This window comes from Streptomyces sp. XH2, from assembly GCF_049725035.1.
In the GTDB taxonomy this organism is placed as follows: domain Bacteria; phylum Actinomycetota; class Actinomycetes; order Streptomycetales; family Streptomycetaceae; genus Streptomyces; species Streptomyces roseoverticillatus.
The window spans coordinates 512,086-567,547 of record NZ_JBMMMZ010000002.1 but is presented as its reverse complement, the minus strand read 5'-3'; the positions used below and the strand labels follow the sequence as shown (position 1 = coordinate 567,547).

Annotated in this window: 53 protein-coding genes and 1 pseudogene (2 of these 54 running past the window's edge); 29 read left to right on the top strand and 25 right to left on the bottom strand. The window is 72.1% G+C overall.

Features of this window, described 5'->3' with window-relative positions; translation table 11 throughout:
• The 5 genes from trpD to ACOTKD_RS06165 form a co-directional block, all read right to left on the bottom strand.
• A protein-coding gene (gene trpD, locus ACOTKD_RS06185) for an anthranilate phosphoribosyltransferase (RefSeq protein ID WP_424887835.1) crosses the window boundary here: on the bottom strand, window positions 1-605 show its 5' portion. The gene continues 460 nt to the left of window position 1, outside the view; the window shows 605 of its 1,065 coding nt (coding positions 1-605); its start codon is at window positions 603-605; its stop codon lies beyond the left edge, outside the window.
• A 164-nt stretch (window positions 606-769) separates the two neighbouring features.
• Window positions 770-2,395, bottom strand: a complete 1,626-nt coding sequence (locus ACOTKD_RS06180) for a cytochrome b (protein WP_424887834.1) — start codon at window positions 2,393-2,395, stop codon at window positions 770-772.
• Complete coding sequence (locus ACOTKD_RS06175; RefSeq protein ID WP_424887833.1) at window positions 2,392-3,447, bottom strand: Rieske 2Fe-2S domain-containing protein; 1,056 nt, start codon at window positions 3,445-3,447, stop codon at window positions 2,392-2,394. The genes ACOTKD_RS06180 and ACOTKD_RS06175 overlap by 4 nt, the downstream gene beginning before the upstream one ends.
• The gene (locus ACOTKD_RS06170; protein ID WP_424887832.1) at window positions 3,444-4,253 is read right to left on the bottom strand and encodes a c-type cytochrome; all 810 of its coding nucleotides are present in this window, start codon (window positions 4,251-4,253) and stop codon (window positions 3,444-3,446) included. The genes ACOTKD_RS06175 and ACOTKD_RS06170 overlap by 4 nt, the downstream gene beginning before the upstream one ends.
• A 67-nt stretch (window positions 4,254-4,320) precedes the next feature.
• Window positions 4,321-4,941: a cytochrome c oxidase subunit 3 gene (locus ACOTKD_RS06165; RefSeq protein ID WP_302860128.1), complete on the bottom strand. Its 621-nt coding sequence runs from the start codon at window positions 4,939-4,941 to the stop codon at window positions 4,321-4,323.
• Window positions 4,942-5,178: 237 nt separating this feature from the next.
• Between ACOTKD_RS06165 and ACOTKD_RS06160 the strand changes: the two genes are divergently transcribed.
• Entirely contained in the window at window positions 5,179-5,580 is a 402-nt protein-coding gene (locus ACOTKD_RS06160; protein WP_359096888.1) for a hypothetical protein, read from the top strand.
• Between the two features lie 33 nt (window positions 5,581-5,613).
• On the opposite strand, the gene ACOTKD_RS06155 is transcribed toward ACOTKD_RS06160, so the two are convergent.
• The 4 genes from ACOTKD_RS06155 to coxB form a co-directional block, all read right to left on the bottom strand.
• Window positions 5,614-6,861, bottom strand: coding sequence for an Ig-like domain-containing protein (locus ACOTKD_RS06155; protein ID WP_424887831.1), 1,248 nt, complete (start codon window positions 6,859-6,861; stop codon window positions 5,614-5,616).
• Between the two features lie 113 nt (window positions 6,862-6,974).
• Window positions 6,975-7,373 carry a cytochrome c oxidase subunit 4 gene (locus ACOTKD_RS06150; RefSeq protein ID WP_120754280.1) on the bottom strand — a complete coding sequence of 133 codons (399 nt, stop codon included), beginning with the start codon at window positions 7,371-7,373 and terminating at the stop codon, window positions 6,975-6,977.
• Window positions 7,370-9,097 (bottom strand): cytochrome c oxidase subunit I, encoded by a 1,728-nt coding sequence (gene ctaD, locus ACOTKD_RS06145; protein ID WP_424887830.1) that lies wholly within the window; start codon window positions 9,095-9,097, stop codon window positions 7,370-7,372. The genes ACOTKD_RS06150 and ctaD overlap by 4 nt, the downstream gene beginning before the upstream one ends.
• Window positions 9,094-10,065, bottom strand: coding sequence for a cytochrome c oxidase subunit II (coxB, locus tag ACOTKD_RS06140; protein ID WP_106676608.1), 972 nt, complete (start codon window positions 10,063-10,065; stop codon window positions 9,094-9,096). The genes ctaD and coxB overlap by 4 nt, the downstream gene beginning before the upstream one ends.
• 279 nt (window positions 10,066-10,344) lie before the next feature.
• Between coxB and ACOTKD_RS06135 the strand changes: the two genes are divergently transcribed.
• Window positions 10,345-11,733, top strand: a complete 1,389-nt coding sequence (locus ACOTKD_RS06135; protein ID WP_424887829.1) for a cysteine desulfurase/sulfurtransferase TusA family protein — start codon at window positions 10,345-10,347, stop codon at window positions 11,731-11,733.
• A gap of 45 nt (window positions 11,734-11,778) precedes the next feature.
• Here ACOTKD_RS06135 and ACOTKD_RS06130 read toward each other — a convergent pair whose 3' ends face one another.
• Complete coding sequence (locus ACOTKD_RS06130; protein ID WP_424887828.1) at window positions 11,779-12,753, bottom strand: carbohydrate kinase family protein; 975 nt, start codon at window positions 12,751-12,753, stop codon at window positions 11,779-11,781.
• A gap of 163 nt (window positions 12,754-12,916) precedes the next feature.
• Between ACOTKD_RS06130 and ACOTKD_RS06125 the strand changes: the two genes are divergently transcribed.
• Window positions 12,917-13,132, top strand: a complete 216-nt coding sequence (locus ACOTKD_RS06125; protein ID WP_424887827.1) for a hypothetical protein — start codon at window positions 12,917-12,919, stop codon at window positions 13,130-13,132.
• A 123-nt stretch (window positions 13,133-13,255) separates the two neighbouring features.
• Window positions 13,256-14,788: a hypothetical protein gene (locus tag ACOTKD_RS06120; protein ID WP_424887826.1), complete on the top strand. Its 1,533-nt coding sequence runs from the start codon at window positions 13,256-13,258 to the stop codon at window positions 14,786-14,788.
• Window positions 14,789-14,866: 78 nt separating this feature from the next.
• Here ACOTKD_RS06120 and erpA read toward each other — a convergent pair whose 3' ends face one another.
• Window positions 14,867-15,223 carry an iron-sulfur cluster insertion protein ErpA gene (gene erpA / locus ACOTKD_RS06115; protein WP_004946545.1) on the bottom strand — a complete coding sequence of 119 codons (357 nt, stop codon included), beginning with the start codon at window positions 15,221-15,223 and terminating at the stop codon, window positions 14,867-14,869.
• A gap of 247 nt (window positions 15,224-15,470) precedes the next feature.
• On the opposite strand from erpA, the gene nadA reads away from it, so the two are divergent.
• Window positions 15,471-16,658: a quinolinate synthase NadA gene (gene nadA / locus ACOTKD_RS06110; protein WP_424887825.1), complete on the top strand. Its 1,188-nt coding sequence runs from the start codon at window positions 15,471-15,473 to the stop codon at window positions 16,656-16,658.
• 57 nt (window positions 16,659-16,715) lie between these two features.
• Here nadA and ACOTKD_RS06105 read toward each other — a convergent pair whose 3' ends face one another.
• Both ACOTKD_RS06105 and ACOTKD_RS06100 read right to left on the bottom strand, forming a co-directional pair.
• Entirely contained in the window at window positions 16,716-17,411 is a 696-nt protein-coding gene (locus ACOTKD_RS06105) for a response regulator (protein WP_424887824.1), read from the bottom strand.
• A 22-nt stretch (window positions 17,412-17,433) separates the two neighbouring features.
• A complete protein-coding gene (locus tag ACOTKD_RS06100) occupies window positions 17,434-18,651 on the bottom strand; it encodes a bifunctional adenosylcobinamide kinase/adenosylcobinamide-phosphate guanylyltransferase (protein WP_424887823.1) in 1,218 nt (405 codons plus the stop codon).
• Window positions 18,652-18,790: 139 nt separating this feature from the next.
• Here ACOTKD_RS06100 and ACOTKD_RS06095 point away from each other — a divergent pair, with 139 nt between their 5' ends.
• The gene (locus ACOTKD_RS06095; RefSeq protein ID WP_424887822.1) at window positions 18,791-19,000 is read left to right on the top strand and encodes a hypothetical protein; all 210 of its coding nucleotides are present in this window, start codon (window positions 18,791-18,793) and stop codon (window positions 18,998-19,000) included.
• Between the two features lie 45 nt (window positions 19,001-19,045).
• Here ACOTKD_RS06095 and ACOTKD_RS06090 read toward each other — a convergent pair whose 3' ends face one another.
• The 3 genes from ACOTKD_RS06090 to ACOTKD_RS06080 form a co-directional block, all read right to left on the bottom strand.
• Window positions 19,046-20,122: a S1C family serine protease gene (locus ACOTKD_RS06090; RefSeq protein WP_424887821.1), complete on the bottom strand. Its 1,077-nt coding sequence runs from the start codon at window positions 20,120-20,122 to the stop codon at window positions 19,046-19,048.
• A 151-nt stretch (window positions 20,123-20,273) separates the two neighbouring features.
• On the bottom strand, window positions 20,274-21,017 hold the full coding sequence (locus ACOTKD_RS06085; RefSeq protein WP_424887820.1) for a class I SAM-dependent methyltransferase: 744 nt from the start codon (window positions 21,015-21,017) through the stop codon (window positions 20,274-20,276).
• A 97-nt stretch (window positions 21,018-21,114) separates the two neighbouring features.
• A complete protein-coding gene (locus ACOTKD_RS06080; RefSeq protein WP_424887819.1) occupies window positions 21,115-21,741 on the bottom strand; it encodes a DUF3043 domain-containing protein in 627 nt (208 codons plus the stop codon).
• Window positions 21,742-22,019: 278 nt separating this feature from the next.
• On the opposite strand from ACOTKD_RS06080, the gene ACOTKD_RS06075 reads away from it, so the two are divergent.
• From ACOTKD_RS06075 to ACOTKD_RS06050, 6 genes are all read left to right on the top strand, one after another.
• Entirely contained in the window at window positions 22,020-22,820 is an 801-nt protein-coding gene (locus ACOTKD_RS06075) for a PspA/IM30 family protein (protein WP_424887818.1), read from the top strand.
• A gap of 42 nt (window positions 22,821-22,862) precedes the next feature.
• A complete protein-coding gene (pspAA, locus tag ACOTKD_RS06070; RefSeq protein WP_424887817.1) occupies window positions 22,863-23,141 on the top strand; it encodes a PspA-associated protein PspAA in 279 nt (92 codons plus the stop codon).
• A gap of 98 nt (window positions 23,142-23,239) precedes the next feature.
• A complete protein-coding gene (locus tag ACOTKD_RS06065; protein ID WP_424887816.1) occupies window positions 23,240-24,481 on the top strand; it encodes a sensor histidine kinase in 1,242 nt (413 codons plus the stop codon).
• 250 nt (window positions 24,482-24,731) lie between these two features.
• Window positions 24,732-25,778, top strand: coding sequence for a nicotinate-nucleotide--dimethylbenzimidazole phosphoribosyltransferase (gene cobT, locus ACOTKD_RS06060; RefSeq protein WP_424887815.1), 1,047 nt, complete (start codon window positions 24,732-24,734; stop codon window positions 25,776-25,778).
• A gap of 67 nt (window positions 25,779-25,845) precedes the next feature.
• Window positions 25,846-27,612 (top strand): phosphatidylglycerol lysyltransferase domain-containing protein, encoded by a 1,767-nt coding sequence (locus tag ACOTKD_RS06055; protein ID WP_424887814.1) that lies wholly within the window; start codon window positions 25,846-25,848, stop codon window positions 27,610-27,612.
• On the top strand, window positions 27,609-28,346 hold the full coding sequence (locus ACOTKD_RS06050; RefSeq protein ID WP_424887813.1) for a hypothetical protein: 738 nt from the start codon (window positions 27,609-27,611) through the stop codon (window positions 28,344-28,346). Before ACOTKD_RS06055 ends, ACOTKD_RS06050 begins: the two co-directional genes overlap by 4 nt.
• Here the strand turns inward: ACOTKD_RS06050 and ACOTKD_RS06045 are convergent.
• On the bottom strand, window positions 28,313-29,050 hold the full coding sequence (locus tag ACOTKD_RS06045) for a hypothetical protein (RefSeq protein ID WP_424887812.1): 738 nt from the start codon (window positions 29,048-29,050) through the stop codon (window positions 28,313-28,315). The genes ACOTKD_RS06050 and ACOTKD_RS06045 overlap by 34 nt on opposite strands.
• A 74-nt stretch (window positions 29,051-29,124) precedes the next feature.
• Here ACOTKD_RS06045 and ACOTKD_RS06040 point away from each other — a divergent pair, with 74 nt between their 5' ends.
• From ACOTKD_RS06040 to ACOTKD_RS06015, 6 genes are all read left to right on the top strand, one after another.
• Entirely contained in the window at window positions 29,125-29,925 is an 801-nt protein-coding gene (locus ACOTKD_RS06040) for an adenosylcobinamide-GDP ribazoletransferase (protein WP_424887811.1), read from the top strand.
• A gap of 594 nt (window positions 29,926-30,519) precedes the next feature.
• On the top strand, window positions 30,520-32,049 hold the full coding sequence (locus tag ACOTKD_RS06035) for a leucyl aminopeptidase (RefSeq protein WP_424887810.1): 1,530 nt from the start codon (window positions 30,520-30,522) through the stop codon (window positions 32,047-32,049).
• A 322-nt stretch (window positions 32,050-32,371) separates the two neighbouring features.
• Window positions 32,372-33,760, top strand: a complete 1,389-nt coding sequence (gene lpdA / locus ACOTKD_RS06030) for a dihydrolipoyl dehydrogenase (protein WP_030364620.1) — start codon at window positions 32,372-32,374, stop codon at window positions 33,758-33,760.
• 48 nt (window positions 33,761-33,808) lie between these two features.
• Window positions 33,809-35,581 carry a 2-oxoglutarate dehydrogenase, E2 component, dihydrolipoamide succinyltransferase gene (sucB, locus tag ACOTKD_RS06025; protein ID WP_424887809.1) on the top strand — a complete coding sequence of 591 codons (1,773 nt, stop codon included), beginning with the start codon at window positions 33,809-33,811 and terminating at the stop codon, window positions 35,579-35,581.
• Between the two features lie 184 nt (window positions 35,582-35,765).
• Complete coding sequence (locus tag ACOTKD_RS06020; RefSeq protein ID WP_424887808.1) at window positions 35,766-36,389, top strand: GntR family transcriptional regulator; 624 nt, start codon at window positions 35,766-35,768, stop codon at window positions 36,387-36,389.
• 183 nt (window positions 36,390-36,572) lie between these two features.
• Window positions 36,573-37,538, top strand: a complete 966-nt coding sequence (locus tag ACOTKD_RS06015) for a helix-turn-helix transcriptional regulator (protein ID WP_424887807.1) — start codon at window positions 36,573-36,575, stop codon at window positions 37,536-37,538.
• A gap of 33 nt (window positions 37,539-37,571) precedes the next feature.
• On the opposite strand, the gene ACOTKD_RS06010 is transcribed toward ACOTKD_RS06015, so the two are convergent.
• Window positions 37,572-38,513: an SDR family oxidoreductase gene (locus ACOTKD_RS06010; protein ID WP_424887806.1), complete on the bottom strand. Its 942-nt coding sequence runs from the start codon at window positions 38,511-38,513 to the stop codon at window positions 37,572-37,574.
• Window positions 38,514-38,683: 170 nt separating this feature from the next.
• On the opposite strand from ACOTKD_RS06010, the gene ACOTKD_RS06005 reads away from it, so the two are divergent.
• Window positions 38,684-39,202, top strand: a complete 519-nt coding sequence (locus ACOTKD_RS06005) for a DUF4240 domain-containing protein (protein WP_424887805.1) — start codon at window positions 38,684-38,686, stop codon at window positions 39,200-39,202.
• Window positions 39,203-39,227: 25 nt separating this feature from the next.
• On the opposite strand, the gene ACOTKD_RS06000 is transcribed toward ACOTKD_RS06005, so the two are convergent.
• A complete protein-coding gene (locus tag ACOTKD_RS06000; protein ID WP_424887804.1) occupies window positions 39,228-39,722 on the bottom strand; it encodes an N-acetyltransferase family protein in 495 nt (164 codons plus the stop codon).
• 63 nt (window positions 39,723-39,785) lie between these two features.
• Between ACOTKD_RS06000 and ACOTKD_RS05995 the strand changes: the two genes are divergently transcribed.
• Window positions 39,786-40,694, top strand: a complete 909-nt coding sequence (locus tag ACOTKD_RS05995; protein ID WP_424887803.1) for a TIGR01777 family oxidoreductase — start codon at window positions 39,786-39,788, stop codon at window positions 40,692-40,694.
• 173 nt (window positions 40,695-40,867) lie between these two features.
• Window positions 40,868-42,211 carry an NAD(P)/FAD-dependent oxidoreductase gene (locus tag ACOTKD_RS05990; protein ID WP_424887802.1) on the top strand — a complete coding sequence of 448 codons (1,344 nt, stop codon included), beginning with the start codon at window positions 40,868-40,870 and terminating at the stop codon, window positions 42,209-42,211.
• Between the two features lie 257 nt (window positions 42,212-42,468).
• Here ACOTKD_RS05990 and ACOTKD_RS05985 read toward each other — a convergent pair whose 3' ends face one another.
• Window positions 42,469-43,908, bottom strand: a complete 1,440-nt coding sequence (locus ACOTKD_RS05985) for a hypothetical protein (protein WP_030364611.1) — start codon at window positions 43,906-43,908, stop codon at window positions 42,469-42,471.
• A gap of 272 nt (window positions 43,909-44,180) precedes the next feature.
• Here ACOTKD_RS05985 and lipB point away from each other — a divergent pair, with 272 nt between their 5' ends.
• The 4 genes and pseudogenes from lipB (at window position 44,181) to ACOTKD_RS05965 (ending at window position 47,330) form a co-directional block, all read left to right on the top strand.
• Complete coding sequence (gene lipB, locus ACOTKD_RS05980; RefSeq protein ID WP_424887801.1) at window positions 44,181-44,978, top strand: lipoyl(octanoyl) transferase LipB; 798 nt, start codon at window positions 44,181-44,183, stop codon at window positions 44,976-44,978.
• 124 nt (window positions 44,979-45,102) lie between these two features.
• Window positions 45,103-46,065: pseudogene (lipA, locus tag ACOTKD_RS05975) on the top strand (lipoyl synthase); the annotation flags it as partial.
• 298 nt (window positions 46,066-46,363) lie between these two features.
• Window positions 46,364-46,624 (top strand): hypothetical protein, encoded by a 261-nt coding sequence (locus tag ACOTKD_RS05970; RefSeq protein ID WP_424887800.1) that lies wholly within the window; start codon window positions 46,364-46,366, stop codon window positions 46,622-46,624.
• Between the two features lie 10 nt (window positions 46,625-46,634).
• Complete coding sequence (locus ACOTKD_RS05965; protein WP_424887799.1) at window positions 46,635-47,330, top strand: DUF4191 domain-containing protein; 696 nt, start codon at window positions 46,635-46,637, stop codon at window positions 47,328-47,330.
• 161 nt (window positions 47,331-47,491) lie between these two features.
• Here the strand turns inward: ACOTKD_RS05965 and ACOTKD_RS05960 are convergent, their stop codons facing one another.
• The gene (locus ACOTKD_RS05960; RefSeq protein ID WP_424887798.1) at window positions 47,492-47,959 is read right to left on the bottom strand and encodes an RDD family protein; all 468 of its coding nucleotides are present in this window, start codon (window positions 47,957-47,959) and stop codon (window positions 47,492-47,494) included.
• Between the two features lie 257 nt (window positions 47,960-48,216).
• On the opposite strand from ACOTKD_RS05960, the gene glnA reads away from it, so the two are divergent.
• Window positions 48,217-49,626, top strand: coding sequence for a type I glutamate--ammonia ligase (gene glnA, locus ACOTKD_RS05955; RefSeq protein WP_424887797.1), 1,410 nt, complete (start codon window positions 48,217-48,219; stop codon window positions 49,624-49,626).
• Window positions 49,627-49,789: 163 nt separating this feature from the next.
• Window positions 49,790-50,167 carry a hypothetical protein gene (locus ACOTKD_RS05950; protein ID WP_424887796.1) on the top strand — a complete coding sequence of 126 codons (378 nt, stop codon included), beginning with the start codon at window positions 49,790-49,792 and terminating at the stop codon, window positions 50,165-50,167.
• Between the two features lie 15 nt (window positions 50,168-50,182).
• On the opposite strand, the gene ACOTKD_RS05945 is transcribed toward ACOTKD_RS05950, so the two are convergent.
• From ACOTKD_RS05945 to ACOTKD_RS05935, 3 genes are all read right to left on the bottom strand, one after another.
• A complete protein-coding gene (locus ACOTKD_RS05945) occupies window positions 50,183-51,094 on the bottom strand; it encodes a hypothetical protein (protein ID WP_424887795.1) in 912 nt (303 codons plus the stop codon).
• A gap of 78 nt (window positions 51,095-51,172) precedes the next feature.
• Window positions 51,173-51,928: an SDR family oxidoreductase gene (locus ACOTKD_RS05940; RefSeq protein ID WP_424887794.1), complete on the bottom strand. Its 756-nt coding sequence runs from the start codon at window positions 51,926-51,928 to the stop codon at window positions 51,173-51,175.
• A 111-nt stretch (window positions 51,929-52,039) separates the two neighbouring features.
• A complete protein-coding gene (locus tag ACOTKD_RS05935) occupies window positions 52,040-52,321 on the bottom strand; it encodes a hypothetical protein (RefSeq protein WP_424887793.1) in 282 nt (93 codons plus the stop codon).
• A gap of 121 nt (window positions 52,322-52,442) precedes the next feature.
• Between ACOTKD_RS05935 and ACOTKD_RS05930 the strand changes: the two genes are divergently transcribed.
• Both ACOTKD_RS05930 and ACOTKD_RS05925 read left to right on the top strand, forming a co-directional pair.
• The gene (locus ACOTKD_RS05930) at window positions 52,443-52,817 is read left to right on the top strand and encodes an ArsC/Spx/MgsR family protein (protein ID WP_424887792.1); all 375 of its coding nucleotides are present in this window, start codon (window positions 52,443-52,445) and stop codon (window positions 52,815-52,817) included.
• Window positions 52,818-53,017: 200 nt separating this feature from the next.
• Window positions 53,018-54,889: a glycoside hydrolase family 15 protein gene (locus tag ACOTKD_RS05925; RefSeq protein ID WP_424887791.1), complete on the top strand. Its 1,872-nt coding sequence runs from the start codon at window positions 53,018-53,020 to the stop codon at window positions 54,887-54,889.
• A gap of 33 nt (window positions 54,890-54,922) precedes the next feature.
• Here the strand turns inward: ACOTKD_RS05925 and ACOTKD_RS05920 are convergent, their stop codons facing one another.
• Window positions 54,923-55,462: the 3' portion of an SDR family oxidoreductase gene (locus ACOTKD_RS05920; RefSeq protein ID WP_424887790.1), read on the bottom strand. It continues 210 nt past the right edge of the window; 540 of the gene's 750 nt are visible here — the last part of the coding sequence; its start codon lies off the right edge, out of view; it ends in the stop codon at window positions 54,923-54,925.

Genomic DNA, 55,462 nt, shown 5'->3' with positions numbered 1-55,462 from the left:
CGCACCCTGGCCGGGTTGGTCAGCGGGCCCAGCACGTTGAAGACGGTCCGGATGCCGAGCTCGCGCCGTGCCGCGGCCACGTGCCGCAGGGACGGGTGGAACTTCACGGCGAAGCAGAAGGTGATGCCGGCCTCCTCGGCCACCTCCACGACCCGCCGGGGCGTGAGGTCGAGGTTCACGCCCAGCTTCTCCAGGACGTCCGAGGCGCCGCTGGCGGAGGACGCCGCCCGGTTGCCGTGCTTGACGACCTTCGCGCCGGTGCCGGCCACGACGATCGAGGACATGGTGGAGATGTTGACGGTCTTGGCGCCGTCGCCGCCGGTGCCCACGATGTCCACGCTGGGACCGGGCACCTCGATGAGCCGGGCGTGCGCGTACATCGTACGGACCAGGCCGGAGATCTCGGCGACCGTCTCGCCCTTGGCGCGCAGGGCGACCAGGAAGCCCGCGATCTGGGCGTCGGTGGCCTCGCCGCGCATGATCCGGTCCATGGCCCAGGCGGTGTCGTCGGCGGTGAGGTCCCGGCCGGTGAGGAGGGCGTCCAGGAGGCCCGGCCAGGAGGGGGCCACCGCGCTGTCGCCGCCTGCCGGGGTCACAACGTTCATGGTCCACGCTCCTGGTGGTCGGTCCGGAGGGCCGGGTTCGTCCCGGGGCCCTGCCCGCCCAGCCTATCCACCCCCGGGAACAGCGAAGAGCCCCGTCCATGCGGTGGACGGGGCTCTCGCTGTGGCGATCAGCGATCAGTGTGGATCAGGCAGTGACCCGGAGATCAGTGGTGGCCGTGGCCGCTCGTGATCTCCTCGTACTCCTCGCGCGTGGCCTTGGGGATCTGGGTCCCCTCGCCGTAGAAGCCCTTGGAGAGCTTCACGCGGAGGCGCTGTCCGGCGCCGGCCTTGCGAGCCACGCCGTTCTCGTCGAACTCCGGCTCCAGCTCGAGCGGCTTGGGCTGCTCGTGCGCCGTGAGGGTGTGCAGCTGCTCCTGCGAGAGCGGCTCGTGGACCTCGACGAACTCACCGTGCGGCAGGCGCTTGATGATGCCGGACTCGCGTCCGTGCAGCACCTTGTCGCGGTCGCGGCGCTGCAGGCTCATGCAGATCCGGCGGGTCGCGATGAACGTCAGGACCGGCACCACGAAGAAGCCGATGCGGACGAACCAGGTGATCGCGTTGATCGACAGGTGGAAGTGGGTGGCCCAGAGGTCGTTTCCACCACCGATCAGCAGCACGAAGTACCAGCTGATCCAGGCGGCACCGAAGGCGGTGCGCGTCGGGGCGTTGCGCGGGCGGTCCAGCAGGTGGTGCTCGCGCTTGTCACCGGTGACCCAGGACTCGATGAACGGGTACACCGCGATGGCGGCCAGCACCAGCGGGAAGATCACCAGCGGGATGAACACGCCCAGGACCAGCGTGTGGCCCCACAGGTTGATCTCCCAGCCCGGCATCACACGGATGAGGCCCTCGGAGAAGCCCATGTACCAGTCGGGCTGCGCACCGGTGGACACCTGGTCCGGGCGGTACGGGCCGATGGCCCAGATCGGGTTGATCGAGGCGATCGCCGCGACGGCCGCGATGATGCCGAAGACCAGGAAGAAGAAGCCACCGGCCTTGGCCATGTAGACCGGCATCAGCGGGAGGCCGACGACGTTCTTGTTGGTCCGGCCCGGGCCGGGGAACTGCGTGTGCTTGTGGTAGATCACGAGGATCAGGTGGGCCACGAGCAGACCGAGCATGATGCCCGGCAGCAGCAGGACGTGGATGGAGAAGAACCGCGGCACGAAGTCCGAGCCGGGGAACTCGCCGCCGAAGAGGAACATCGAGACGTACGTGCCGACGATCGGCACGGACAGGATCGCGCCCTCCATGAAGCGGACACCGGTGCCGGAGAGCAGGTCGTCCGGGAGCGAGTAACCGGTGAAGCCGGTGAACATGCCCAGGACGAACAGCAGGAAGCCGAACAGCCAGTTGACCTCACGCGGCTTGCGGAACGCACCGGTGAAGAACACGCGCATCATGTGCACGAACATGCCGGCGAGGAAGATCAGCGCCGCCCAGTGGTGGATCTGCCGGATGAGCAGACCGCCGCGGACGTCGAAGCTGATGTTCAGCGTCGACTGGAACGCCTCGGACATCCGCATGCCCTGCATGGGGACGTACGAGCCGTGGTAGACGACCTCTTCCATGCTGGGGTGGAAGAACAGCGTCAGGTACACACCCGTGAGGATGATGATGACGAAGCTGTAGAGGCAGACCTCGCCCAGCATGAAGGACCAGTGGTCCGGGAAGATCTTCCGCATGTTGGCCTTGGCCAGGGAGTAGATCCCGAGACGGCCGTCGGCCCAGTCGGCTACCCGCTCGCCTGCGGGCGCCTTGCGGCGGTTGTCGGTTGTAGTGCTCATCCGCGCTCCCAGTAGGCAGGACCGACGGGCTCGGCGAAGTCGCCCATGGCCTCAAGGTAGCCCTTGTCGTTGACCTTGATCCGCAGCTGCGGAAGGGCGTGGCCGGCCGGGCCGAAGATCACGCGTCCGCCGTCGGAGAGGTCGAAGGTGGACTGGTGGCAGGGGCACAGCACGTGGTGCGTCTGCTGCTCGTAGAGGCTGATCGGGCAGCCGACGTGGGTGCAGATCTTGGAGAACGCGACGATGCCGTCCGCCGACCAGTCGAGCTCGCGCTTGTCCTTGATGTTCTCCGGGCGGAGCCGGACGATCATCAGGGCGGCCTTGGCGATCTCCTTCTGGAAGTCGTGGTCCTCCTCCTTCATGCCCTCGGGCATGGCGAAGGTGAGGGAGCCGACCTGGATGTCCTCCGGACGCAGCGGCTGCAGCGTGTTCTGGTTGATCAGCATCTTGCCCTCGGACCAGGCGGTCTTCCGGAGCTTGGTGCCCGGCAGCGGTCCGAGGTCGCGCAGCAGCATCACGCCGGAGAGCGGCACCAGGGCCAGCGCACCGAACATGGTGTTGCGGATCAGCTTGCGACGGCCGAAGGCCGACTCCTCGGCGCCCTGCTTGAAGTCCGCCAGGACCTTGGCCTTGACGTCCGGCTCGGCGGCGATGGCGTGCCGCTCGTCGGCGACCTCCACGTCCGACATCAGGGTGCGGGCCCAGTGGACCGCGCCCGCGCCGATGCAGAACAGCGCCACCGCGAGGGTCATGCCCAGCGCGAAGTTCAGGGCGCTGATGTGGCCGATCGGGAAGACGTAGATGCTCTTGTCGACCGGCAGGGCCACGTAGGAGGCGATGAAGCCGACGGTGGCCAGCATGGACAGCAGGAACAGGAAGGCGACCACGCGCTCGGAGCGCTGGGCTGCCCGCTCGTCGATGTCCTGGATGCGGGGCTCGTGCGGCGGCAGGCCGGGGTCGGCGAACGGGTCGCCGGCCGTCTTCGTCACGGCACCGCCGTGCGTGTCCTGCGCGCTCGGCAGGTTCTCTTCTGGAATGTCTTGGCTACTCATGACTTCTTGGCCTTAGCGGTGTGGGCCGCGACCCAGATGGCTACTGCGATCAGCGCGCCCAGGCCGAAGATCCACGCGAACAGACCCTCGCTGACCGGGCCGAGCCCGCCCAGCTCGAGGCCGCCCGGGCTCTCCGACTTGCTGCTGTTGACCGTGTCGAGGTACGCGATGATGTCCTTCTTGTTCTTCTCCGACATCGTCGTGTCGGGGAAGGAAGGCATGTTCTGCGGGCCGGTCTGCATGGCCTCGTAGATGTGCTTGGGGTTGACGTCCTCAAGCGAGGGGGCGAACTTGCCGTTGGAGAGCGCGCCGCCCTTACCGGTGAAGTTGTGGCACTGGGCGCAGTTGGTGCGGAAGAGCTCCCCGCCCTTGGCGATGTCCGCGCCGTCCGGGCTGTACTGATCCTTGGTCGGGACCGAGGGGCCGGCGCCCAGCGAGGAGATGTACGCGGCGAGCTGGTCGATCTCGGCCTGCGAGTAGATCGCCTTCTTGCGGGGGGCCTGGGCACCCTGCTGCTGGAGCGGCATGCGGCCGGTGGCGACCTGGAAGTCGACGGCCGCGGCGCCCACGCCGACGAGGCTCGGGCCGTCGGTGGTGCCCTGACCGCCGGTGCCGTGGCAGCTTGCGCAGCCCACGGAATAGAGCTTCTTGCCCTCCTCGATGGCGAGGGACTGGGCGGTCTCATCGGCCTTGGCCGTGTCCGCCGGCGCGAACGCGGCGTACAGCCCCCCAGTGACCGCCAGCGCGAAGAGTAGGACGACGACCGCCGCCAGCGGATGGCGTCGTCGTGCGGAGAGCTTTTTCACGGATTACCCCGGTGTCAGGATCTTCTGCGTCGATCTGGACTGTTGGTCCGGTGCGGGACGGGACCGATTACTTGATCAAGTAGATCGTGGCGAAGAGGCCGATCCACACCACGTCGACGAAGTGCCAGTAGTAGGACACGACGATGGCCGCCGTCGCCTGGTGGTGGGTGAACCTCTTGGCCGCGTACGTCCTGCCCAGAACCAGCAGGAAGGCGATCAGACCGCCCGTCACGTGCAGGCCGTGGAAGCCGGTCGTCAGGTAGAACACCGAGCCGTACGGGTCGGAGGAGAGCGAGAGGCCGTCCTCCTTCACGAGGTCGGTGTACTCGAAGACCTGGCCGCCGATGAAGATGGCACCCATCACGAACGTGATCACGAACCAGGTGCGCAGCTTCTTCACGTCGCCGCGCTCGGCGGCGAAGACGCCGAGCTGGCAGGTGAGGGAGGAGAGCACCAGGATCGTGGTGTTCGTCGCCGAGAACGGAAGGTTCAGCGAGGACGCCATTTCCTTCCAGTGGTCGGCGCCGGTCACCGATCGCAGGGTGAAGTACATCGCGAAGAGGGCCGCGAAGAACATCAGCTCGGAACTCAACCAGATGATGGTTCCGACGCTGGTGAGGTTCGGTCGATTGACCGACGGGTGTGCGTGCCCGGTATCTGTTGCTGTTGCAGTCGCCACGACCGACATTATGTCGGTCGCTTATCTCGCGCTCACTCCGGGGGGTGCCGTTCGGTGTGTCAAGAGCATGTGCGCTGCTCGTACGGCCCAGTGCCGGGGTCCCCCAAAGGGGGGAACCGGACGTTCCGGGGCACCGCGCGGGCCTGACGGACCCTCCTCCGGAAGGGTGTTCGCGGAGTAGAGTCCGGCCATCGATCAGCTCCACGTCAGATCCACAGCTGTGCCGAACACAAGCCTGGAGGAACGATGCAGCCGACGGCCACCGTGCTGGTCTACAGCGACAACGCGGACACCCGCGAGCAGGTCCGGCTGGCCGCGGGGCGCAGGCCGGCCCCCGACGTGCCGCCGGTCGAGTACGTGGAGTGCGCGACCCTCCCGGGCGTGCTCGCGGCCCTGGAGGCGCACCACGTGGACGTGTGCGTCCTGGACGGCGAGACGGCGCCCGCGGGCGGCATGGGGGTGTGCCGGCAGCTGAAGGACGAGGTGTTCCGCTGCCCGCCCGTGCTGCTGCTGATGGGCCGCCCGCAGGACGCCTGGCTGGCCACGTGGAGCCGCGCGGACGCGGCCGTGACGCACCCGCTCGACCCGGCGGTGTTCGCCGAGGCGCTGGCGGGCCTGCTGCGCAGCCGCAGGGCCGTGGACGCCTGACGGGCCGGGCGGCCCGCGGGGCCAGCGGGGCGGCTAGAGCTCGGGGCGCAGGCGGGCCGCCTCGGCGGGGTTGCTCCCCTGTTTCTTGCCTCCGACGAGGGCACTGCCCTTGCGCCATTCGTCCCAGTCCATGTTCCAGTCGCCGAAGCCGTTGTCGAAGGGCGTCATGGTGTCGCCCGCGCTGCCCACGACCTTGACGATGTCGCCGACGTGGACGGTGTCGAAGAACCACTTGGCGTTGGCGGTGCTCATGCCGGTGCAGCCGTGGCTGACGTTCTCCCAGCCCTGGGAGCCCTCGGACCAGGGGGCGGCATGCACGTACTCGCCGCTCCACGTGACCCGGGTGGCCCAGTACACGGGCAGGTCGTAGGAGTCGGCGCTGCCCTCGGCGATGCCGATGCTGGTGCCGCGCATGCGTACGAAGGATTCCCGGCCCAGGATCACCTTGACCCCGTTGCGGGTGGCGTAGCCCGGTTTGCCGGTGGTCACCGGGATGGACCGGATCTCCTTGCCGTTGCGCAGCACGGTCATGCTGTGGGCGCCGGCGTCCGTGACGGCCTCGATGCGGTCGCCGGTGGTCAGCCTGACGGGCTTGGAGGGGCCTCCGTAGAGGCCGCCGCCGACCTTGATGCCGTCGAGGGTGGCGTGCACGTCGACGGTGGAGTTGGCGGGCCAGTACTCCTTGGGCCGGTAGTGCAGGGTGCGGTTGTCCACCCAGTGCCAGGCGCCCTCCACGGCGGGCTGCGACTCGACCCTGAGGGTGCGTTCGACGACGGCGCGGGCGGCCGGGTCCTGGACGGGGGTGCTCAGCTCGGCGGTGATGGGCTGCCCCACCCCGTAGGTGCCGTTCTGCGGGCCGAAACTGACGCGCAGGAGGCGGTCCGCCGGGTTGGTGTCGAAGCCGATCGTGCGGCGGCCCTGGGCCCCGTTCTCGTCCTCGGTGGTGACGCGGACGGTGTAGTGGGCTCCGGCGGCGAGGGCCCCGGTGCTGTGCCAGCGGGATCCGTCGGGGGCGAGCTCGCCCTTCACATAGCGGCCGGCGGCGTCCGTGGCGGTGACGTCGGTGATGCGGTCGTCGCCCCTGGCCGTCACCTCCAGCGGCTTGCTGGGGTCGGCCTTCTGCCCGTCGCGGGCATTGGCGATCTCCACCTGACCGCCGGCGTCGTAGGGCTTGTCGGCCAGCGGGTTGGACGAGCCGCCGCAGGCGGTGACCCCCACCGCCAGCGCGGTCAGCAGCACCGCCCCGGTGAGCGCCAGACGGTGTCGACGTGACTGGGTCATGGTCACAACCGTAGGAAGGTTCGGGGGGTACGGCCGCCCGGGGGACTGCAAAGGGGTGGACACGCACCGGGCCCCGCACACCGGATGGTGTGCGGGGCCCGGAGGCAGCGCTGCTACTGGTTCTGGTTCTCGCCGCGGTAGAACTCGAACACCCAGCCGAAGAGGCCGACCAGGATGATCGGGGCGGAGAAGTACATCAGCCACCAGCCGAAGCAGATGCTCAGGAAGGCCAGGGCGCCACCGACCGCCAGGGAGAGCGGCTGCCAGCTGTGCGGGGCGAAGAAGCCCAGCTCGCCGGCGTCGTCGGCGACGTCCGCCTCCTTGTTGTCACCGGCGCCGGTGTCCACCCGGCGTGCGGTGAACGCCAGGTAGTAGCCGACCATGATGCACAGTCCGAAGGCCATGAAGAGGGCCGTCGTGCCGGCTGCCTCCTTCGACCACACGCCATAGACACACGCCATGGCGAGGATGAAGACGGAGAGCCAGATGAACATCTTGCCCTGGATCTTCACTTGCCGGCCTCCTTGCCACCCGCGAGGGCCTTCTCAGCCGCGAGGTTCTCTTCGAGCTCCAGGGCCACGATCTCCGGGTGGTGCAGGTCGAACGCCGGGGATTCGGAGCGGATGCGCGGCAGCGTGAGGAAGTTGTGCCGCGGCGGCGGGCAGGACGTCGCCCACTCCAGGGAGCGGCCGTAGCCCCACGGGTCGTCGACCTCGACCTTCTTGCCGTACTTGGCGGTCTTCCAGACGTTGTACATGAACGGCAGGATCGACAGGCCCAGCAGGAAGGAGCTGATGGTCGAGATGGTGTTCAGCGTGGTGAAGCCGTCGGCGGCCAGGTAGTCCGCGTAACGGCGCGGCATGCCCTCGGCACCGAGCCAGTGCTGCACCAGGAACGTGCCGTGGAAGCCCACGAACAGCGTCCAGAAGGTGATCTTGCCGAGCTTCTCGTCCAGCATCTTGCCCGTGAACTTCGGCCACCAGAAGTGGAAGCCGGAGAACATCGCGAACACCACGGTGCCGAAGATGACGTAGTGGAAGTGCGCGACCACGAAGTACGAGTCGGAGACGTGGAAGTCCAGCGGGGGCGAGGCCAGGATGACACCGGTCAGACCACCGAAGGTGAAGGTGATCAGGAAGCCGGTGGCCCACAGCATCGGGGTCTCGAAGGACAGCGAGCCCTTCCACATGGTGCCGATCCAGTTGAAGAACTTCACACCGGTCGGGACCGCGATCAGGAAGGTCATGAAGGAGAAGAACGGCAGCAGCACGCCGCCCGTGACGTACATGTGGTGCGCCCACACCGTCACCGACAGACCGGCGATCGAGATCGTGGCCGCGATCAGGCCCCAGTAGCCGAACATCGGCTTGCGGGAGAAGACCGGGATGACCTCGGAGATGATGCCGAAGAACGGCAGCGCGATGATGTACACCTCGGGGTGGCCGAAGAACCAGAAGAGGTGCTGCCACAGCAGGGCGCCGCCATTGGCCGCGTCGAAGACGTGGGCCCCGAACTTGCGGTCCGCCTCCAGGGCGAACAGCGCGGCCGCCAGGACCGGGAAGGCCAGCAGGACCAGCACACCGGTCAGCAGGACGTTCCAGGTGAAGATCGGCATGCGGAACATCGTCATGCCGGGCGCGCGCATGCAGATGATCGTGGTGATGAAGTTGACCGAACCGAGGATCGTGCCGAAGCCGGAGAAGGCCAGACCCATGATCCACATGTCGGCGCCGACACCCGGCGAGCGGACGGCGTCCGACAGCGGGGAGTAGGCGAACCAGCCGAAGTCGGCCGCACCCTGCGGGGTGAGGAAGCCGGCCACGGCGATGATCGAGCCGAACAGGTACAGCCAGTAGGCGAACATGTTCAGCCGCGGGAACGCCACGTCGGGCGCGCCGATCTGCAGCGGCATGATCCAGTTCGCGAAACCGGCGAACAGCGGCGTCGCGAACATCAGCAGCATGATCGTGCCGTGCATCGTGAACGCCTGGTTGAACTGCTCGTTCGACATGATCTGCGTGCCGGGACGGGCGAGTTCGGCGCGCATCAGCAGCGCCATCAGACCGCCGATGCAGAAGAACGCGAACGACGTGACCAGGTAGAGCGTGCCGATGGTCTTGTGGTCGGTGGTGGTGAGCCACTTGACCGCGTTGATACCGGGCTGCTTCTGGCGGACTGGCGGTGCTGCCGTGGCTGTCGCGGCGGCGGCACCCTGGGGTTCGTTGAGGATGCTCACTTGTTCTTGGTCTCCGCGTTCTTCGCGTGATCCGTCATCGCGATGCCCGCCGGCTGGTAGCCGGTCTGGCCCTTCGCCGCCAGCTCCTTCAGGTGCTGCTTGTAGCGCTCAGGAGAGACGACCTTGACGTTGAAGAGCATCCGGGAGTGGTCCTGGCCGCAGAGCTCGGCGCACTTGCCCAGGAAGGTGCCCTCCTTGTTCGGGGTCACCGTGAAGCTGTTGGTGTGCCCCGGAATGACGTCCTGCTTCATCAGGAACGGCACCACCCAGAAGGAGTGGATGACATCCCGCGAGGTCAGCACGAACTCGACCGTCTCGCCCTTGGGCAGCCACAGCGTGGGGCCGGGGTTGTTGGTCTGCTCGTTGCGCGTGCCGGGGATGCCGATGTCGTAGACACCCTCCGCACCCTTCGGCGCCTTGTTCAGGAACCGGTCCGGGATCGCGTCGAGCTCCTTGTTCTCCCGGAGCGGCTTCGCCGGGGTCGCGGCGTTGCCGTCGACGTCCTCCATGTAGTTGAAGGCCCAGCTCCACTGGAAGCCCACCACGTTGACGACGTGCTGGGGCTTCTCCGGGTTGGTCAGCAGCTTGTTCTCATCACGCGCGGTGAAGTAGAAGAGCACCGACACGATGATGATCGGGACCGCCGTGTACAGCGCCTCGATCGGCATGTTGTACCGGGTCTGCTGGGGCACCTCCACCTTCGTCCGGCTGCGCCGGTGGAAGATGACGCTCCAGATGATCAGGCCCCACACCAGGATGCCGGTCACGAGGGCGGCGGCCCAGGAGCCCTGCCACAGGGAGAGGATCCGCGGCGCCTCTTCCGTGACGGGAGTGGGCATTCCGAGGCGGGGGAAGTCCTTCGATGTGCAACCGGTAGCGGTCGCCAGGACAGCGCCCGCGGCCAGCGCCTGCAGCAGCTTCCGCCGCACCGGGCGCCGCGACGAGCGGTCGGAGCCGTTGGGACTCACGTAGCGCCTTCCCGAGAGTCTCGCCCGTGCGGCCGGCTGCGGCCGTCTCGCTGGTCGGTCGCCGGCCCGCTGCGGGCAGGGGTTTGGATGTTTATGCGGACCAAACCCTACTGGACGCTATTTGGGGCCGCGCGGGGAGGGTGCCCAACGCGCCGCGTCACTCCCCGAAGGGGTGGAATCAGCGGGTCCGGCCGCCGTCTGGGGGACCGTCAGACGACTGCGCCGCAGGTCGGAAGGTACGCGGTGAGCGGCCTTCCGGCGACGCGTTAGTTTCTGGGTGTGCCCTACTTCGACGCCGCCTCCGCCGCTCCCCTGCACCCCGTCGCCCGCCAGGCGCTGCTGGCCTCCCTCGACGAGGGCTGGGCCGATCCCGCCCGGCTGTACCGCGAGGGCCGGCGGGCCCGGCTGCTGCTGGACGCCGCCCGCGAGGCCGCGGCGGAGGCCGTGGGCTGCCGCCCCGACGAGCTCGTCTTCACCCCTTCGGGTACGCGCGCGGTGCACGACGGCCTGGCCGGCGCGCTGGCCGGGCGCCGCCGCACCGGCCGCCACCTGGTGGTCTCGGCCGTCGAGCACTCCTCCGTGCTCGCCTCCGCCGCGGCCCTGGAGGCGGCCGGCGGCAGCTTCACCGAGGTGCCCGTCGACCGGGCGGGCCGCGTGGCGCCCGGAACGTACGCCGCGGCGCTGCGCCCCGATACGGCGCTGGCCGCCCTGCAGTCCGCCAACCACGAGGTGGGCACCGAGCAGCCGGTGGCCGAGGTGGCCGAGGAGTGCCGGGCCGCGGGGGTGCCGCTGCTGGTGGACGCGGCGCAGTCGCTCGCGTGGGGGCCCGTGGCGAGCGGCTGGTCGCTGCTCGCGGCCAGCGCGCACAAGTGGGGCGGTCCGTCGGGCGTGGGTCTGCTGGCGGTCCGCAAGGGGACGCGGTTCGCGTTCCAGGGCCCGGCGGACGAGCGGGAGTCGGGCCGCGCGCCGGGCTTCCCCGACCTGCCGGCGATCGTGGCGGCGGCCGCGTCGCTGCGGGCCGTGCGGCAGGAGGCGGCGGAGGAGGGCGCCCGGCTGCGGGCGCTGGTCGAGCGGATCCGCGAGCGGGTGCCCGCGCTCGTGCCGGACGTGGAGGTGGTGGGCGACCCGGTCCGGAGGCTGCCGCATCTGGTCACGTTCTCGTGTCTGTACGTCGACGGCGAGACGCTGCTGCACGCCCTCGACCGGGCGGGGTTCTCCGTCTCCTCCGGCTCCTCGTGCACCTCCGGCACCCTGGCCCCGAGCCATGTGCTGCAGGCGATGGGGGTGCTGTCGGAGGGCAACGTCCGGGTGTCGCTGCCGGCGGGCACGGCGGAGGAGGACGTCGAGCGCTTCCTCGACCTGCTGCCGGGGGTGGTGGCCTCCGTGCGGCAGCAGCTGGGCGCGCCGGCGGCGCCCGAGCCGGCTCCCCGGACGGCGACCGGGGCAGGGCTGGTGGTCGACTCGCTGGGCAAGCGCTGCCCGGTCCCGGTGATCGACCTGGCCCGGTCCATCGGCGACGTGCCGGTGGGCGGTCTGGTGACCGTGCTGTCCGACGACGAGGCCGCGCGGCTGGACATCCCCGCCTGGTGCGACATGCGGGAGCAGGAGTACGTGGGGGAACGCCCGGCGGAGCGGGGCACGGCGTACGTGGTGCGGCGCCGGACGTGACGCGGCCCCGGCCCGGAGGGGGCGGGGGCCGCGCGGGGGCCGGGATCAGGCCAGGTGCGTCTTGACCTCGGCGGCGGCCTCGTCGCCGTAGGCCTTGGTGAAGCGCTCCATGAAGTGGCCGCGGCGCAGCTCGTACTCCTGGGTGCCCAGGGTCTCGATGACCAGGGTGGCGAGCATGCAGCCCAGCTGGGCGGCGCGCTCCAGGGGAAGCTCCCAGGTCAGGCCGGCGAGGAAGCCCGCGCGGAAGGCGTCGCCGACGCCGGTCGGGTCGACCTTGGCCTCTTCCTGGGCGCAGCCGACCTCGATGGCGGGCTCGCCCGCGCGCTCGATGCGCACGCCCTGCGCGCCGAGGGTGGTGATGCGGGTGCCGACCTTGGCCAGGATCTCGTCCCCGGACCAGCCGGTCTTGGACTCGATGAGGGCCTTCTCGTACTCGTTGGTGAAGAGGTACGTGGCGCCCTCGACGAGGACGCGGATGTCGTCGCCGTCCATGCGCGCCAGCTGCTGGGAGGGGTCGGCGGCGAAGGGGATGCCCCGGGAGCGGCACTCCTCGGTGTGGCGGATCATCGCCTCGGGGTCGTCGGCGCCGATCAGGACCAGGTCGAGGCCGCCGACGCGGTCGGCGACGGGCTGCAGCTCGATCTGGCGGGCCTCGCTCATCGCGCCGGTGTAGAAGGACGCGATCTGGTTGTGGTCGGTGTCCGTGGTGCAGACGAAGCGTGCGGTGTGCAGGACCTCGGAGATGCGGACGGAGTCGGTGTCCACGCCGTGCCGCTCCAGCCAGGCGCGGTACTCGGCGAAATCGGCGCCGGCGGCGCCGACCAGGATCGGGCGCAGGCCGAGCAGGCCCATGCCGAAGCAGATGTTGGGGGCGACACCGCCGCGGCGGACGTCGAGTTCGTCGACGAGGAAGGAGAGCGAGACGGTGTGCAGCTGGTCCGCCACGAGCTGATCGGCGAAACGGCCGGGGAACGTCATCAGATGGTCAGTGGCGATGGAGCCGGTGACTGCGATACGCACGGCGGTTCTGCTCCTGCGGGGGCGAGGTGACGGGGATCAGGACGAGCCACACCACGCTACCGGGTCCGGAATTCGCACCTGCGTACAGTTTCGGCCATCGTCCGGACAAAATTACCAAATAGTAGCCCTTTCCTCGTGCGTTGCGGGTGCATACGGTGCCGCTATGCCGAACCCTGTGAAGGACGTCACTTTTACCGAGAACGAGCCCGAGTCGCTGGCGGAGCTGCGTGGGCTGTGCGCACGGATGTCGCCGCACTGGACGGGAGCGCCCGGGACCGGGCAGCCGGCCGCAGCCGTGCCGCCCTCGCTGATCAGGGGCGTCTCGGTGCCGGCGGGGTCCGCGCGGCTGATCGACGGGATGTCGGAGTACGGCGACTGACGCTCCCGTTCCGGCCCGGCCGCGGCCGGGTGGAACCGCTCGCTCCTGTGCTCCGTCCAAGCCGCGTCCCCTTCCCGGGGGATGCAGCGCTACGGACATTGGGCGGAGTGAAGGAGCGATGTGGTGAGCACCGAGGGCGGCAGCCCCGAAGGCAAGCAGCAGCGGAAGCGTTCACGGCTCGCGGTCGCCTCGGTGGCGGCGGCGGTGCTGCTGGCCGGTGGCGGCGGTGCGTACTGGGCCGCCACGGCGTCGGAGGGCGACGGCGGCAAGGGCGGTGGCGCGCCGGGCGGTGAGGGCTCCCCGCCGCCCCTCGCGCTGGACGCCCCGGCCGCCGGCGGGCCCACCGGGCCCTCGCAGGGCATCGCCGTGGGCGAGCCGGACCCGGGCGGCGTGCGCTACCGCGCCGAGGGGAAGCTGCCCGGCGGGCCGCGGACGGCGGCGGTCCGGCTGCCGGAGGGCGAGGTGGGCCGGGCGGAGGTGGCCTCCCTCGCCGCGGCCCTGCACGTGTCCGGCACGCCGCGGCTGGAGGGCGACACCTGGCGGGTGGGCGGCCCGCCCGGGGCGGACGAGCCGGTCCTGCAGGTGGCCCGCAAGGGGCCCGGCAACTGGTCCTTCGCGCGCTTCGGCAACGCCGGCAAGGGGTGCGTGCACCCGCCGGGCTCGGGGCCGCGCACGGATCCCGCCGCGGACCTGTCCCCGGCCGGGCCCGCGAGCTGCCCGCAGCAGGAGGGGCAGGCCCCGGACGGGCAGCCGCCCGTGCCGGAGGAGAAGGCGAAGAGCGCCGCCGCGCCCGTCCTGAAGGCGCTCGGCCAGGACGACTCCAAGATCGACGCCTCGCAGCTCTTCGGCGCGGTGCGGACGGTCAACGCCGACCCCGTGCTGGACGGCCTGCCGGTCTTCGGCTGGCGGACGACCCTGGAGGTCGGCTCGGACGCCGGGCTCGTACGAGGCAGCGGACAGCTCCAGGTCCCGCCGAAGGGGGCGGTGTACCCGCTCGTGACGGCAGACGAGGCGCTGAAGGAGCTCAACAAGGGCGGCGGCGCCGGCCGTCCCGCGATCGGCGGCTGCGCCTCCCCCGTCCCGCACGGCGACGCGGAGCCGAACGGGGACGACGGGGCGCGCGGCTTCGCGGTGCCCTGCCCGCCGAAGGCCCCGCCGCGCGAGCCCGCGACGGTGACCGGGGCCGCGCTGGGCCTGTCCGCACAGTCGGTGGCCGGGCGGCAGGCGCTGGTGCCGTCGTGGCTGTTCCAGGTGCGTCTGCCGGGCGCGGAGAAGGGGGCGGTGGTCACGGTCGCGCAGCCCGCGGTGGATCCGGAGTTCCTGGTGCGGCGCTCCCCCGGCCCGGACCGCTCGGAGAGCCCGGGGAAGGGCACGCCGAAGTCGGTGCCGGTGCACGTGGAGTCGTACAGCGTGGACGGGAAGGAGCTCGTCCTGCACTTCTGGGGCGGGCTGTGCAAGAACTACGCGGTCTCCGCCGAGCAGTCGGCCTCCGCGGTGACGGTCAAGGTCACCGGGACGGAGAAGCAGCCGGGCCGGGAGTGCGTCCTGATGGCGAAGAAGTTCGACGAGACGGTGACGCTGGACGAGCCGCTGGGCGACCGCAAGGTGGTGGACGCCTCGACGGGCGAGCCCGTGGCGCGGCAGCAGGAGAAGTGAGCGGAGCCGCACGGAAGACCGCGAAGGCGGTGCCCCCCGGTCGGGGGCACCGCCTTCGCGGTACAAGCAGGTGACGACTTAGCTGAAGGAGTCACCGCAGGCGCAGGAACCCGTGGCGTTCGGGTTGTCGATCGTGAAGCCCTGCTTCTCGATGGTGTCGACGAAGTCGATGGAGGCGCCGCCCAGGTACGGGGCGCTCATGCGGTCCGTGACGACCTTGACGCCGTCGAAGTCCTTGACGACGTCACCGTCGAGCGAGCGCTCGTCGAAGAAGAGCTGGTAGCGCAGGCCGGAGCAGCCACCGGGCTGGACGGCGACGCGCAGCGCGAGGTCGTCACGGCCTTCCTGCTCCAGCAGGCTCTTGACCTTGGCGGCGGCGGCGTCGGACAGGAGGATGCCGTCGCTCACAGTGGTCTTCTCGTCCTGAACGGACATCTGCTTCACTCCCGGGTTTGGTGCGGACTGCTTGCCCTCGGCTGCAACCGCCGGTCTCCCGGATTCATTCCGGGTCTGCTGCGGTGTTTTCCGCCTTTCATGCTCGCACACCCCGCGCCGGATCGGGAATGTGTCACATCGACGCGATCACCATCGTCAAACTGACGCGAAGCAGTTATGATAGATAGCGTCATTTTGACGACAAGGCCCTTCCCGGCCGTCCCGCAGAACAGAAAGGGTGCGTGACGTGACCACCGCCCAGCCCTTGGACTTCCAGGCCCCCGCTCCCTCGCCGCTCGCGCTCCTGCTGCTCGGCCGCGAGGCCGACCCGAAGAGCGAGCGGGGCGTGGAGTGCCCCGGCGACCTGCCGGCGCCCTCCGACCCGGACCTGGTGGAGCGTGCCCGAGCGGCCAAGGCGAAGCTCGGGGACAAGGTCTTCGTGCTCGGCCACCACTACCAGCGCGACGAGGTCATCGAGTTCGCGGACGTGACCGGGGACTCCTTCAAGCTCGCCCGCGACGCGGCCGCCCGCCCGGACGCCGAGTACATCGTCTTCTGCGGCGTGCACTTCATGGCCGAGTCCGCGGACATCCTCACCACCGCCGACCAGCAGGTCGTCCTGCCGGACCTCGCGGCCGGCTGCTCGATGGCCGACATGGCCACCGCCGAGCAGGTCGCCGAGTGCTGGGACGTGCTGACCGAGGCGGGCGTCGCGGACGTGACCGTCCCCGTCTCGTACATGAACTCCTCGGCCGACATCAAGGCCTTCACCGGCAAGCACGGCGGCACGATCTGCACCTCCTCGAACGCCGAGCGGGCGCTGACCTGGGCCTTCGAGCAGGGCCAGAAGGTCCTCTTCCTGCCGGACCAGCACCTGGGCCGCAACACCGCCGTCCGCGACCTGGGGATGTCCCTGGAGGACTGCGTCGTCTACAACCCGCACAAGCCGAACGGCGGCCTGACCGCCGAGGAGCTGCGCGGCGCGAAGATGATCCTGTGGCGCGGGCACTGCTCCGTGCACGGCCGCTTCTCGCTCGACTCGGTCAACGACGTGCGCGAGCGCATCCCGGGCGTCAACGTCCTGGTGCACCCCGAGTGCAAGCACGAGGTCGTGGCCGCGGCCGACTACGTCGGCTCCACGGAGTACATCATCAAGACCCTGGAGGCGGCCCCCGCCGGCTCCAAGTGGGCCATCGGCACGGAGCTGAACCTGGTCCGGCGCCTGGCGAATCGATTCGCCGGTGAGGGCAAGGAGATCGTCTTCCTCGACAAGACGGTGTGCTTCTGCTCGACCATGAACCGGATCGACCTGCCGCACCTGGTGTGGGCGCTGGAGTCCCTCGCGGACGGCAAGGTCGTCAACCGGATCGAGGTCGACCCGGAGGTGGCGGCGTTCTCGAAGCTGGCGCTGGAGCGCATGCTGGCGCTGCCGTAGCCGTGACCGCCGCCGTTCCGGGGCCCCGCGGCGGGCCCCGGCGGGCGGCTCCGGCGGCTAGTCCGTCCTCGGCCGGACCAGGCCCGACTCGTAGGCGATGACCACGAGTTGGGCCCGGTCCCGCGCCCCCAGCTTCGCCATCGCACGGTTGACGTGCGTCTTGACGGTCAGCGGGCTGACCTCCAGCCGCTCGCCGATCTCGTCGTTGGACAGCCCGCCCGCGACGTGCACGAGCACCTCCCGCTCCCGCCCCGTGAGCGCGTCCAGCCGGGCGGGTCGGCCGCCCTCCGGCCGCGCGGACTCGCCCGGCTGGGCGAGGAACCGCGCGATGAGCCCCTTCGTCGCCGCGGGCGACAGCAGCGCCTCCCCCGCCCGCGCCACCCGGATCGCGGCCAGCAGCTCCTCCGGCTCGGCGCCCTTGCCGAGGAAGCCCGAGGCGCCCGCCCGGAGCGACTGCACCACGTACTCGTCGACCTCGAAGGTCGTCAGCATCACCACGCGCACGTCCGCGAGGGCCGGGTCCGAGCAGATGGCCCGGGTCGCCGTCAGGCCGTCCGTGCCCGGCATCCGGATGTCCATCAGGACCACGTCCGGGGCGTGCCGCCGGGCCAGTTCGAGGGCCTCCGCGCCGTCGGCGGCCTCCCCCACGACGGTCATGTCCGGCTCCGAGTTCACCAGGACGCGGAACGCGCTGCGCAGGAGGGCCTGGTCGTCGGCCAGGAGGACGCGAATGGGGCGCTCGTGATCAGCCATGGACCACAAGGGTACGGAGCGCTCAGCGCAGCGCGAGCGCCTGTCCCGCGACCACCAGCAGGACGTGTTCGCACTCCCCCGCGACCGCCGTGTTCAGCCGGCCCAGCTCGTCGCGGAAGCGGCGGCCCGACGCCGTCGCGGGCACGACGCCCGAACCCACCTCGTTGCTCACCAGCACCACCGTGCGCCGCGTGGCCCGGACGGCCGCCACCAGCTCCGCCACGCGCACGGCCAGGGCGTCCTGGCCGCCGTCGGCCCACGACTCGTCGTCCCACGCGCCCACGGAGTCCATCGCGTCGGTGAGCCACAGCGACAGGCAGTCCAGCAGCAGCGGCGGGCCGTCGGCGGCCAGCAGGGGTACGAGGTCGGTGGTCTCCGCCGTGCGCCAGGAGCCCGGCCGGCGCTCGCGGTGCAGGGCCACCCGCGCCGCCCAGTCGGCGTCGCCCGGGCGGGTGCCGCCCGTGGCCACGTAGAGCACCTCGGGGAAGGACTCCAGCCGCCGCTCGGCCTCCACGGACTTGCCCGAGCGGGCGCCGCCCAGCACCAGGGTGCGCCGGGGCAGGTCCGGCACCGCGTGGTAGTCGCCGACGACGAGCGTGGTGCCGTCGGGCACGGTCCGGGCGCCGGCCGCGGCGAGCTGCCGGTGCAGTTCGCGGCCGGGCGGCACGTCGTGGTCGAGGTGGACGGCGATCACGTCCGTCGTCGCCGCGACGGCCCCCGCCGCGCGCAACCGGGCGAGCGCGTCCGGCCGGCCGATCACGTCGAGCAGCACCATGTCGTAGCGGACGCCCGGGGCGGAGCCGTGGGCCGGGCCGTTGTTCAGGCCGGCGGGTGCCGCGCCCGGCGGGAGGTAGAGCAGGCGCTCGCCGTCCGCGGCGGTCACCTCGTAGCCCGTGCCCGGGGCGTCCAGGGCGACCGCGCGGATCCGGTGGCCGCTGATCACGGCCAGTTCGCGGCCGTCCGGCACCCGGCCGGGCGCGGGCAGGCCCGCCGGGAACTCCACGGCGGGCCCGTCGTGCGGGTGGGAGAGCAGGACCTGCCGGACGCCGGCGATGGACCGGCCCGCGCGAGCCGCGGCGAACGCCGGCCCGGGGGTGAGGTCCAGCAGCAGCGCCCCGTCGACGAGGACCGCGGTCGCGGCCCGCGCCTCGTCGCCGACGGCGGTGGCGCAGGACGCGCAGGGGCAGTCGGGGCGCGGCAGCCCGTCGGGGGCTCCGGTGCCCAGCAGTGTCAGTTCCACGCACTGATCGTCTCGCGTCCGCGGGCCGCGGGCGCGCGGGGCTCACCCTTTCTCGCCGCGGGCGGCCCGTTAGGCTGCGCAACGCAGCACGTCTGCAGGACCGAATCCAGTACGTTCCGGTGGGACTCAGGAGGCGCACATGGCGTGGGTGTGGCGGTTCGAGAAGGCCGACGGGACGGAGACGTCCCCCGCGGTGGAGCCGGAGGAGTTCAGCACGCAGGGGGACGCCGAGTCGTGGATCGGTGAGGTCTGGAAGGACCTCCTGGACGGCGGCGCCGAGCAGGTGACCCTGTTCGAGGACGACACGGAGATCTACGCGATGAGCCTGCGCGCGGCGGCCGAGAGCTGATCCGGCGGACACCCGGTCCGCCGTCCCGCGGGACGGCGGACCGGGTCACATCTCTCCGAGGGTGACGGTCGTGGTGCGCGCGTCGCCGTTGCGGTGGTAGGACACCTCGGCTCTGTCGCCGGGCTTGAAGCCGGCGAGCGCCTCGGACAGCGACTGCATCGTGGTGATGTCGCTCTTGCCCACGCGGGTGATGACGTCCCCGGCCCGCAGCCCGGCCCGGTCCGCGGCCCCGTTCTGGTTCACGGAGACGACCTCGACGCCCGCGGGGCTGAAGTCGGGGCCGACGATGGTGCGCGCGGTGATGCCGAGCGCGGCGCGGCCGGAGTCGGTGACGCGGCCGTTCTTGACGATCTGCCCGGCGATCGTGCGGACGGTCGCGGCCGGGATCGCGAAGCCGATGCCGGGGGCCGCGCCCTGCCCGAGCTCCGGGTCGGTCGCGGCGAGCGTGGGAATGCCGATGACCTGGCCCGCGAGGTTGACGAGCGCGCCGCCGCTGTTGCCCGGGTTGATCGCGGCGGACGTCTGCACCATGTTCGCGATGGTGGCGCCCGTACCGCCACCGCTGCGGCCCTCGCTGACCGTGCGGCCGACGGCGGACACGATGCCCTGGGTGACGCTGCTGGACAGGCCGAGCGGATTGCCCATGGCGAGCACGATCTGCCCGACCTCGACCTTCGTGGAGTCGCCGAGGGTGGCGGGCTTGAGGGTCTTGGGGACGTCGTCGAGCCGGACGACGGCGAGGTCCTGATCGGGATAGCTGGAGACGAGCCGGGCGCCGACGGCTCCGCCGCCGGTGGCCAGGGTGACCTTGAAGGCCTGTGCGGAGCCGACGACGTGGGCGTTGGTGACGATGTTGCCCTTGTCGTCGTAGACGACGCCGGAGCCGAGGCTGTCGCCCGCGGTGATCTGGACGACGGAGGGCAGGACGTCCTTGACCACCCTCTCGTAGGCGGCCTGCAGGTCCCCGGCGGAACCGGGGACGGTGGGTGCGCCGGAGGCGGCGGGCGGCGGCTCCTTCTGCGAAGGGCGGGGCGAGGTGGAGGTGGAACAGCCGGCGGTCAGTGCCGCGGCGCAGACGACGGCGGTCACGAGAAGCGCGAGGCGGGCGCGTGGGCCATCCATGTCCGGAGTATCGCCCGCCAGGGGGCGGCCTGTCCCGGCCTGGCCTACGAACGGGTGGTACGGACCGGCCTCCCGCCGGGCTCCGGCACGGCGCCCGTGCCCGTCCTGGCCGGTCCGGCACCCGTACGGGCCGGTACGCAGTGGCGGTTCCCTAACCGCCCCGGACGCCGCACAAATGCAACAGCGCCGCCACCGCCCGGTACGGATCCGTCCGTCCCGCCCGTTCCTCCGCGAGGAGCAACCGGTCCAGCTCCGCGCCCGCCGGGGCGGGCCGGCCGTCCGCCAGGTCGGTGAAGACCCGGACGCCGTACCAGCCGTGCAGCGGCGCCCCGATCCCGGCGAGCGTGCCGGTGAGCGTCTCCAGCCGGTCGGCACGGACCTCCAGGCCGATCCGGTTCGTGTACGCGGGAGAGTCGAACGCGGCGAGCGCGGTGTCCCAGTCGCCGGCGAGGCCCGGCCGCATGGCCAGGGCGTCGGCGTTGCGCACGAGGAGGGAGAGCAGTCCGCCGGGGGCGAGCACCCGGGCGAGCCCGGCGAGCATCGGATCCGGCTCGGGCACGTACATCAGGACGCCGTGGCAGAGCACGATGTCGAAGGAGCCCGGGGTGAAGTGGACGCCGGTCTCGCGGCCGTCGCCCTCGATGAGCCGCACCCGCTCGCGGATGCCCTCCGGCTCGGCGGCCAGCGCCTCGCGGAGGGCGCCGAGCAGCACGGGGTCGGACTCCAGGCCCGTGACCTCGTGGCCGGCGCGGGCCAGCCGCAGCGCCTGCGTGCCCTGGCCGGGGCCGACGTCGAGGACGCGCAGCCGCCGCCCGACGGGGTAGCGGGCCCTTATCTGCTCATCGAGCTGGCGGGCCACCAGCTCCTGGCGAACGGTGTTCCTCCCACCCGTCACCCGCCACCACCCTTCAGTGGAAGCGCTGCGCGCCCTTTTAATCCGAGCCCCCGCAACCACCCCTCCGCGCCGGCGCCGAAGCCGGGCGCGAAGGCGCTCAGGGCTTCTCCCCGCGCGGCTTCTCCCCACGCTTGACCTGCGGCTTGGGCAGACGCAGGCGGCGCATCTGCAGCGTGCGCATGAGGCCGTAGGCCACGGCGCCGCGGGTGTTCTCGTCCGGGAAGCGCTGCTTGAGGGCGCGCTTGAGGGAGAGACCGGTGATCAGGGAGTTGATCACGATCAGGGCGATCACGATCATCCACGCGAGCAGCACGTACGTCTGGAACGCGCCGCGGTTGACCATGCTGAGGATCAGGATGAGGACGGCGAGCGGCAGGAAGAACTCGGCGACCGAGTACCGCGCGTCCACGAAGTCGCGGGCGAAGCGGCGCACGGGGCCCTTGTCGCGCACGGGCAGGTAGCGCTCGTCGCCGTTGGCGAGGGCCTCGCGCTGCTTGGCGAGGTCCGTGCGGCGGGTCTCGCGGGCTCGCTTGGCCGCCTCCTTGCGGTTGGCGGGCGTCTGCGCCAGCGAGCGGCGCTGCGAGTTGGCCTCGCTGCGCTTGGGGGTCGGGCGGCCCTTGGGGGCCTGCGGGTCACGGGGCTGCTGGGACGTCTCGGGCCGGCCCGCGGTCACCTTGGCGGCGGCGGCCTGCTCGTCCTTGGAAGTGGAACGGCTTCGGAACACGAAACCCAAGGGTACGGGGTACGGGGAGGGGGGCGCGGTCCCTGCGGGGGAACGATCCGGCAACGGCGGCCGTTGCCCTGGTTGTTCCCCGGTTCTCCCCCGGGTTGTTCCCTGGTCGTGCGTCTACTCCCTGCGCCGGAGGGCGGCGGTCCCGTGATCGTCCTGGAGGAGGAGCGCATCCGCGCCCGAACAGTGCGGTAATGGAAGCAGGGCCCGTACTGTGGGGTCTGCAAGGTGTGCTGGAGCCGAAGTCCGTCAGAAGGGGGCGCGCGAGGCCCATGAGCGGTGTCATGAAGCGTATGGGGATGATTTTCCGCGCGAAGGCCAACAAGGCCCTGGACCGGGCCGAGGATCCGCGCGAGACCCTCGACTACTCGTACCAGAAGCAGCTGGAGCTGCTCCAGAAGGTGCGCCGCGGCGTCGCGGACGTGGCCACGTCCCGCAAGCGCCTGGAGCTGCAGCTCAACCAGCTCCAGGGCCAGTCCTCCAAGCTGGAGGACCAGGGCCGCAAGGCCCTCGCGCTCGGCCGCGAGGACCTGGCGCGCGAGGCCCTCTCCCGCCGGGCCTCGCTCCAGCAGCAGGTCAGCGACCTGGAGACGCAGCACCAGACCCTGCAGGGCGAGGAGGAGAAGCTCACCCTCGCCGCGCAGCGCCTGCAGGCCAAGGTCGACGCCTTCCGCACGAAGAAGGAGACGATCAAGGCCACCTACACCGCCGCCCAGGCCCAGACCCGGATCGGCGAGGCCTTCTCCGGCATCTCCGAGGAGATGGGCGACGTCGGCATGGCCATCCAGCGCGCCGAGGACAAGACGGCCCAGCTGCAGGCCCGCGCCGGCGCCATCGACGAGCTGCTCGCCTCCGGCGCGCTCGACGACCCCACGGGCATGGCCAAGGACGACCTCACCGCCGAGCTGGACCGCCTCTCCGGCGGCTCGGACGTGGAGCTGGAGCTGCAGCGGATGAAGGCCGAGCTGGCCGGCGGCAGCGCCCCCAAGCAGGCCATCGAGGGCGGCGGCGCCGGCAGCGGCCAGGCCGCCCCGCACGCCGAGCAGGAGCGTCCGCGCTTCGACAAGCAGTAGTCCCACCGGCATCTGCAGCACCCGACCGAGGGAGAGACCGTCATGATCGTACGGATCATGGGGGAAGGGCAGTGGAAGCTCGCCGACAGCCACTTCACCGAGCTCAACAAGCTCGACGACGAGCTGCTGGAGGAGATGGAGAGCGGTGACCAGGAGGGCTTCCGCCGCACGCTCGGCGCCCTGCTGGAAGCCGTGCGCCGGCTGGGCAGCCCGCTGCCCGACGACGCCCTCGAACCCTCCGAGCTGATCCTGCCCGCGCCGGACGCCTCGCTCGACGAGGTGCGGCAGATGCTCAGCGACGACGGCCTCATCCCCGGCTGACCGTCCGGGCCCGCTCCGCCCGGTACCGGCACTCCAGCACCCCGCCGCGCCCCTGTCCCCCGTACGGGACGGGGGCGCAGCCACGAGACGGGATCCCGATGAGCTCCCTCACCGTCCCCGGCATGGCCCGCCCGCACCGGTGGCTGCGGGCACACCCGCTCGCCGCCGACGCGCTGCTGGCCCTCGCCGTCTACGCGATCGTCCTGATCGGCTCCTTCGCGGGCCGCGGCCGCGCCGCGCACGCGCCCGGGCCGTGGTTCCTGCTGCTCTGCGCGCTGGCCTGCGGTGCGCTGGCGGCCCGGCGCTCCTACCCCCGCACCGTCCTCGGCGTGACGTCGGCGCTGACCCTGGCCGAGATCGTCGCCGACCGGGGCGGCCCGCCGCGCACGCAGATCGCCACGGCCGTCTTCGTGGCGCTCTACACGATCGCCTCGCGCACCGAGCGGGCCGCGGCGTGGCGGTTCGCCGTGGCCACGGTCGCGGTCCTCACCTGCGCCGCCCTGCTCTTCGGGGTGCCGCCCTGGTACTCCCCCGAAAACCTCGGCCTCTTCACCTGGACCGCGCTCGCCGGAGCCCTGGGGGACGCCGTCCGCAGCCGGCGGGCCTACGTCGCGGCGATCGAGGAGCGGGCGGTACGGGCCGAGCGGACGCGCGAGGAGGAGGCGCGGCGGCGGGTGGCGGAGGAGCGGCTGCGGATCGCGCGCGAGCTGCACGACGTCGTCGCCCATCACATCGCGCTGGTCAACGTCCAGGCCGGGGTCGCCTCGCACATCATGGACAGCCGCCCCGACCAGGCCAAGCAGGCCCTCGCCCACGTACGGGAGGCCAGCCGCTCGGCGCTGTCGGAGCTGCGCGCGACGGTGGGGCTGCTGCGGCAGTACGGCGACCCCGAGGCGCCCACGGAGCCGGCGCCCGGGCTGGGCGTCCTCGGGCAGCTCGTCGACGGGTTCGCCCGGGTGGGGCTGGAGGTGACGGTCACCGGCCGGCCCGGTGCCGCGCTGCCGGCGGCGGTCGACCTGGCGGCCTACCGCGTGGTCCAGGAAGCCCTCACGAACGTGCACAAGCACGCGGGGCCGGGGGTGCGTGCGGAGGTCACCCTGGCCCGGGGGGCCGACGCGCTGGCGGTGACCGTCCTGGACGACGGCGCGGGGTGCCCGCCGGCCACGGCGCCGACGGGCGGGCACGGCCTGCTCGGCATGCGGGAACGGGTCACGGCCCTGGGCGGCGTGTGCACGGCGGGCCCGCGCGAGGACGGCACGCCGGGCTTCCGCGTCCACGCGACGCTTCCCCTGCGGGGCGCGCCCGTGCCCTCGGGCCCACCGGGCACCGGGCGCCCTTGACCGGTCGCTGCCCCGCGCCACCCCTCCGCCGCGGCGGTGGACCACCCCCACCGGCGCCACCGGCGGTGCCCGGCCGACCGCGCCCCTCGGGCTTGCACGGCACCGCCGGACAACCCGGCGGGGGCTGAGCACCGCTGCGGCGGATCCAAGGGTCGGGGCAACCCCCACCGGAGGTGACCGGCGGTGGCAGAACGGCCGTAACCCGTACGAGCCGGTTCCAGCCGCCCGGAGGGCGGGTAGGCTCCGGCGGATGAGCGGTCTGAATCTTGATGACTTCGCCACGCTGATCGAGCGCCCCGACCCGGGCGTCCGGCGTGACGCGGAGGAGCGGCGGGAGCGGCTCGGGCTGCGGCCCGGCGCGCTGGGGCGGCTGGACGAGCTCGCCGAGTGGCTCGCGGCCGCGCAGGGGGCCGTGCCGGTCCGCCCGGTGGAGCGGGTGACGGCCCTGGTGTTCGCGGGCGACCACGGCGTCGCGAAGCTGGGCGTGTCCGGCGGCCCGGAAGAGGGCGCGGCCGCGCTCGTCAAAAAGGCCCTCGCGGGCGAGAGCGCGGGCGCGGTCCTGGCCCGCCGGGCGGGCGCCCGGCTGCGCGTCGTCGACATGGCCGTCGACTGCGACCCCGCCGAGCTGCCCGAGGAGGTGACCCGCCACCGTGTCAGGCGCGGTTCCGGCCGTATCGACATCGAGGACGCGCTGACGGCCGAGGAGGCGGAGGCGGCGTTCCGTACGGGGATGGCGATCGCCGACGAGGAGGCGGACTCGGGCACCGACCTGGTGGTCCTGGGCGATCTGAGCGTGGGCGGCACGACCGCGGCGGGCACGCTGATCGGCGCGCTGTGCGGCACGGACGCCTCGGTGGTGACGGGCCGCGGCGGCTTCGGCATCGACGACCTGACGTGGATGCGCAAGTGCGCGGCGATCCGGGACGGCCTGCGCCGGGCCCGCCCGGTGCTGGGTGACCAGCTGGAGCTGCTGGCGGCGACGGGCGGCGCGGACCTGGCCGCTGCCACGGGTTTCCTGCTGCAGAGCGCGGTCCGCCGGACCCCGGTGATCCTCGACGGAGTCGTGTCCGCGGCGTGCGCGCTGGTCGCGCAGCGGGTGGCGTTCCGGGCGCCGGACTGGTGGCTGGCGGGTCAGGCCAGCGGTGATCCGGCGCAGGCGAAGGCGCTTGACCGGATGGCGCTCAACCCTTTGCTCGATCATGGCGTCACTGTGGGCGAAGGGACGGGGGCGCTGCTCGCTCTGCCACTGGTGCAGGCGGCCGCGGCCCTGGCGGCGGAACTTCCCGAGCGCGGCTGACCTCCCCGGCGGCCGGCGTGAGGACCACGGAATCCGTCGCAGACAGTGCCCTGAACGGTTGTCTTTCATGGGAGAAGTCCGCTTGACTCCGGATGAGTGCGCGCCGGGTGACCGGAGGTCACGGCGCGCCGCCGCTTTCGCCGTGTGGTACCTGCGCTTCGTCACGTTCGTCAATCTGCTCAGCGCGGTGTGGGTGTCGTTCGGCGCGGACATCCGGCGTCACAACGACGACGAGTTCTTCACGCCGTACCTGCTGACGGCGGGCTTCGCGTCGGCGCTGTGGTCGTTCGTGATGGCCGTGACGCTGCGCCGGCGCAAGCGCGCCTCGTGGATCCTGAACCTGGCGCTGTCCGGGCTGTTCCTGGTGTTCATGTCGACGCTCATGTACTCGCGGGAGTTCAACCGGCACGCGCTGAACTGGTTCTCGCTGGTGGCCACGGGCCTCTTCGTGGCCGCGCTGGTGGCGGGCCGCAAGGAGTTCTACGCCAAGGGCGACCGGTCGAACCCGAAGCTGGCGGCGATCGTCGCGGTGGTGGGCCTGCTGGTCACGTCGCTGACGGCGGCGCTGCTGGTGCGGGCGGCGAACGACGCCCCGGACGAGTACCGGGCGACGTTCTTCGACCGCTGGCACTACGGCTTCATGCGGCTGATCTCGCTGCAGGTCGACGAGAGCGCGTATCCGGGGCTGAGCGTCCCGGGCTGGGTGGACGTCACGATCAACGTGATGAGCTCGGTCCTGCTGCTGGTCGTGGTGTACGCGGCGTTCCGGGCGCGGCGCGCCACCGACCCGCTCACCGCGGACGACGAGGAGCGGCTGCGCACCCTGCTCGACCGTCACGGGGACCGCGACTCGCTGGGCTATTTCGCGCTGCGCCGCGAGAAGAGCGTGATCTGGTCGCCCAGCGGCAAGGCGGCGGTCACGTACCGCGTGGTGGGCGGCGTCTCGCTGGCCTCGGGCGATCCGATCGGCGACCCCGAGGCCTGGCCGGGGGCGATCGAGCCGTGGCTGGCGGAGGCGCGCGAGCACGGCTGGATCCCGGCGGTGATGGGGGCGAGCGAGGAGGGCGGCACGATCTACGCGCGCCACGGCCTGGACGCCCTGGAGCTGGGCGACGAGGCCATCGTCGACACCGCGGAGTTCACTCTCGAAGGCCGCGCCATGCGCACCGTGCGGCAGGCGTACAACCGCGTCAAGCGCGCCGGCTACACGGTGCGGATCCGGCGCCACGGGGACATCCCGGACGACGAGATGGCGCAGCTGCTGCGGCGCGCCGACGACTGGCGCGACGGGGCGACCGAGCGCGGCTTCTCGATGGCGCTGGGCCGGCTCGGCGACGCGCTCGACGGCCGGTGCGTGATGCTGGAGTGCCATGACGGCGAGGGCGAGCTGCGCGCGCTGCTGAGCTTCGTGCCGTGGGGCCCCAAGGGGCTGTCGCTGGACCTGATGCGGCGCGACCGCGACTCCGAGAACGGCCTGATGGAGTTCATGGTCATCGAGTTGCTGCAGCAGGCGCGGGGGCTGGGCATCACCCAGGTGTCGCTGAACTTCGCGATGTTCCGGTCGGTCTTCGAGCGCGGCTCGCGGCTGGGCGCGGGGCCGGTGCTGCGGGCGTGGCGCTCGCTGCTGAGCTTCTTCTCCCGGTGGTGGCAGATCGAATCGCTCTATCGAGCAAATGCGAAATACCGCCCCATCTGGGAGCCTCGGTTCATGCTGTTCGAGAAGAGCAGCGATCTGCTGCGGATCGGCATCGCGAGCGCACGCGCCGAGGGCTTCCTGGAGGCCCCCGGCCTGCCCAAGTGGCTCAACCGCAAGCGCCTTGAGAGCCGGCGATGAACCGTGCGGCGCTGCGTCGCGCCGCGCGCACCGAGTGGGGCCCGCTGTTCGGGACCGTACGGCGGGCGCTCGTACGCAAGGGGTTCCGGGCGATCCCGATGACGCTGGCGGCCGTCGCCCTCACGGCCGTCTTCCAGATCGTCCAGAACCAGTCGTGGGGCTTCGAGCCGGTGCAGGAGATCGGCTCGGTGCAGGCGCGGCTGACCTGGTGGGTCGCCCTGCTGCGGACGCCACTGTCGCTGTTCGTCCCGGCGCTGGACCTGCCCGTGTGGGGCGCGCTGGCGCAGGTCCTGCTGGTCTTCGGCATCGCGGAGATCTGCCTGGGCAGGTGGCGCACGCTGGCCATCTCGTACGTGGCCACGCTCGCCGGGACGATGTACGCGCGGCTGGCGATCCACATCGGGCCGGACTCGGTGTTCGGGCTGCCGGCCGAGGCCGCCAAGGTCGTGGACACGGGCCCGTCGGCGGCCGTCGTGGGGCTGGCGGTCTTCGTGTCCTGGCGCTACCGGGCCTGGTTCACCTGCGGCGCGGTCGTCCTGGCGATGGTGGCGGAAGTGCTGGTCAAGCCGAATCTGGCGGGCAAGGAGCACATCGCCGCCGTGGCCGCGGTGCTGACGCTGTGCGGGGTGGACGAGGTGCGGCGAAGACGGCGCGAGGCCCGCGCGGAGGGGGACGCCCCGCCGTGCGGGCGCGGTCACGGTCAGCGGTCGGGGGCGCCCGCCAGGAGGTCGTGAAGCCTGTTGCGGACCGCCTCCCAGCGCGCGTCGTGCCGGTAGGCGCGGACCCGGGCCTTGCGGCGGGCCCGCGGGCGGTGGCGGTAGAAGCGCCGCGCCCACGGTGAGCCTGGGCGGGCCAGGCGAAGGGCCCCGAAGAGGGCGACGAACGGGACCACCGCGCCGATCAGGGCGATCCGCGGCTTGCCCTTGGCCAGGGCGAACAGCGCGATCAGGAAGTTGACGAGGACGTTGACGACCACGAGGCCGCGGTCGTGCAGCTCCTCCGGGGTCAGCTCGTTCACCCCGAACGGCAGGAAACCGGCCAGCACCAGGCCCACGAGGGCCGCCGTCAGGACGACGATCTCCACGCTCTTGCGGCCCTGCTCCGTCCAGTAGACGTCGTCCAGGTGCAGGACGAGCGCGAACTCGTCGAGGACGAGGCCCGCGCCCGTCCCGAACAGGACGGCCGCCACCATGGCCCCGAAGCCGTGCCGGCCCGCGGCGACGGCGCCGAAGCCGCCGATCACCGTGAGCACGACGCCCGGCACGACGTGGTGGACGTGCAGCCCGCCCGGGCTGATGTTGCGGAAGGGGCCCCGGCCCGCGCGGATCAGGCGGGTGATGATCCGGGTCACCAGGAAGGTCAGGACGAACGCGGTCAGGGCGAGCAGCAGGGGCAGCTTGCCCGGCTCGACGATGTTGCGGCTCAACCACTGGCCCATGACGCTCGCCCCGCTCCCGATCGGCCCCTCACCGGCAACCTACTGCCCACGGGTGGCCGGATAGTGTGCCCGCGATGACCGACACGACACCGCCCGGGCGCGCCACCGCGGGCGACGCCCTCCGCTTCGCCTTCGGCACGCTCACCGTGCTGCCCGTCCGCCTCACCCGCTGGGACCGCGCCGCGGCGCGCGGCGGCATGCTCGCGGCGCCGCTGGCGGGGCTGGCGGTGGGAGCGGGGGCCGGCGCGGCGGGGCTGGCCCTCTCGGCCCTGGGCTCGGGGCCGCTGCTGGCGGCGGTGGCGGCGGTCGCCGTGCCGGCCGTCCTCACCCGCGGCCTGCACCTGGACGGGCTCGCGGACGTCGCGGACGGGCTGGGCAGCGGGAAGCCGGCGGAGGACGCGCTGCGCATCATGAAGCAGTCGGACATCGGGCCGTTCGGGGTCGTCACGCTCCTGCTCGTCCTGCTGGCGCAGGTGGCGGCGCTGTCCGGGGCGTACGCGGCGTCGCCGCTGCGGGGCGCGCTCGCGGCGCTCACTGCGGCCGTGGCCGCCCGCTGCGCCCTGACGCTCGCGTGCCGCCCTTCCGTGCCGGCGGCCCGGCCGGAAGGGCTGGGGGCCGCCGTGGCGGGCGCGGTGCCGCCTCGCGGCGCGCTGGCCGCGGCGCTGCTGGTTCCGGCCTCCTGCGCGGCCTGGGGCGCCTTCCTGGGCCCGTACGGCCCGCTCCGCACGGGCGTGGCGGCCGTGGCGGCCCTGCTGTGCGCGGAGCTCCTCCTACGGCGGTGCGTGCGCCGTTTCGGCGGCGTGACGGGTGACGTCTTCGGCGCCCTGGCGGAAACGGCCGCGACGGCGGCTCTGGTGGCCTTGACCCTGGGCTGAGGCGCCCTGCGGCCGCCGGCCCGGCGCCGGGTTGCCGGCCGCACGCCCTCCCACCGCGGCGGCGGAAAGAATGCGCGCCGGCCACATCACCGGGCACCCGCCCAGACCTCAACGGCGAGAACCCCGACACAACCGGCCCGACGGCGCCGGACCCGCCCGAACCGGCGACGGCACCGCCGCAATCCACCGCAGTGGCTAATCAGCGCTGCGGCAGCAGGAAATGTGCGCCGCCCACATCCCCGAGCAGCCGCACACCCTCCCCCCTCCGCAACAGCGAGAACCCCGACACAACCGGCCCGGCGGCGCCGGACCCGCCCGAGCCCGTAACGGCACCACCGAAACCCACCGCGGCAGCTGATCACCAGGCCCTCGCCCAGACCCCCTCCGAGCGCCCGCAGGGCCCCCGCAGGGCCCCCGCGGCGGAAAGAAATTCGTACCCCCGGCGGAGCCGCAACGCCATACCGGCAAAAAGTCGGTGCACTGTGAACGACACCGCCAAAGCCGCCCGGCAAGGGCACCGCATACGATGCCCGAGGTGCGGCCGGCCCACCCGCTCGGCCGAGGAAACTCAACGGAAGTAGGGACCCCACCACCGTGTCTGCTCTGACTCTCAGCACTTCCAGTGCGGCGACGCTGCGCGCGGACGCCATCGTCATCGGCGTGGCGAAGGGCCCGAAGGGCCCCGTCGTCGCCCCCGGCGCCGAAGCCGTGGACAAGGCTTTCGACGGCAAGCTGGCCGGCGTCCTGGAGACCCTCGGCGCCACCGGCGCCGAAGGGGAGGCGACCAAGCTCCCCGCCCCCTCCGGGCTGAAGGCCCCGGTCGTGCTGGCGGTCGGCCTCGGCGACGCCCCGGCGAAGGACGACGCCTTCGGCCACGAGGCGCTGCGCCGCGCCGCGGGCACCGCGGCCCGCACGCTGGCCGGCACCAAGAAGGCCGGGTTCGCCCTGCCCGTCGAGGACGCCGAGGCGGCCAACGCCGTGGCGGAGGGCGCCCTGCTGGGCGCGTACTCCTTCCGCCCGGGCGGCAACGGCGCCGCGAAGAAGGACGACAAGGCCGCGAAGAGCGCCCCGCTCGCCGAGATCGCCCTGCTCGGCGCCAAGCCGCGCGACAAGGCGTTCAAGGCCGCGGCCGACCGCGCCGTGACCGTGGCCGAGGAGGTCAACCGGGCCCGCGACCTGGTCAACATGCCGCCGAACGAGCTCGACCCGAAGGCGTTCACCGCCGCGGCCCAGACCGCCGGCAAGGAGTTCGGCCTCAAGGTCGAGGTGCTGGACGAGAAGGCCCTGCTCAAGGGCGGCTTCGGCGGCATCATGGGCGTCGGCCGCGGTTCGGACGCCCCGCCGCGCCTGGTGCGGATCGCCTACACCCACCCGAAGGCGGAGAAGACCCTCGCGTTCGTCGGCAAGGGCATCACGTACGACTCGGGCGGCATCTCCCTGAAGCCGGCCGGCCACAACGAGACCATGAAGTGCGACATGGCCGGCGCCGCCGCCGTGTTCGCCGCGGTCGTGGCGGCCGCCCGCCTGGGCCTGCAGGTCAACGTGACGGGCTGGCTGGCCCTCGCGGAGAACATGCCGTCCGGCTCGGCCACCCGCCCGGGCGACGTGCTGAAGATGTACGGCGGCAAGACCGTCGAGGTCCTCAACACGGACGCCGAGGGCCGCCTGGTCCTGGGCGACGCCCTGGCCCGCGCCTCGGAGGAGACCCCGGACGCGATCGTCGACGTCGCCACCCTGACGGGCGCGATGGTGCTCGCGCTGGGCAACCGCACCTTCGGGATCATGGCCAACGACGACGCGTTCCGCACGTCGCTGTACGAGATCGCCGAGGAGGTCGGCGAGCAGGCGTGGCCGATGCCGCTCCCCGCCGAGCTGCGCAAGGCGATGGACTCCCCGGTCGCGGACTTCGCCAACATGGGCGAGCGGATGGGCGGCGGCCTGGCCGCGGGCCTCTTCCTGAAGGAGTTCGTGGGCGAGGGCATCACCTGGGCGCACCTGGACATCGCGGGCCCGGCGTACCACGAGAGCGCCCCGTTCGGCTACACCCCGAAGGGCGGCACCGGCTCCGCGATCCGCACCCTGGTCCGGCTCGCGGAGCACACCGCGGCCGGCGACCTCGGCTGAGCCTCCCTCCCGCGAGGCTCGCACCGGGCCCGTACGCGACCCGTACGGCCGCCCGGCCCCGCGGCTTTTGCCCGGGGCCGGGCGGATTCCGTTCGCCCGTAACGAAAACCCCGTCCCGTACGCGCGAGTAACCCCCGAAGGTGACGCAACAGTCGCCTCCGGAACCGGCCCGGCGTCCCGCCGTCCGTCAACAAATGCGAAGATGTTGTCTCGGCAGGACAGGGCCCCCCTAATCACAGGGCCGAAGAAACGCGGCCGAACGACAGCCGCCGCCCGGTCATCGGTGACCGGATCCGGCGTATCCATGCATGGAGGACGTGACGTGGCGAACGACGCCAGCACCGTTTTCGACCTAGTGATCCTCGGAGGCGGTAGCGGCGGTTACGCCGCTGCCCTGCGCGGAGCGCAGCTGGGTCTGGACGTCGCCCTGATCGAGAAGAACAAGCTTGGCGGGACCTGCCTGCACAACGGCTGCATCCCCACCAAGGCGCTGCTGCACGCCGGTGAGGTCGCGGACCAGGCTCGCGAGAGCGAGCAGTTCGGTGTCAAGGCCACCTTCGAGGGCATCGACATCGCGGGCGTCCACAAGTACAAGGACGACGTGATCGCCGGCCTGTACAAGGGCCTGCAGGGTCTGGTCGCCTCCCGCAAGGTGACCTACATCGAGGGCGAGGGCCGCCTGTCGTCCCCGACCTCCGTCGACGTGAACGGCCAGCGCGTCCAGGGCCGCCACGTCCTCCTCGCGACCGGCTCCGTGCCCAAGTCGCTGCCGGGCCTGGAGATCGACGGCAACCGCATCATCTCCTCGGACCACGCGCTCGTCCTGGACCGCGTCCCGAAGTCGGCGATCATCCTGGGCGGCGGCGTCATCGGCGTCGAGTTCGCCTCCGCGTGGAAGTCCTTCGGCACCGACGTCACCATCGTCGAGGGCCTGAAGCACCTCGTCCCGGTCGAGGACGAGAACAGCTCCAAGCTGCTGGAGCGCGCGTTCCGCAAGCGCGGCATCAAGTTCAACCTCGGCACCTTCTTCCAGAAGGCGGAGTACACCGCCGACGGCGTGAAGGTCACCCTTGCGGACGGCAAGGAGTTCGAGGCCGAGGTGCTGCTGGTCGCCATCGGCCGCGGCCCGGTCTCCCAGGGCCTGGGCTACGAGGAGCAGGGCGTCGCGATGGACCGCGGCTACGTCCTCGTCGACGAGTACATGCGCACCAACGTGCCGACCATCTCGGCCGTCGGTGACCTCGTCCCGACCCTCCAGCTCGCGCACGTCGGCTTCGCAGAGGGCATCCTGGTTGCGGAGCGGCTGGCCGGTCTCAACCCCGTGCCGGTCGACTACGACGGCGTGCCGCGCGTCACGTACTGCCACCCCGAGGTCGCTTCGGTCGGCATCACCGAGGCGAAGGCCAAGGAGCTGTACGGCGCCGACAAGGTCGTCGCTCTGAAGTACAACCTCGCGGGCAACGGCAAGAGCAAGATCCTGAAGACCGCGGGCGAGATCAAGCTCGTCCAGGTCAAGGACGGTGCCGTGGTCGGCGTCCACATGGTCGGCGACCGCATGGGTGAGCAGGTCGGCGAAGCCCAGCTGATCTACAACTGGGAGGCGCTGCCGGCCGAGGTCGCGCAGCTCATCCACGCGCACCCGACGCAGAACGAGGCTCTGGGCGAGGCTCACCTGGCCCTGGCCGGCAAGCCGCTGCACTCGCACGACTAAGTCCCGAGCGCACCACATCCGCACTATTCGTAAGGAGCAACCGCAACCATGGCGGTTTCCGTAACCCTGCCGGCGCTCGGCGAGAGCGTGTCCGAGGGCACCGTCACCCGCTGGCTCAAGGCCGAGGGTGAGCGCGTGGAGGCCGACGAGCCGCTGCTCGAGGTCTCCACCGACAAGGTCGACACCGAGATCCCGGCCCCCGCGTCCGGCATCCTCGCCTCCATCAAGGTGGCCGAGGACGAGACGGTCGAGGTCGGCGCCGAGCTCGCGATCATCGACGACGGCACGGGCGCGCCCGCTGCCGCCCCGGCTCCGGCCGCTGCCGAGGCTCCGGCCCCGGCCGCCGCCGAGGCCCCCGCCGCCCCGGCTCCGGCCGAGGCCGCCCCCGTGGCCGAGGCGCCTGCCTCTCCGGCCGCCGCCGAGGCTCCGGCTGCAGGCGCCGCCGGCATCGACGTCACCCTGCCCGCGCTGGGCGAGTCGGTCACCGAGGGCACCGTCACCCGCTGGCTGAAGGCCGTGGGCGAGGAGGTCTCGGAGGACGAGCCGCTGCTCGAGGTCTCCACCGACAAGGTCGACACCGAGATCCCGGCGCCCGCCTCCGGCGTGCTGCTCGAGATCGTCGTCGGTGAGGACGAGGTCGCCGAGGTCGGCGCCAAGCTCGCCGTGATCGGCGCTGCGGGTGCGGCTCCGGCCGCTGCCGCTCCGGCCGCCCCGGCTGCTCCGGCCGCCGCTCCGGCCCCGGCCCCCGCCGCCCCGGCTGCCCCGGCCGCTCCGGCCCCGGCTCCGGCCGCTCCCGCCGCCCCGGCCCCGGCGCCGGCTGCCCCGGCCGCCCCCGTGGCCCCGGCCGCTCCGGCCGCTCCGGCCGCTCCGGCCGCCGCTGCCGCCGTCACCGACGGCGCGTACGTCACGCCGCTGGTGCGCAAGCTCGCCGCCGAGAACGCCGTGGACCTCACCTCGGTCCAGGGCACCGGCGTCGGCGGTCGCATCCGCAAGCAGGACGTCCTGGCCGCCGCCGAGGCCGCCAAGGCAGCCGCTCCGGCCGCCCCGGCCGCCGCTGCTCCGGCCGCGCCGAAGGCCGCCCCGCTGCAGGCTTCGCCGCTGCGCGGTCAGACGGTCAAGATGCCGCGCATGCGCAAGGTCATCGCCGACAACATGATGAAGGCGCTGCACGGCCAGGCTCAGCTGAGCTCCGTGATCGAGGTGGACATCACCAAGATCATGCGGATGCGCGGCAAGGCCAAGGACTCCTTCGCCCAGCGCGAGGGCGTCAAGCTGTCGCCGATGCCGTTCTTCGTCAAGGCCGCCGTCCAGGCGCTGAAGGCCTACCCGGTCATCAACGCCCGGATCAACGAGGACGAGGGCACCATCACCTACTTCGACTCCGAGAACGTCGGCATCGCCGTCGACTCGGAGAAGGGCCTGATGACCCCGGTCATCAAGGGTGCGGGTGACCTCAACATCGCGGGCATCGCCAAGAAGACGGCGGAGCTGGCCGGCAAGGTCCGCACGGGCAAGATCAGCCCGGACGAGATGTCCGGCGCGACCTTCACGATCAGCAACACCGGCTCGCGCGGTGCGCTGTTCGACACGGTCATCGTGCCGCCGAACCAGGTCGCGATCCTGGGCATCGGTGCGACCGTCAAGCGCCCGGTGGTCATCAACCACCCGGAGCTGGGCGAGACCATCGCCGTCCGCGACATGACCTACGTGACGCTCTCCTACGACCACCGTCTGGTGGACGGCGCCGACGCCGCCCGCTACCTGACCGCGGTCAAGGAGCTCCTGGAGGCCGCCGCGTTCGAGGCCGAGATCGGCCTGTAAGTCCTCGCGGCACCGGCAGGACACCTTCAGGGCGCGGCCCCGGCTCGTTTCGTACGAGCCGGGGCCGCGCTCTTGTGCACCGCCGGGATAATTGGCCTCACCGGGCCCGCACGACCGCGGACCGCCCCGCACCACCGCACCACCGCGCACCACCCCGCGTCACCCCGCGTCAGGAGCTCCTCCCATGGCCACACCCGTCGTGCACTCGCTGCGTGAGCAGATCCGTGAGCACATCCTCGAAGGGATCGTCGGCGGACGCTGGCAGCCGGGCGAGCGGATCGTCGAGCGGCGCATCGCCGCCGAGCTGGCGGTGAGCCAGACGCCGGTGCGCGAGGCGCTGCGCGAGCTGGAGTCGCTGCGGCTGATCGAGTCCTCGCCCAACAAGGGCGTCCGGGTCCGCGAGCTGACCGCCACGGACCTCAAGGAGAGCTATCCCGTACGGGCCGGCCTGGAGCAGGTGGCGGCGGAGCTGGCCGCGCCGGTGCTGGCCGAGGACGTCTCCGCGCTGGAGCCGGAGGTCGCGGCGCTGTACGCGGCGGACCGGGCGGGCGACGGGGAGGCGCAGGTCCGGCACACGGTGGCCTTCCACCGCGAGATCGTGAAGGCCGCCGGCAACGCCGTGCTGCTGCACACCTGGGAGTCGCTGGGCATCGAGGTGTGGACGACGCTGTCGATCCGCTGGCTGAGCCCGGAGCCGCGCGCGCACGCCGAGGACCACGCGGAGATCGTGGCGGCGTTCCGGCGGCGCGATCCGGCGATCGGGGAGCTGCTGAAGACGCACGTGCTGAGCTGCGCGCCGCAGATCTGAGATTTCGGTTGGGCCTCAAGGATTGATCGATCATCGATCAGAGGCGTACAGTCTCGTCCGAGCCGTCCCGTGCGCCCTGTCCTGTGTCGCGGTGCGGCTCAGAAGTGACGACAGGAGCCCGTGCGTCTTCCTGCCCTGGCTGCGCACCGGCTCCTGTCGCCACTCCCCCTTACCCTTTTGCTCATGCGTGCCGCACGGCTGATCAAGCTGGTCCTGCTGCTCCAGTCCCGGTCGTCCATGACGGGCACCGAACTGGCCCGGCAGCTGGAGGTCTCCGAGCGCACCGTCGCCCGGGACGTCCTCGCGCTGTCCGAAGCGGGCGTCCCCGTCTACGCCGACCGCGGCCGCGCGGGCGGCTACCGCCTCGTCGGCGGCTACCGCACCCGGCTGACGGGCCTCGGCCGTACGGAGGCGGAGGCGCTGTTCCTATCCGGGGTCCCCTCCGCGCTGCGCGAGATGGGTCTGGCCGACGCCGCCTCGGCCGCCCGCCTCAAGGTCTCCGCCGCCCTCCTGCCCGAGCTCCGGGGCGCCTCGGCGTCCGCTTCCCAGCGCTTCCACCTCGACGCGCCCGGCTGGTGGCGCGAAGGGGACCCGCCGGCCCTGCTGCCCGCCGTCGCGGACGCCGTCTGGGACGACCGCCCGATCACGGCCCGCTACCGGCGGCGGGAGGCGGAGGCCGAGCGCGAGCTGGAGCCGTACGGGCTCGTCCTCAAGGGCGGCATCTGGTACCTGGCGGCGCGGGCGGCGGGCGGCTTCCGCGTCTACCGCGTGGACCGCTTCACGGCCGTGGCCGCCGGGGCGGACCGCTTCGAGCGGGACGAGACGTTCGACCTGCCGGCCTTCTGGGAGGAGCGGGCGGCGGAGTTCGCCCGCTCGATCCTCCGCGACCGGGTCGGGCTGCGCCTCACCCCGGAGGGGGCGAGGCGCCTCCCCCACGTCACGGACCGCGTGGCGGCGCAGGAGGCGCTGCGGGCCGCGGGCGCACCGGACGACCGGGGCCGGGTGACGGTCACCCTGCCGGTGGAGTCCCTGGAGGTTGCCTACGAGCAGCTGCTGGGCCTGGGCCCCGAGGCGGAGGTTCTGGAACCGCAGGCCCTGCGGGACCGCTTCGCGGAGGCGGCGGCACGGGCAGCGGCCCTGTACGGCTGACCCGCCCGGACAGTCCGGGCCCCGTGTCACCGGTCACCGGTAATCCGCCTCCCGCGGCTCCTCCCCCGCCTCCAAGGCGGCGATGTACCCCCACGCATCCGGCCTCGTGCCATCCGTATCGGTGAAACCGTAGACGCGCGCCAGCTGTCCGCTGGACAGCGACTGCCCGTTCCAGCGCGCAACCTCCGCGTCACCGGCGAGCGCGGCGACCGCGCGCCCGACGTAGGCGGGGCTCTCCGAGATGCAGAAGTGCGGGTCCTCCGCGAGGGCGTCGCGCCAGGTCTCCTCGGTCACCTTCTTGTACGTGTCCAGCATCGCCTCCGACCGCAGGTATCCGGGCGTGAGGCTGACCGCGGTGCAGCCGAGGTCCCGGAGCTCCTCGGCGAGCCCCATGGCCATGCGGATCGGCGCGTGCTTGGCGAGGTCGAACGCGAGGTGGCCGCGGTACTTCGCGTTGTAGCCGGCCGTCCCGTCGGTCATCTCGACCACCAGCCCGCCGGGCCGCCGGCTCAGCAGCGGCAGCGCGCAGCGGCTGGTGATCAGGTGGGAGTCGATGCCGAGCCGCAGGATGCGCAGGTCGGCGTCCAGGTCGTGCTCCCACGACTTCCTGCTGAAGGCGTCGGGGAAGCCGACGAGGTGGTCGCCTCCCCACAGGCCGTTCACGAGCACGTCCAGCCGCCCGTGGTCCCGCTCGATGCGGGCGACGACGGCCTCCACCTGCCCGGGTTCCAGATGGTCCGCGGGCACGGCGATGCCCGTGCCGCCGGCCGCCGTCACCAGTTCGGCGGTCTCCTCGATCGTCTCGGGCCGCCCGACCTCGCTGCGGTGCCCGCGCGTGGTGCGCCCGGTCGCGTAGACGACCGCGCCGGCCCTGCCGAGCTCGACCGCCACGGCCCGGCTCGCGCCGCGGGTGGCTCCCGCCACGAGCGCCACCCTGCCCGCGAGCGGCCGGTCGTCCTGTGTGCGCGTACCCATGTCCTCGGGTCTCCTCTCGTCGGTACGACCGTGACCCTGTCACCGAATCAAGACACCTCCTGTCCTGTTTCACGCGTCACACCGCGCCCGGTGACACGCCCCGATAACGAGACGGCCGCATCCGCTGCGCTCCGCGTGCGGGGTGGGGTGCTTGGCCCGATGCTGGTGCCGTGGACGAGACGGAGTTCTGGGAGCTGATCGACGCCACGCGCGAGGCGGCCGAGGGCGACGCCGAGGACCAGGCGGACCTGCTGGTCGACCGGCTGATGCAGCTGGACCCCGAGCGCGTGCTGGACTTCGCCCGGCACTTCGAGTCCCGCTACAACCGCTCGTACACCTGGGACCTGTGGGGCGCGGCGGCCATCCTGCTGAGCGGCGCGAGCGACGACGCGTTCGACTACTTCCGGTGCTGGCTGATCGGCCAGGGCCGGGAGGTCTTCGAGGGTGCGATGCACGACCCGGACCACCTCGCCGAGCTGCTGGAGGACTTCGACGAGGAGGTCGACGGGGACGGCGAGGACCTCGGCTACGCGGCCGACGAGGCGTACGAGCAGCTCACCGGGGTGGAGACCCCGGACCTGGGGCTGCCCGACCAGCCGGCGGAGCCCCTGGGGGAACCCGTGGACCCGGAGGACGAGGCGGCGCTCGCCGAGCGCTTCCCCCGTCTGTGGGAGCGCTTCGCGGAGTGACGGCCACGGCGCCCGCCTGAAGCCCTCAGGACGTCAGGGAGCGGCCCATCAGCACGTCGTCGACGTAGGAGCCGTCCAGCAGGAACTCCCCCGGCAGCACGCCCTCCACGGCGAATCCCTCCGCCTCGTAGAGGCTGCGAGCGGGCGCGTTGTGCCCGAGCACGCGCAGCGTGAGCCGGGTCGCGCCCTGCCTCCGGGCCTCCTCGCCCGCCGCCCGCAGCAGCGCCCGGGCGATGCCGCGCCCGCGGAAGGCGTCGTCCACGACGAGGCCCTGGATCTGGCGCACGTGGGCGTTGACGGCGAGCGGCGTGGGCGGCACCAGCCGTATGTAGCCCGCGGGCCGGCCGCCGGCCTCGGCCACCAGGATCTGCTCGGGCCGGGTCCGCTCGGTGAAGAAGGGCTCGTAGGGCGGCAGGGGCCGCGGCTGGACCGCGTGCAGCGTGGACCAGCTGCGGGCGTCGAGCTCCGCCAGCGGGCGGTCGTCGGCCTCCGTGGCCGTACGGATGATCGGTTTCTCCATGGGGTCACTGTGCCAGGCACGCCCCGCCTCCCTTGTGTCATTTTTTCCGGGGCCGCGGGCAGGATGGGGCGTATGCGGATCGCGATCACCGGTTCCTCCGGGCTCATCGGCACGGCGCTCGTGCGCTCCCTGCAGGCGGACGGCCACGAGGTGGTGCGCCTCGTGCGGCGCCCGGCGCGGGCGCGGGGAGAGGTCTCCTGGGACCCCGTGCGCCAGACCGTCGACGCCGCCGGGCTCGCCGGCTGCACGGGCGTGGTGCACCTGGCGGGCGCGGGCGTGGGAGACCACCGCTGGACGGCCGCCTACAAGCAGGAGATCCGGGACAGCCGCGTCCTCGGCACCGCCGCGATCGCCGAGGCCGTCGCCTCCCTCGACACCCCGCCGCGCGTGCTGGTCAGCGGCAGCGCGATCGGCATCTACGGCGACACCGGCGACCGGCTCGCCGACGAGAGCACCCCGCCCGGGCACGGCTTCCTCGCCGACGTCTGCCAGCAGTGGGAGGAGGCCACCGTGGCCGCCGCCGAGGCGGGCGTACGGACCGTCTACGCGCGCACCGGGCTCGTCGTCTCCCGGCGGGGCGGGGCGTGGGGGAAGCTCTTCCCGCTCTTCCGGGCCGGGCTCGGGGGGCGCATGGGCAGCGGCCGTCAGTACTGGAGCTTCATCGCCCTGCAGGACCACGTCGCCGCGCTCCGGCACCTGCTGGAGGACACGTCGCTGTCCGGACCCGTCAATCTGACCGCGCCCCATCCGGTCACCAACCGTCAGGTGACCGAGGTGATGGGGCGCGTGCTGCACCGGCCCGCGCTGCTGCCCGTGCCCGCCCCCGTGCTCCGGGCGGCCCTCGGCGAGATGGCCTCCGACGTGCTGGGCAGCCAGCGGGTCGTGCCCCGGCGGCTGCTGGACTCCGGGTTCTCCTTCGCGTGCCCGGACGTCGAGAGCGCCGTACGGGCGGCGCTGGCGGACACACGGTGACCACGGACCGCGCACGGGGCCGCCGGCCGTGCTACCCACCGTGCGACCGTGCCCTGTCCGTGCGCGACTGTTATTGACCGAATTTCTCTCTACGGTCATGTCAAATCGCGCATCGCCTCTGCCCGTTGAGGGCATCAGGGCACCGAGCGAGCGGACCGAACCCGGGAGGGCACGTGCTCAGCAGCGCACGCGACACCGCTATCGACGCCGACGTCGTCATCGTGGGAGCCGGCCTCGCCGGGCTCTCGGCGGCCCACCGGCTCACGGCCGCGGGAGTGTCGGTCATCGTCCTGGAGGCCGCCCCCCGCGTGGGCGGACGGATGACCACCGACCGCGCCGACGGCTTCCTGCTGGACCGGACGGCCCAGCTGCTCAACACCTCCTTCCCGGAGCTGCTCCGCACGCCCGGCCTGGACGCCCTCGTGCTGCGGCCGTTCACCCCGGGAGTGCTCGTCCACGCCGACGGGCGCAACCAGCGCACGGGCGAACCGCGTTCCACGAAGCGCGCGTTCCCCACGGCACGGGCCTTCGCCACCGCCGCCCGCGCCTCCCGGTCGGCGCGGGCGTCCCGGGCCGGCGGCCTCGACCAGGCCCGCGTGGGCACCGCGCTGGGCCGCCTCGCGGCGCTGCCCGCCCACCGCGTCCTCGCCCGCCCCGACCGGCCCACCGCCGAGACGCTCTCCGGGCGCGGCCTGCCGGCCCGCACCGTCGAGGGGTTCCTGCGGCCCCTCCTGACGTCCCTGCTGTGCGATCCGGACCTCACCACGTCGAGCCGCTGCGCCGACCTCGTGCTGCGGGGCTACGCGCGTGGCCGGCTCTGCCTGCCGGCCGGCGGGGCGGACACCGTGCCGGCGCTGCTGGCCGCGCTGCTGCCGCCCGGCACGGTGCGGGCCGGTGTCCACGCCAAGGCCGCCTGCACGACCTCCGTGTCCACCGCCGGGCACGGTGAGCTGCGCTGCCGCTCGGTCGTCGTGGCCACCGGGGCGCGCGCCGCGGCCGAACTCATCCCGGGCCTGCGGATGCCCGGCTTCCATCCGGTGACGGTGCTGCACCACACCGCCCCCGAGCCGCCCTTGCGCGAGGCCTCGCTCATCATCGCCGCGGGGCGGCGCGGGCCCGTCGCGCACACCATGGTGGCCAGCGAGGTGGACCCGTCGCGGGCGCCCGCGGGACGGCCCCTGATCACCTCGACGGTGCTCGGCGCGGCGGCCTCGCTGCCCACCGCCGAGCTGGACCGCGCCGCGCGGGCGCAGCTCGCCCGGGTCTACGGCGCCCCCACCGGCGACTGGCAGCTCCTCGCCGCCCACCACGACCCCGAGGCCGTCCCGGCCATGCCGGCCCCGCACGACGTCCGCCGCCCGGTGCGGCTGCTGTCGGGCCTCTACGTCTGCGGCGACCACCGCGACACGAGCACGGTCCAGGGCGCCCTGTTCTCGGGCCGCAGGGCGGCCCTGGCGGTCCTCCGCGACCTGGGCATCCGGGCCCCGCAGGACTCGGAGGAACTCCAGGCGGCGTAGGGCCTCCGGCGGGGGCCCGCTCGTACGGCACCGCCGGTGTCCCCGGTGGGGGCTGGTCGCCGTCGCGGCGGGATGTTCTTGCCTGCGGCAAGGAGCCTGCCCGGCGGCTGGGCGCCCCCGGGCCACCGGAGCCCAAGAGGCCACGGCCTCTTGGACCCGCCGCAGCGGCGACCAGCCCCCACCGGAGGTGACCGGCGGTGCCGAACCAGCCCGGCCGGCCCGCACCGCAGGGCCCGCCGCAGGCGAACCGGCGGGCCCTAAAGGACCGCCACCTTCTCCCGGTACGCGCGGACCGCCGCCGCATCCCGGTACGGTTCGAGCCGCCGCTCGAAGTCCCGGATGTACTCCAGCGCCCGCACCGACCGCATCTCGGCCGCCGCCTGGGCCGCCTCCGCCCCCAGCTGGCACGCCTGCTCCAGCTCCCCGAGGCCGAGCCGCGCCGTGGCCAGCACCACGCGGCAGAAGAGCCGGCTGCGGGCGTACGCCTGGCTGCGGAGCTGCAGGGAGCGCTCGGCGTGCTGCGCCGCGGCACGGTACTGCTGCAGGTCACGGTGGCAGTGCCCGAACTCGTCGGCCAGCTGGGCCTCGTCGAAGAAGCGGGCCCAGTACGGCACGTCGTCGCCCGGGCGGGCGGACTCCAGCGCCCGCTCCGCGCGCGCCAGCGACGCCGAGCAGGCCCGTACCTCGCCGAGCACCCCGTGCCCGCGGGCCTCCACCGCGTGCAGCAGCGACTGCACCACGGACGGGGCGCTGGACCCGATGCCCTGCTGGGCGACCCTGGCCAGCTGGACGGCTTCCCGGCCGTGGCCGAGGTAGACCGCCTGGCGGCTCATGGTGACGAGCACGTAGCTGCCGTAGGAGCGGTCCCCCGCGGCCTGGGCGAGCCGCAGCGCCTGGACGAAGTAGCGCTGCGCCAGCCCGTGCGCCGCGATGTCGTACGACGTCCAGCCGGCGAGCCGGGTGAGATCGGCGACGGCGGCGAAGAGCCGGCGCCCGGTCGCCTCCCCGTACGTGCCGCGCAGCATCGGCTCGGCCTCGTGCTCCAGGTACCGCACGAGGGCCTGGCGGGCGTGCCCGCCGCCGTACGCGTGGTCGAGCGTGCGGAAGAGCTCGCCGACCGAGCGCAGGGCCGCGATGTCGCCCATCGAGACCCGGCCGCCGGGCCCGCGCTCGACGTGCCGCTGGCGGGGCTGGTGCGCGCGCCCCTGGGCCGGGACCCGGCCGCCCTCGGAGGCGGGGGCCCCGCGGGCGACCCGCTCGTCGGCCCGGCCGATCAGCCAGTCCCGGCTGGGCACCACCAGCCCGGCCGGGGTGAAGGCGATCTTCCGGAGCTCGGTGTGGCTGCCGGAGTCCTTGCGCCAGAGGCCGCTGACGATGTCAATGGCCTCTTCCGGGGACGCGGCGAATTCGAGCCCCGCGTACACCGGGGCGCAGGCGTCCAGCCCCAGGTCCTGCGCGGACAGCCGCCGCCCGAGCCGCCGGGTGAAGACCTCGGCGATCAGCGCCGGGGTGGTTCCGCGGGGCTGCTGGCCGCGCAGCCAGCGGGTGACGGACGTCTTGTCGTAACGCAGGTCGAGGCCGTGCTCAAGCCCTAACTGATCGACTCGCCGAGCCAGCCCTGCGTTGGAGAAGCCCGCCTCCGCGATCAACGCGGCGAGCTGACGGTTGGGGATGCGCTGCGGGGGTCGTTCCGTCATCAGCCTGCCGGTCTCCCTGATCTCGTTCTGGAACGGCGCGAACTTAGCGGTCCCCAACGCCCTGATCGCTCCCTTCGCCCCGCATTCATCCGATCGTGTGAGGACAGATCAAATAGACCCGGACGGCGGGCCGAGCTGCCCTCGCCTCCGGGACCGCCGGCAGCACGCCCTCCGCCCGCCGTGCGCCGCCCGCCTGCAGCGATGTCGGCGGGCGGCCGTACAGTGGCAAAGGAGCACGTCGAAAAGGGCTGAAGAGGAGCTGAGGAGCCGCCGTGAGTGAGCTGCGCTTCGTCCACCTGGGCTTCGGGGCGGACGCCGTCGAGTATCAGGAGGCGTGGCAGGAGCAGCGGCGGGTGCACGCCGCCCGGTTCGCGGACGAGGTCCCGGACACCTGCCTGCTGCTGGAGCACCCGGCGGTCTACACCGCGGGACGGCGCACGGAGGACAGCGAGCGCCCCCTGGACGGTACCCCTGTGGTTGACGTCGACCGCGGCGGAAAGATCACCTGGCACGGCCCGGGTCAGCTGGTCGGCTATCCGATCCTCAAGCTGCCGCGCCCGGTGGACGTGATCGCGCACGTGCGCCGGCTGGAGGAGGCGCTCATCCGCGCCTGCGCCGAGCTGGGCCTGGAGACCACGCGCGTGGAGGGCCGCAGCGGCGTGTGGGTGCTGGGCGATCCCGTCGAGCAGCGCCCCGCGATCGGCGGCCTGTCGCTGGACTTCGACCCGCGGCTGACGGACGAGGAGTTCGACCCCCGGCTGAACGGCCCGGAGTACGCCCCGTCCAACGCCGGCCAGCGCCGCGAGGACCGCAAGCTGGCGGCGATCGGCATCAGGATCGCCAAGGGCGTGACGATGCACGGCTTCGCGCTGAACTGTGATCCTGACAACACCTGGTTCGACCGGATCGTGCCGTGCGGCATCCGGGACGCGGGCGTGACCTCCCTCTCGAACGAGCTGGGCCGGCAGGTGACCATCGCCGAGGCCCTGCCGCTGGTGGAGAAGCACCTGCGGGAGGTCCTGGAGTCGGCGGAGCCGCGGCCGCGCGCGGTGGCGGCCGGGGCGAGCTGAGCCGGCCGGTGGGGGAATGCGTCCGGGGCTCCATGAGTTGCCCAGGGCACAGGAATGACCAGCGCAGGAAATAACGGGCGTACCCTGGTGTCCGCCGAGGAATCGAAGTCATAGGGAGCCGGACGTGTCGGCAGTCGCACCCGACGGACGCAAGATGCTGCGCTTGGAGGTCCGGAACGCCCAGACCCCCATCGAGCGCAAGCCCGAGTGGATCAAGACGCGGGCGAAGATGGGCCCCGAGTACACCTCGCTGCAGGGCCTGGTGAAGCGCGAGGGCCTGCACACCGTGTGCCAGGAGGCGGGCTGCCCCAACATCTACGAGTGCTGGGAGGACCGCGAGGCCACGTTCCTCATCGGCGGCGACCAGTGCACCCGGCGCTGTGACTTCTGCCAGATCGACACCGGCAAGCCCCAGGCCCTGGACCGGGACGAGCCGCGCCGCGTCGGCGAGTCGGTCGTCACGATGGACCTGAACTACGCCACGATCACCGGCGTCGCCCGCGACGACCTGGCCGACGGCGGCGCCTGGCTGTACGCGGAGACCGTGCGCCAGATCCACCGGCAGACCGCGGAGCGCGAGGGCGGCCGCACCAAGGTCGAGCTGCTCGCGCCGGACTTCAACGCGGTCCCCGAGCTGCTGGACGAGGTCTTCGCCTCGCGCCCCGAGGTCTTCGCGCACAACGTCGAGACCGTCCCCCGGATCTTCCGCCGCATCCGCCCCGGCTTCCGCTACGAGCGCTCGCTGGAGGTCATCACCAAGGCCCGCGAGGCCGGTCTGGTGACCAAGTCCAACCTGATCCTGGGCATGGGCGAGGAGCGCGCCGAGGTCAGCGAGGCCCTGCGCGACCTGCACGAGGCGGGCTGCGAGCTCATCACCATCACCCAGTACCTGCGGCCGTCGCCGCGGCACCACCCGGTGGAGCGCTGGGTGAAGCCGCACGAGTTCGTCGAGCTGAAGGAGGAGGCGGAGGAGATCGGCTACGCCGGTGTCATGTCCGGCCCCCTGGTCCGTTCGTCGTACCGCGCCGGGCGCCTGTACCAGCAGGCGATGGAGCGGCGCGCCGCCGCCCCGTCGACCCAGGCGGTCGGACCTGCGGCTTCGACTCTGCGGATGCTTGTGGACGCGGCCCGTGCCGCCCCTGCCGGACGGGGGGGGACGGTACGGGCCGCGTCAACGTTTCATAGGTGTTTGACCAAGAGGTCATCCATTGGTAACACCGTTCCGTGACGATGGGGGCACGCACAGCAGTTCCCCGTACGCACACAACTCCGTACATTCCTCATCCGCACGCCGCATTCCTCGTCCATACGGCCCTTCCCCGCCGGTACACACCTCCAGCCCCCCGCTGCCCACTGTTCACTTCCGCTCCCGAGGGGACAACGACATGCAGGCCGCGCCCGCCCACGCAGCCCCGGCGACAGCCACCCGCGCCGCTTCCACCCTGCCCGCCACCCTCTCCGTACGGCCCCCGTCCGTCACCGGCGCCCTGCGGGCCCTGGAGGGACTGCTGATGCGCCGCGGCCAGCGCACCGCACGGCGTAACGCCTGGACCGCGGTGCTGGAGGACCGCCGCCGGGCCAAGGACCGGCGCGAGGCACAGCACGTGCTGGAGGCCGTGGCGGCCCCCGGTCCGCAGGCGACGTAAACTTCGCCTTATGGCGAGGAAGGCAACACCTGAGAAGCAGGCTGAGAAGCAGGGGCGACTGCAGCAGATCGTCCTGTCCTACAAGATGACGCGAGAGGCTGACCCGAAGGTCGGTCTGGTCGTCGCCGGCGTGGGCATCGTGACCCTCGGTGTCCTGCTCGCCGTGGGCTTCGCGATCGGCCACCCCGTCTACCTGGGCATTCTCGGCGTCCTGCTGGCGTTCCTCGCGATGGCGATCGTCTTCGGGCAGCGCGCCCAGCGCGCCTACCAGGGCAAGATCGAGGGCCAGGTGGGCGCGGCCGCGGCCATCCTGGAGCAGCAGATGGGCCGGAAGTGGACGACGACGTCCCCCGTGGCGTTCAGCCGTGAGGGGGACATGGTCCACCGCGCGGTCAGCAAGGCCGGCATCGTGCTCATCGGCGAGGGCAACCCCGGCCGGGTCAAGGGCCTGCTGGCGGCCGAGAAGCGCAAGATGGCGCGCGTCGTGACGGACGTCCCCGTGCACGACTACATCATCGGCAACGCCGAGGGTCAGCTGCCGCTGAAGAAGATGCGCATGACGCTGGCGAAGCTGCCGCAGGTGGTCCCGGGCGACAAGGTCACGGCGACGACCGACCGGCTGCGGGCGCTGGGCGACCCGATGAAGAACATGCCGATCCCGAAGGGTCCGCTGCCCAAGGGCGCGCGGATGCCGAAGGGCCGCTGAGGAAGCGGAACGAGCACAGACGAGGGCGGGGCCGGAATCGAAAGATTCCGGCCCCGCCCTCGTCTGTGCGGCGTCCGTGCGGCGCTTCTATGCTGCCAGGTGCTTCTGTGCTGCCAGGTGCTTCTGTGCCGCCGGGTGTCCGTGGCGTCAGGGCCCGTGTGTCAGATCCGCACCTGGACGGCGCGGGCGAGGCGGTCGTGGAGCCCGCGGGTGTCACGGTCCCAGATGACGGCCGGGATGACGACGGCGAGGAGTACGCTGCGGAAGAGGACGCGGGGCAGGGTGAGCCGTCCCCCGCCCTCGGCGATGACCCGCAGCCCGAGGAGGCGCTTCCCGGGGGTGCAGCCGACCGTACCGACAGTGACGACACTGAGTACGAAGAAGATCAGCAGGGCCCAGTTGCCCGCCTGCTGGGGCTTGCCGTCCGCGAGGAAGGCGTAGGCGATGAGCATGCACAGCGCCCAGTCGATGAAGAGGGCGCCGAAGCGCCGTCCGAGCGGGGCGATGGAGCCGGGCCCGTCCGCCGGGAGCCCGAGGCGCTCGCCCCGGTGCCCGAAGTCGACGCCCATCTCCTCGGCGGCCGCGCGCGGGCCGGAGAGCCATGAGCCGATTGCTTGCCTGTTGTCCACCCGTCCACGGTACTGCGCCCGCATTCGTACCCCCGGGCCCGGGGGTCGCCCGCGCGCGCTCCGCGGCGTCTCCGAGTCCGTTCCGCGCGCGTGTTTCACGGCACATCCGGGGCGCACCCCGGTTAACCTCGGCGAAACAAATGGGTCATGCCCGGGAAATCCCGTCTCTCTAGGGTCGGCCGCAGCGCGCCAGTGCGATACGGACCGCGCCACCGAAGCAATCCCCGACCGCGTGCGGCCGGGCTAGGAGGAGTTGGATGTTCCAGAACGCCGACGAGGCCAAGAAGTTCATCTCGGATGAGGACGTCAAGTTCGTCGACGTCCGATTCTGCGACCTGCCTGGCGTGATGCAGCACTTCACGATCCCGGCCGCGGCCTTCGACCCGGACGACGAGCTGGCCTTCGACGGCTCCTCCATCCGCGGCTTCCAGGCCATCCACGAGTCCGACATGGCTCTGCGCGCGGACCTGTCCACGGCCCGGATGGACCCGTTCCGCCGGGACAAGACGCTCAACATCAACTTCTTTATCCACGACCCGATCACGGGCGAGCAGTACAGCCGCGACCCGCGCAACATCGCCAAGAAGGCCGAGGCCTACCTCGCCTCCACCGGCATCGCGGACACCGCGTACTTCGGCCCGGAGGCGGAGTTCTACGTCTTCGACAGCGTGCGCTTCAACACCGCCGCGAACGAGTCCTTCTACCACATCGACTCCGAAGCCGGCGCCTGGAACACCGGTGCGGTCGAGGACAACCGCGGTTACAAGGTCCGTTACAAGGGCGGCTACTTCCCGGCCCCGCCGGTCGACCACTTCGCCGACCTGCGCGCCGAGATCTCCCTGGAGCTGGACAAGGCCGGCCTGCAGGTCGAGCGCCAGCACCACGAGGTCGGCACCGCCGGCCAGGCCGAGATCAACTACAAGTTCAACACGCTGCTCGCCGCCGCCGACGACCTGATGCTCTTCAAGTACATCGTGAAGAACGTCGCCTGGCGCAACGGCAAGACCGCGACCTTCATGCCGAAGCCGATCTTCGGCGACAACGGCTCGGGCATGCACGTCCACCAGTCCCTGTGGACCGGCGGCGAGCCCCTCTTCTACGACGAGCAGGGCTACGCCGGCCTCTCGGACACCGCCCGCTACTACATCGGCGGCATCCTCAAGCACGCCCCGTCGCTGCTGGCCTTCACCAACCCGACGGTGAACTCCTACCACCGCCTGGTCCCCGGCTTCGAGGCCCCGGTCAACCTGGTCTACTCCCAGCGCAACCGCTCCGCCGCGATGCGCATCCCGATCACGGGCTCCAACCCGAAGGCCAAGCGCGTCGAGTTCCGCGCCCCGGACCCGTCCTCGAACCCCTACCTCGCCTTCTCGGCCCTCCTCCTGGCCGGCCTCGACGGCGTCAAGAACAAGATCGAGCCCGCCGAGCCGATCGACAAGGACCTCTACGAGCTCGCCCCCGACGAGCACGCGAACGTCCCCCAGGTCCCGACCTCCCTCCCGGCCGTCCTCGACGCCCTGGAGCAGGACAACGAGTACCTCCAGGCCGGCGGCGTCTTCACCTCCGACCTGATCGAGACCTGGATCGACTACAAGCGCACCAACGAGATCGCCCCGATCCAGCTGCGCCCGCACCCGCACGAGTTCGAGATGTACTTCGACATCTAAGAACCCCAGGGGTCAGAGCGAATTCCGCCGGCCGTGCCCTTCCCTTTCGGGAAAGGGCACGGCTGGCGGCCTTTTCGTCTCACCCGTTCGGCCTAACGCCGTCCGTGCCCGTCCCGCCCCATGATGTCCTCAATCGACTTTCGGCCGAGGAAAGGGGCCCGGGATGAGCGACGCAGGAGCCGTCCCCGCGTACAACGTCGATGTGAAGCTCGCCGTCAGGAACGACCCCGATAGGTCCCAGTTCATCAACATGACCATCGACTCCGTCCCCACCGGGTCCACCCGGCTCCGGGGAACGTGGCGCGGCGCCCGCGTCTTCGTTCCCTCCCAGGGCGGAGAGTTCAACTGGGACGGCAGGGCGGGGCAGGAACTCGTCGAGGCCTTCGACGGCCCGGCGTCCGCCGCGCGCGTCGTGCTCGGCCTGGAGAAGTTCGTCGGAGCCCCGGGCAAGCTCCCGGGACGGGGCTCCAACGGCACGGGGGTGGTCTTCGACCCGGACGACCCGGCCTTCCGCCTGGACATCACGTGGCGGATCGCCTGACGGCCGCAGGGCGTCCTACTTGGGCTGCTCCACCAGGCGGACCGTGCTGAGGATCTTGCGGAGGGTGCCGTCCGGGAGTTCGTCCGGCACGCCCTTCGCGCCGAAGATCGTCCAGGACGTGTACTCGTTGCCCTTGGGGTTCTTGAAGACGAAGGCGGTGGCCTTGCCGTCGGAGTCGCACTTGCCCTTCTTCGGGGCGCCCGAGGAGGAGGCCGTGACCAGCGTGCCGGACAGACCGGACTTGGTGGTGTACAGCTCCGCCGGGCCGGACTTGATCTTCTTCTTGTCGGGCTGGGTGTAGAAGCCGTAGAGCCACGCCTCGGCGTTGGCGCGGGCGGCGTCTCCCGGTTCCCGGCCGTCGCGCTCACCGCGGGAGCCCGCCGCGGCGAGGGCCGTGTTCTCCTTCTTGTCGCCGCTGCCGGAGCTGCACCACGTCGGGTTGAGCAGCGCCGGCGCCATGAAGGCGACGAGCGGCTTGTCTTCGGGGTCGCCCTTTTCGGAGACGTAGGTGACCCAGTCGGTCTCCTTGCGGTCCCACTCGGGGGGCACGTCGAAGGCGACGCCCTTCGCGGGGTTGGTGACGACCTTCCAGCCGGGGACGACCGGCTTGGGGTCGTGGTCCGCGCGGGGGTTGTCGGCGCTCGCCGAGGCGGTGGGTTCCGTGCTGTGCCGGGCGGGGGCGGGCTTCGGGTCCTTCGCCTCGGCGTCCTTGCCGCCGCCCAGGACGAGGAAGCCGGTGACACCCGCGGCGATGACGACGGCCGTCGCCGCGGCGATGGCGATGAGCTTCGTCCTGTTTCCCCCGCCCTGCGGCGGCCTGCCCTGGGGCGGCTGAGAAGGCCCGTACGGGCCCGGCTGCTGATACGGATTCGGTTGCCCGCCCTGCGGGTTTCCGCCACCCCCCGGCGGCTGCTGTCCTTGCCACATGGGGTGCAAGCCTACGCGGCGGTCCGCGGGTGGCCCGCGGCGCCCGCCCGGCCGTTTCAGCGCGTGGTGCGGCCGCCGTCAGCGCGTGGTGTAGCCGCCGTTGATGAAGAGCGTCTGGCCGTTGAGCCACCAGCCGTCCGTCAGCAGGAACTTCACGTACGGGACGATGTCCTCGATCTTGGTGAGGTCGCCGTTCATGGACGAGGACTTGTGGTACGCGACGGAGTCGTCCGTCTCGGCCGGGTAGAAGAACGAGGTGTCCATCGGCCCGGGGGCGATGTTGTTCACCGAGATGTTCCGCCCGAAGAGCTCCTTGGAGAGCGCGCGGGTGAAGTGCTCGACGGGGGCCTTGCTGCCGGCGTAGACGGAGTAGAGGCCGGTGTAGGCGGCGAGCAGGGAGGTCACGATGGTGACGATGGATCCGTCGCGCTCGATGCGCTTGGCGGCCTCGCGCATCATGAAGTACGCCGCCTTGCTGTTGACGGCGAACATCTTGTCGAACTCCTCCTCCGAGGTCTCGGTCATCGGCTTCTTGATGACCATGCCGGCGGTGTTCACCATGTGGTCGACCCTGCCGAACGCCTGCACCGCCGCGTCGAAGAGCCTCCCGACCTCGGCGACCTTCGTCAGGTCGCCCTGGTGGGCGAAGGCGTCGCCGCCGGCCTTCTTCACGTCGGCCACGGTCTGCTCGGCCTTGTCGCGCGAGGAGTCGCTGTTGTAGTGGACGACGACCTTGGCGCCGTCCGCGGCGATCTCGCGGGCGATGAGGCCGCCGAGGTTCTTCGACGCGCCGCCGATGACGACGACCTTGTCCTTGAGCGTACGAGCAGGCATGGCTGGCCTCTCCCAGTGACGACACGGCGGTCCGCCCCTCTTGTCACGTTATGTGCAAGTGCGGCGGTTCGCATGCGGGCACCGGGAGGGGCCCTCCGTCACTCACTCCTGTCAGTAGTTGGCGGCGTCGTGGATGAGGGAGCGCACCGCCCGGCACGTCGTGTCGGAGGGCGAGTGGACGCCGATGCGGACCGCCGTGGCCCGTATCCGGCGGTTGCTCGCCTGCTCCGGGCGGTACACCCCGGAGTGCAGGAGGGCGATCGCGAGGCGCATCGCCTTCAGCTGGCGGTTGTGGGACTCGTACCAGCCGCGCGGGCGGCCCGCGGGCATGGGCTTCTTCGGCAGCGTGGCAAGGCTCGGGAGATCGGGAAGAGTGGGTGCGGCTACGGCCATCGGCGTTCCTCCTGAGGGGGGTTCACAACCTCTCTCGTATGCCTTCGATTTTACCGCCCCCCACTGACAATCGCCCCAGCTCAGACGGGATTTGACAGGGGTACGCGGTACGGTGTGCGGCATGGAGATCTGGATCAATCCCGCCTGTTCGAAGTGCCGCAGCGCCCTCGGCCTGCTCGACGCCGAAGGAGCCGGGTACACCGTGCGCCGCTATCTGGAGGACGTCCCCGGCGAGGACGAGCTCCGCGCGCTGCTCGGCCGGCTCGGCCTGGAGCCGTGGGACATCACGCGCACCCAGGAGGCGGCGGCGAAGGAGCTCGGCGTGAAGGACTGGCCGCGCGACGCGGGCTCCCGCGAGCAGTGGATCAAGGCCCTGGCGGAGCACCCCAAGCTCATCCAGCGGCCGATCATCACCGCTGACGACGGCACGGCAGTGGTGGCGCGTACGGAGGAGGCCGTACGGGAGGCCCTGGCGCGGTCGCAGCCCGGCGGGTGAGAAGAGGGCTCACGACAGAGCCGGTGGGAGGGCCCTGTCGACAGAGCCGGTGAGAGGGCCGGCGGCAGGCATCCCGGACAGGGCAAGGCGTCCGGACACCGCAGGCATCCGGAGGGCAAGGCATCCGGCCGCGGAAGGCATCCGGCCTCCCCCGGCGGTATAACGGGTGGTGTGGCATGCCGCTCCGCAGAGGAGGGGCCATGAAACCCGGCTACCTGCCCATCGAGGACCACGGGATCATCGGCGACCTGCACACCGTGGCGCTCGTCGGGGTGGACGGCACGATCGACTGGTGCTGCCTGCCCCGCTTCGACGCGCCCTCCGTCTTCGGGTCCCTGCTCGACGCCGACCGCGGCGGGTCGTTCTCCGTCACGGTGCGCGACGCGGAGCGCACCAAGCAGATGTACATGCCCGACTCGAACGTCCTGCTCACCCGGTTCCTCGGCCAGGAGTCGGTGGCCGAGCTGTACGACTTCATGGTGCCCGACCACCCGTCCTGCCCGGCCTCGGGCATCCGCCAGATCGTGCGGGAGGTGCGCGTGCTGCGCGGCCGCGCCGTGATCGACGTGTGCTGCCGGCCCGCCTTCGACTACGGCCGCGCCCCGCACACGGTCACCCCGGTGCAGGGCGCGGGCGCCGTCTTCGCGGGCCCGGCGGGCTTCCTCGTACTGCGCTCGTCCGTGCCGCTGACGCCCGGCGACGGCGGCGCCGCGTGCGCGACGGTGACGCTGGAGCCCGGCCAGTCCCTGGAGCTCGCCGTGCAGTGGGACGGGGCGGGGGCCGTGCGGGAGGGCGTGGTGCGCCCGCTCGACTGCGCGGAGGCCACCCGCCTGCTGGACAAGACGCTGCAGTACTGGGACGGCTGGCTGCGGCAGTCGCAGTACCGCGGCCGCTACCGCGAGACGGTGGAACGCTCGGCGCTGGCCCTGAAGCTGCTGGTCTACCAGCCCACCGGCGCCCTGGTCGCCGCGGCGACCACCTCCCTGCCCGAGGCCCCGGGCGGCGGCCGCAACTGGGACTACCGCTACACGTGGGTCCGCGACGCCGCCTTCACGCTCTACGCGCTGATGCGGCTGGGCTTCACGGAGGAGGCCGCCGCGTTCATCGACTGGCTCCACCAGCGCTGCGCGCAGGCCCCGCCCGGCGCCGGGCTGCAGGTGCTGTACGGCATCGACGGCCGCCCCGACCTGCCCGAGACGGTCCTGGAGCACCTCTGCGGCTACAACGGCGCGCGCCCGGTCCGGATCGGCAACGCCGCCGCCGGCCAGACCCAGCTCGACATCCACGGCGAGCTCATGGACTCCGTCTACCTGTACAACAAACACGCCGAGCCGATCTCCTACGAGCTGTGGGAGGCGCTCGCCCGCCAGCTCGACTGGCTGCAGAAGAACTGGGAGGAGCCCGACGACGGGATCTGGGAGACCCGCGGCGGCCGGCAGCGCTTCACGTACTCCGCGCTGATGACCTGGGTCGCCTTCGAGCGGGCCATGCGCATCGCGCGCCACCGCGGCATGCCGGCCCCCGTCGAGCAGTGGCGGGACACGGCCGCGGCCGCGTACCGGTTCGTGCAGGACCGCTGCTGGTCGCCGGAGCTCGGCGCGTACTGCCAGTACCCGGACGGCCCGACGCTGGACGCCTCGCTGCTGGTGATGCCGCTGGTGAAGTTCTCCGGGCCCAAGGACCCGCGGTTCCTGTCCACGGTGCGGCGGATCGAGGAGGAGCTGGTCAGCGACAGTCTGGTGCACCGCTACCGGACCGACGGCAGCGACGGGCTGGACGGCGGCGAGGGAACGTTCAACCTGTGCTCGTTCTGGTACGTCGAGGCGCTCGCCCGCTCCGGGCGGATCGGCGAGGCCCGCTACGTCTTCGAGAAGATGATCACGCATGCGAACCACCTCGGCCTCTACGCCGAGGAGATCGGGCCCGCGGGCGAGGCGCTCGGCAACTTCCCGCAGGCGTTCACCCACCTCGCGCTGATCAGCGCCGCCACGAACCTGGACCGCGCCCTGGCCACGCACCACGGGCCGACGGCGCGGCACTGGCGCGTCGGCTGCCACGGCGAGCGGCCCTGAGCCCTGAGAGCCGCCGTCTCCGCCGTACGCCTGTCAGATGCCCGTCAGGCGCTCCTGCAGGGCCTTGGGGTCGGCCCTCCACTCCCGTCCGACCTGAGCGGCGAACGCGTCCGGGAAGATGTCCTCCTCGCCCGCCTCCAGGCCGTCGAGCGTGGCGGCGGCCACTTCGGCCACGGACGCCCGGGGGAAATCCCCGAACGCGGGCTCGTTGCGGGCCACGTAGTCGAGCATGTCGGTGTCGACGGGCCCCGGGAAGACGGCGTGGACGGTGATGCCGCGCGGGCGGAGGTCCGCCCGTACGGCTTGGGTCATCAGGTGCAGCGCGGCCTTCGAGGCCGGATATCCGCCGAGCGACGGCGTGCCCGCGAAGGCGCCGACGCTGATGACGTTGGCGACGGCACCGCCGCCGTTGCGCTCCAGGACGGGCACGAAGGCCCGGAGGACGCGCAGGGTGCCCAGGTAGTTGGTGCGCATGACGTCCTCGACGGCGCCGAGGTCCATGTCGAGGAGGTGGCCGACCGCGTGCGTGCCGGCGTTGTTGACGAGCAGGTTGACGTCGGGGGCCGCTTTCGC

Excerpts from the sequence above, each read along its gene's own strand:
- ACOTKD_RS06180 (WP_424887834.1), bottom strand. The coding sequence starts at position 2,395 with ATGAGCACTACAACCGACAACCGCCGCAAGGCGCCCGCAGGCGAGCGG.
- ACOTKD_RS06175 (WP_424887833.1), bottom strand. The coding sequence starts at position 3,447 with ATGAGTAGCCAAGACATTCCAGAAGAGAACCTGCCGAGCGCGCAGGAC.
- ACOTKD_RS06165 (WP_302860128.1), bottom strand. The coding sequence starts at position 4,941 with ATGTCGGTCGTGGCGACTGCAACAGCAACAGATACCGGGCACGCACAC.
- ACOTKD_RS06160 (WP_359096888.1), top strand. The coding sequence starts at position 5,179 with ATGCAGCCGACGGCCACCGTGCTGGTCTACAGCGACAACGCGGACACC.
- ACOTKD_RS06155 (WP_424887831.1), bottom strand. The coding sequence starts at position 6,861 with ATGACCCAGTCACGTCGACACCGTCTGGCGCTCACCGGGGCGGTGCTG.
- ACOTKD_RS06125 (WP_424887827.1), top strand. The coding sequence starts at position 12,917 with ATGCCGAACCCTGTGAAGGACGTCACTTTTACCGAGAACGAGCCCGAG.
- erpA (WP_004946545.1), bottom strand. The coding sequence starts at position 15,223 with ATGTCCGTTCAGGACGAGAAGACCACTGTGAGCGACGGCATCCTCCTG.
- ACOTKD_RS06105 (WP_424887824.1), bottom strand. The coding sequence starts at position 17,411 with ATGGCTGATCACGAGCGCCCCATTCGCGTCCTCCTGGCCGACGACCAG.
- ACOTKD_RS06095 (WP_424887822.1), top strand. The coding sequence starts at position 18,791 with ATGGCGTGGGTGTGGCGGTTCGAGAAGGCCGACGGGACGGAGACGTCC.
- ACOTKD_RS06090 (WP_424887821.1), bottom strand. The coding sequence starts at position 20,122 with ATGGATGGCCCACGCGCCCGCCTCGCGCTTCTCGTGACCGCCGTCGTC.
- ACOTKD_RS06075 (WP_424887818.1), top strand. The coding sequence starts at position 22,020 with ATGAGCGGTGTCATGAAGCGTATGGGGATGATTTTCCGCGCGAAGGCC.
- pspAA (WP_424887817.1), top strand. The coding sequence starts at position 22,863 with ATGATCGTACGGATCATGGGGGAAGGGCAGTGGAAGCTCGCCGACAGC.
- ACOTKD_RS06065 (WP_424887816.1), top strand. The coding sequence starts at position 23,240 with ATGAGCTCCCTCACCGTCCCCGGCATGGCCCGCCCGCACCGGTGGCTG.
- cobT (WP_424887815.1), top strand. The coding sequence starts at position 24,732 with ATGAGCGGTCTGAATCTTGATGACTTCGCCACGCTGATCGAGCGCCCC.
- ACOTKD_RS06055 (WP_424887814.1), top strand. The coding sequence starts at position 25,846 with ATGGGAGAAGTCCGCTTGACTCCGGATGAGTGCGCGCCGGGTGACCGG.
- ACOTKD_RS06050 (WP_424887813.1), top strand. The coding sequence starts at position 27,609 with ATGAACCGTGCGGCGCTGCGTCGCGCCGCGCGCACCGAGTGGGGCCCG.
- ACOTKD_RS06045 (WP_424887812.1), bottom strand. The coding sequence starts at position 29,050 with ATGGGCCAGTGGTTGAGCCGCAACATCGTCGAGCCGGGCAAGCTGCCC.
- ACOTKD_RS06040 (WP_424887811.1), top strand. The coding sequence starts at position 29,125 with ATGACCGACACGACACCGCCCGGGCGCGCCACCGCGGGCGACGCCCTC.
- sucB (WP_424887809.1), top strand. The coding sequence starts at position 33,809 with ATGGCGGTTTCCGTAACCCTGCCGGCGCTCGGCGAGAGCGTGTCCGAG.
- ACOTKD_RS06020 (WP_424887808.1), top strand. The coding sequence starts at position 35,766 with ATGGCCACACCCGTCGTGCACTCGCTGCGTGAGCAGATCCGTGAGCAC.
- ACOTKD_RS06015 (WP_424887807.1), top strand. The coding sequence starts at position 36,573 with ATGCGTGCCGCACGGCTGATCAAGCTGGTCCTGCTGCTCCAGTCCCGG.
- ACOTKD_RS06010 (WP_424887806.1), bottom strand. The coding sequence starts at position 38,513 with ATGGGTACGCGCACACAGGACGACCGGCCGCTCGCGGGCAGGGTGGCG.
- ACOTKD_RS06000 (WP_424887804.1), bottom strand. The coding sequence starts at position 39,722 with ATGGAGAAACCGATCATCCGTACGGCCACGGAGGCCGACGACCGCCCG.
- ACOTKD_RS05995 (WP_424887803.1), top strand. The coding sequence starts at position 39,786 with ATGGGGCGTATGCGGATCGCGATCACCGGTTCCTCCGGGCTCATCGGC.
- ACOTKD_RS05985 (WP_030364611.1), bottom strand. The coding sequence starts at position 43,908 with ATGACGGAACGACCCCCGCAGCGCATCCCCAACCGTCAGCTCGCCGCG.
- ACOTKD_RS05970 (WP_424887800.1), top strand. The coding sequence starts at position 46,364 with ATGCAGGCCGCGCCCGCCCACGCAGCCCCGGCGACAGCCACCCGCGCC.
- ACOTKD_RS05965 (WP_424887799.1), top strand. The coding sequence starts at position 46,635 with ATGGCGAGGAAGGCAACACCTGAGAAGCAGGCTGAGAAGCAGGGGCGA.
- glnA (WP_424887797.1), top strand. The coding sequence starts at position 48,217 with ATGTTCCAGAACGCCGACGAGGCCAAGAAGTTCATCTCGGATGAGGAC.
- ACOTKD_RS05950 (WP_424887796.1), top strand. The coding sequence starts at position 49,790 with ATGAGCGACGCAGGAGCCGTCCCCGCGTACAACGTCGATGTGAAGCTC.
- ACOTKD_RS05945 (WP_424887795.1), bottom strand. The coding sequence starts at position 51,094 with ATGTGGCAAGGACAGCAGCCGCCGGGGGGTGGCGGAAACCCGCAGGGC.
- ACOTKD_RS05940 (WP_424887794.1), bottom strand. The coding sequence starts at position 51,928 with ATGCCTGCTCGTACGCTCAAGGACAAGGTCGTCGTCATCGGCGGCGCG.
- ACOTKD_RS05935 (WP_424887793.1), bottom strand. The coding sequence starts at position 52,321 with ATGGCCGTAGCCGCACCCACTCTTCCCGATCTCCCGAGCCTTGCCACG.
- ACOTKD_RS05930 (WP_424887792.1), top strand. The coding sequence starts at position 52,443 with ATGGAGATCTGGATCAATCCCGCCTGTTCGAAGTGCCGCAGCGCCCTC.
- ACOTKD_RS05925 (WP_424887791.1), top strand. The coding sequence starts at position 53,018 with ATGAAACCCGGCTACCTGCCCATCGAGGACCACGGGATCATCGGCGAC.